The sequence below is a fragment of the Pseudomonas sp. BB438 genome, assembly GCF_057180225.1.
In genome coordinates this window covers 614122-655000 of the sequence record NZ_CM170001.1, presented here as the reverse complement: position 1 = coordinate 655000, position 40879 = coordinate 614122, and the positions used below count along the sequence as shown (strand labels likewise).

General features: G+C 62.0%; 40 protein-coding genes, 2 tRNA genes and 4 rRNA genes (1 of these 46 cut by a window edge). 9 read left to right on the top strand and 37 right to left on the bottom strand.

Annotated elements, in window-relative coordinates:
• The 7 genes from AC1ZV1_RS03130 to tyrS all read right to left on the bottom strand — a co-directional run.
• Positions 1 to 667, bottom strand: a 16S ribosomal RNA gene (locus AC1ZV1_RS03130); it reaches 870 nt to the left of the window's first position.
• Positions 668 to 1050: 383 nt separating this feature from the next.
• A 5S ribosomal RNA gene (gene rrf / locus AC1ZV1_RS03125) occupies positions 1051 to 1166 on the bottom strand.
• Positions 1167 to 1300: 134 nt separating this feature from the next.
• Positions 1301 to 4191, bottom strand: a 23S ribosomal RNA gene (locus AC1ZV1_RS03120).
• 229 nt (positions 4192 to 4420) lie between these two features.
• A tRNA-Ala gene (locus tag AC1ZV1_RS03115) sits at positions 4421 to 4496 on the bottom strand.
• Between the two features lie 27 nt (positions 4497 to 4523).
• A tRNA-Ile gene (locus tag AC1ZV1_RS03110) sits at positions 4524 to 4600 on the bottom strand.
• Positions 4601 to 4664: 64 nt separating this feature from the next.
• A 16S ribosomal RNA gene (locus AC1ZV1_RS03105) occupies positions 4665 to 6201 on the bottom strand.
• The 16S, 23S and 5S rRNA genes sit together here with 2 tRNA genes alongside, the layout of an rRNA operon.
• A 544-nt stretch (positions 6202 to 6745) precedes the next feature.
• Positions 6746 to 7945 (bottom strand): tyrosine--tRNA ligase, encoded by a 1200-nt coding sequence (tyrS, locus tag AC1ZV1_RS03100; protein WP_484295492.1) that lies wholly within the window; start codon positions 7943 to 7945, stop codon positions 6746 to 6748.
• 182 nt (positions 7946 to 8127) lie between these two features.
• Between tyrS and AC1ZV1_RS03095 the strand changes: the two genes are divergently transcribed.
• Positions 8128 to 9573 carry a peptidoglycan DD-metalloendopeptidase family protein gene (locus tag AC1ZV1_RS03095; protein WP_484295491.1) on the top strand — a complete coding sequence of 482 codons (1446 nt, stop codon included), beginning with the start codon at positions 8128 to 8130 and terminating at the stop codon, positions 9571 to 9573.
• Between the two features lie 3 nt (positions 9574 to 9576).
• Positions 9577 to 10668, top strand: a complete 1092-nt coding sequence (locus AC1ZV1_RS03090) for an anhydro-N-acetylmuramic acid kinase (protein WP_484295490.1) — start codon at positions 9577 to 9579, stop codon at positions 10666 to 10668.
• 52 nt (positions 10669 to 10720) lie between these two features.
• Here the strand turns inward: AC1ZV1_RS03090 and erpA are convergent, their stop codons facing one another.
• The 3 genes from erpA to AC1ZV1_RS03075 all read right to left on the bottom strand — a co-directional run bounded on the left by erpA (position 10721) and on the right by AC1ZV1_RS03075 (position 13698).
• Positions 10721 to 11071, bottom strand: coding sequence for an iron-sulfur cluster insertion protein ErpA (gene erpA / locus AC1ZV1_RS03085; protein ID WP_045212604.1), 351 nt, complete (start codon positions 11069 to 11071; stop codon positions 10721 to 10723).
• A gap of 135 nt (positions 11072 to 11206) precedes the next feature.
• Positions 11207 to 12241, bottom strand: coding sequence for an N-acetyl-gamma-glutamyl-phosphate reductase (gene argC / locus AC1ZV1_RS03080; RefSeq protein ID WP_484295489.1), 1035 nt, complete (start codon positions 12239 to 12241; stop codon positions 11207 to 11209).
• Between the two features lie 89 nt (positions 12242 to 12330).
• Complete coding sequence (locus AC1ZV1_RS03075; protein ID WP_484295488.1) at positions 12331 to 13698, bottom strand: chloride channel protein; 1368 nt, start codon at positions 13696 to 13698, stop codon at positions 12331 to 12333.
• Between the two features lie 157 nt (positions 13699 to 13855).
• Between AC1ZV1_RS03075 and hemJ the strand changes: the two genes are divergently transcribed.
• The 6 genes from hemJ (at position 13856) to coq7 (ending at position 18470) form a co-directional block, all read left to right on the top strand.
• Positions 13856 to 14281, top strand: coding sequence for a protoporphyrinogen oxidase HemJ (gene hemJ / locus AC1ZV1_RS03070; protein ID WP_416782459.1), 426 nt, complete (start codon positions 13856 to 13858; stop codon positions 14279 to 14281).
• A 19-nt stretch (positions 14282 to 14300) separates the two neighbouring features.
• Positions 14301 to 15269, top strand: a complete 969-nt coding sequence (locus tag AC1ZV1_RS03065) for an NAD(P)H-dependent flavin oxidoreductase (RefSeq protein WP_484295487.1) — start codon at positions 14301 to 14303, stop codon at positions 15267 to 15269.
• A gap of 105 nt (positions 15270 to 15374) precedes the next feature.
• Entirely contained in the window at positions 15375 to 16469 is a 1095-nt protein-coding gene (locus tag AC1ZV1_RS03060; RefSeq protein ID WP_484295486.1) for a DUF805 domain-containing protein, read from the top strand.
• A 55-nt stretch (positions 16470 to 16524) separates the two neighbouring features.
• Positions 16525 to 17313, top strand: a complete 789-nt coding sequence (locus tag AC1ZV1_RS03055; RefSeq protein WP_484295485.1) for an SDR family NAD(P)-dependent oxidoreductase — start codon at positions 16525 to 16527, stop codon at positions 17311 to 17313.
• Positions 17314 to 17385: 72 nt separating this feature from the next.
• Positions 17386 to 17724: a histidine triad nucleotide-binding protein gene (locus AC1ZV1_RS03050; protein ID WP_484295484.1), complete on the top strand. Its 339-nt coding sequence runs from the start codon at positions 17386 to 17388 to the stop codon at positions 17722 to 17724.
• Between the two features lie 98 nt (positions 17725 to 17822).
• Positions 17823 to 18470: a 2-polyprenyl-3-methyl-6-methoxy-1,4-benzoquinone monooxygenase gene (gene coq7, locus AC1ZV1_RS03045; RefSeq protein ID WP_484295483.1), complete on the top strand. Its 648-nt coding sequence runs from the start codon at positions 17823 to 17825 to the stop codon at positions 18468 to 18470.
• A gap of 173 nt (positions 18471 to 18643) precedes the next feature.
• On the opposite strand, the gene speD is transcribed toward coq7, so the two are convergent.
• Positions 18644 to 19438 carry an adenosylmethionine decarboxylase gene (speD, locus tag AC1ZV1_RS03040; protein WP_259759008.1) on the bottom strand — a complete coding sequence of 265 codons (795 nt, stop codon included), beginning with the start codon at positions 19436 to 19438 and terminating at the stop codon, positions 18644 to 18646.
• 226 nt (positions 19439 to 19664) lie between these two features.
• Positions 19665 to 20087, bottom strand: a complete 423-nt coding sequence (locus AC1ZV1_RS03035; protein ID WP_015475289.1) for an OsmC family protein — start codon at positions 20085 to 20087, stop codon at positions 19665 to 19667.
• Positions 20088 to 20462: 375 nt separating this feature from the next.
• Here AC1ZV1_RS03035 and crp point away from each other — a divergent pair, with 375 nt between their 5' ends.
• The gene (gene crp, locus AC1ZV1_RS03030; RefSeq protein WP_484295482.1) at positions 20463 to 21110 is read left to right on the top strand and encodes a cAMP-activated global transcriptional regulator CRP; all 648 of its coding nucleotides are present in this window, start codon (positions 20463 to 20465) and stop codon (positions 21108 to 21110) included.
• 58 nt (positions 21111 to 21168) lie between these two features.
• On the opposite strand, the gene trpC is transcribed toward crp, so the two are convergent.
• From trpC to AC1ZV1_RS02905, 25 genes are all read right to left on the bottom strand, one after another.
• A complete protein-coding gene (gene trpC / locus AC1ZV1_RS03025; RefSeq protein ID WP_484295481.1) occupies positions 21169 to 22005 on the bottom strand; it encodes an indole-3-glycerol phosphate synthase TrpC in 837 nt (278 codons plus the stop codon).
• On the bottom strand, positions 22002 to 23051 hold the full coding sequence (trpD, locus tag AC1ZV1_RS03020; protein WP_184598429.1) for an anthranilate phosphoribosyltransferase: 1050 nt from the start codon (positions 23049 to 23051) through the stop codon (positions 22002 to 22004). The genes trpC and trpD overlap by 4 nt, the downstream gene beginning before the upstream one ends.
• A complete protein-coding gene (locus tag AC1ZV1_RS03015; protein ID WP_484295480.1) occupies positions 23048 to 23644 on the bottom strand; it encodes an aminodeoxychorismate/anthranilate synthase component II in 597 nt (198 codons plus the stop codon). Before AC1ZV1_RS03015 ends, trpD begins: the two co-directional genes overlap by 4 nt.
• Before the next feature lie 316 nt (positions 23645 to 23960).
• Positions 23961 to 24212: a hypothetical protein gene (locus AC1ZV1_RS03010; protein ID WP_484295479.1), complete on the bottom strand. Its 252-nt coding sequence runs from the start codon at positions 24210 to 24212 to the stop codon at positions 23961 to 23963.
• Positions 24209 to 24565 (bottom strand): hypothetical protein, encoded by a 357-nt coding sequence (locus AC1ZV1_RS03005; RefSeq protein WP_484295478.1) that lies wholly within the window; start codon positions 24563 to 24565, stop codon positions 24209 to 24211. Before AC1ZV1_RS03005 ends, AC1ZV1_RS03010 begins: the two co-directional genes overlap by 4 nt.
• Positions 24562 to 25191, bottom strand: coding sequence for a glycoside hydrolase family 19 protein (locus AC1ZV1_RS03000; protein WP_484295477.1), 630 nt, complete (start codon positions 25189 to 25191; stop codon positions 24562 to 24564). The genes AC1ZV1_RS03005 and AC1ZV1_RS03000 overlap by 4 nt, the downstream gene beginning before the upstream one ends.
• A 1-nt stretch (position 25192) precedes the next feature.
• Positions 25193 to 26197 carry a phage late control D family protein gene (locus AC1ZV1_RS02995; RefSeq protein WP_484295476.1) on the bottom strand — a complete coding sequence of 335 codons (1005 nt, stop codon included), beginning with the start codon at positions 26195 to 26197 and terminating at the stop codon, positions 25193 to 25195.
• A gap of 64 nt (positions 26198 to 26261) precedes the next feature.
• The gene (locus AC1ZV1_RS02990) at positions 26262 to 26471 is read right to left on the bottom strand and encodes a tail protein X (RefSeq protein ID WP_484295475.1); all 210 of its coding nucleotides are present in this window, start codon (positions 26469 to 26471) and stop codon (positions 26262 to 26264) included.
• On the bottom strand, positions 26443 to 27348 hold the full coding sequence (locus AC1ZV1_RS02985; RefSeq protein WP_484295474.1) for a phage tail protein: 906 nt from the start codon (positions 27346 to 27348) through the stop codon (positions 26443 to 26445). The genes AC1ZV1_RS02990 and AC1ZV1_RS02985 overlap by 29 nt, the downstream gene beginning before the upstream one ends.
• 9 nt (positions 27349 to 27357) lie before the next feature.
• Entirely contained in the window at positions 27358 to 29160 is a 1803-nt protein-coding gene (locus AC1ZV1_RS02980; protein ID WP_484295473.1) for a glycine zipper domain-containing protein, read from the bottom strand.
• A 284-nt stretch (positions 29161 to 29444) separates the two neighbouring features.
• Positions 29445 to 29786 carry a phage tail assembly protein gene (locus AC1ZV1_RS02975; protein WP_484295472.1) on the bottom strand — a complete coding sequence of 114 codons (342 nt, stop codon included), beginning with the start codon at positions 29784 to 29786 and terminating at the stop codon, positions 29445 to 29447.
• A gap of 11 nt (positions 29787 to 29797) precedes the next feature.
• Positions 29798 to 30301: a phage major tail tube protein gene (locus AC1ZV1_RS02970; RefSeq protein ID WP_024763578.1), complete on the bottom strand. Its 504-nt coding sequence runs from the start codon at positions 30299 to 30301 to the stop codon at positions 29798 to 29800.
• A gap of 12 nt (positions 30302 to 30313) precedes the next feature.
• On the bottom strand, positions 30314 to 31474 hold the full coding sequence (locus AC1ZV1_RS02965) for a phage tail sheath C-terminal domain-containing protein (RefSeq protein ID WP_484295471.1): 1161 nt from the start codon (positions 31472 to 31474) through the stop codon (positions 30314 to 30316).
• Between the two features lie 210 nt (positions 31475 to 31684).
• Positions 31685 to 32176 (bottom strand): tail fiber assembly protein, encoded by a 492-nt coding sequence (locus tag AC1ZV1_RS02960; RefSeq protein WP_484295470.1) that lies wholly within the window; start codon positions 32174 to 32176, stop codon positions 31685 to 31687.
• The gene (locus tag AC1ZV1_RS02955; protein ID WP_484295469.1) at positions 32177 to 34783 is read right to left on the bottom strand and encodes a phage tail-collar fiber domain-containing protein; all 2607 of its coding nucleotides are present in this window, start codon (positions 34781 to 34783) and stop codon (positions 32177 to 32179) included.
• A 58-nt stretch (positions 34784 to 34841) separates the two neighbouring features.
• A complete protein-coding gene (locus AC1ZV1_RS02950; protein ID WP_484295468.1) occupies positions 34842 to 35375 on the bottom strand; it encodes a phage tail protein I in 534 nt (177 codons plus the stop codon).
• Positions 35368 to 36258, bottom strand: coding sequence for a baseplate assembly protein (locus tag AC1ZV1_RS02945; protein ID WP_484295467.1), 891 nt, complete (start codon positions 36256 to 36258; stop codon positions 35368 to 35370). The genes AC1ZV1_RS02950 and AC1ZV1_RS02945 overlap by 8 nt, the downstream gene beginning before the upstream one ends.
• On the bottom strand, positions 36255 to 36581 hold the full coding sequence (locus AC1ZV1_RS02940; RefSeq protein WP_484295466.1) for a GPW/gp25 family protein: 327 nt from the start codon (positions 36579 to 36581) through the stop codon (positions 36255 to 36257). Before AC1ZV1_RS02940 ends, AC1ZV1_RS02945 begins: the two co-directional genes overlap by 4 nt.
• A gap of 110 nt (positions 36582 to 36691) precedes the next feature.
• Positions 36692 to 37255: a phage baseplate assembly protein V gene (locus AC1ZV1_RS02935; RefSeq protein WP_484295465.1), complete on the bottom strand. Its 564-nt coding sequence runs from the start codon at positions 37253 to 37255 to the stop codon at positions 36692 to 36694.
• Positions 37252 to 37782 (bottom strand): hypothetical protein, encoded by a 531-nt coding sequence (locus tag AC1ZV1_RS02930; protein WP_484295464.1) that lies wholly within the window; start codon positions 37780 to 37782, stop codon positions 37252 to 37254. Before AC1ZV1_RS02930 ends, AC1ZV1_RS02935 begins: the two co-directional genes overlap by 4 nt.
• Positions 37783 to 37799: 17 nt before the next feature.
• Positions 37800 to 38144: a phage holin family protein gene (locus AC1ZV1_RS02925; protein WP_484295463.1), complete on the bottom strand. Its 345-nt coding sequence runs from the start codon at positions 38142 to 38144 to the stop codon at positions 37800 to 37802.
• Positions 38145 to 38563: 419 nt separating this feature from the next.
• Positions 38564 to 39331: a class I SAM-dependent methyltransferase gene (locus AC1ZV1_RS02920; RefSeq protein WP_484295462.1), complete on the bottom strand. Its 768-nt coding sequence runs from the start codon at positions 39329 to 39331 to the stop codon at positions 38564 to 38566.
• Between the two features lie 213 nt (positions 39332 to 39544).
• Entirely contained in the window at positions 39545 to 40027 is a 483-nt protein-coding gene (locus AC1ZV1_RS02915; protein WP_484295461.1) for an N-acetyltransferase family protein, read from the bottom strand.
• 84 nt (positions 40028 to 40111) lie between these two features.
• Positions 40112 to 40471 carry a PA0613 family protein gene (locus AC1ZV1_RS02910; RefSeq protein ID WP_484295460.1) on the bottom strand — a complete coding sequence of 120 codons (360 nt, stop codon included), beginning with the start codon at positions 40469 to 40471 and terminating at the stop codon, positions 40112 to 40114.
• 19 nt (positions 40472 to 40490) lie between these two features.
• Entirely contained in the window at positions 40491 to 40700 is a 210-nt protein-coding gene (locus AC1ZV1_RS02905) for a TraR/DksA C4-type zinc finger protein (RefSeq protein ID WP_253442620.1), read from the bottom strand.
• Between the last annotated feature and the right edge of the window lie 179 nt (positions 40701 to 40879).

Here is a 40879-nt window from a genome sequence, read left to right as displayed (position 1 = left end):
CACCACCCTCTACCGTACTCTAGTCAGGCAGTTATGGATGCAGTTCCCAGGTTGAGCCCGGGGATTTCACATCCATCTTACCAAACCACCTACGCGCGCTTTACGCCCAGTAATTCCGATTAACGCTTGCACCCTTCGTATTACCGCGGCTGCTGGCACGAAGTTAGCCGGTGCTTATTCTGTTGGTAACGTCAAAACAGCAAGGTATTAACTTACTGCCCTTCCTCCCAACTTAAAGTGCTTTACAATCCGAAGACCTTCTTCACACACGCGGCATGGCTGGATCAGGCTTTCGCCCATTGTCCAATATTCCCCACTGCTGCCTCCCGTAGGAGTCTGGACCGTGTCTCAGTTCCAGTGTGACTGATCATCCTCTCAGACCAGTTACGGATCGTCGCCTTGGTAGGCCTTTACCCCACCAACTAGCTAATCCGACCTAGGCTCATCTGATAGCGCAAGGCCCGAAGGTCCCCTGCTTTCTCCCGTAGGACGTATGCGGTATTAGCGTTCCTTTCGAAACGTTGTCCCCCACTACCAGGCAGATTCCTAGGCATTACTCACCCGTCCGCCGCTGAATCATGGAGCAAGCTCCACTCATCCGCTCGACTTGCATGTGTTAGGCCTGCCGCCAGCGTTCAATCTGAGCCATGATCAAACTCTTCAGTTCAATACTGCTTGGGTTTTGAGAAAACCCTAAACTTGGCTCAGCAATCGCATGCTCTATTTAAAGAGCTAAAACTCTCGAATTCACGAGTGTTACTTGCGTTGCTGATAATCAGTCGATCATCAGTCTTACATCACAAGCACCCACACGAATTGCTTGATTCAACTTGTTAAAGAGCAGTTGGTTAAGGCTTTCGTCTCAACCGAGGCGCGCATTCTACGCTAACCTCTCTTTCCGTCAAGCTTTATTTTTCGAAAATTTCTTTTCTACTCAATCGCTTGTGCTTCGGAGAGTCGCAACCCTCGTCAGCAGCAAGCACAAACTGTGTGCTTACACTAATAGGCAAAGCCCCGAACAGCGAAGCTGACCGGGGCTTTGGGATAGGAGCTTGACGATGACCTACTCTCACATGGAGAAACTCCACACTACCATCGGCGATGCGTCGTTTCACTACTGAGTTCGGGATGGGATCAGGTGGTTCCAACGCTCTATGGTCGTCAAGCAATTCTTTCGGATGCTCGTTGCAGGTGCACACGCTCATCCAGATTCAGGTATGTGACAGGTAATTTGCGGTTCACACGAACTTTCGGTTCGTTACGTCTTCACCGTACAACACGCAAATTGTTTGGGTGTTATATGGTCAAGCCTCACGGGCAATTAGTATCGGTTAGCTCAACGCCTCACAGCGCTTACACACCCGACCTATCAACGTCGTAGTCTTCGACGGCCCTTCAGGGGAATCAAGTTCCCAGTGAGATCTCATCTTGAGGCTAGTTTCCCGCTTAGATGCTTTCAGCGGTTATCTATTCCGAACATAGCTACCCGGCAATGCCACTGGCGTGACAACCGGAACACCAGAGGTTCGTCCACTCCGGTCCTCTCGTACTAGGAGCAGCCCCTCTCAAATCTCAAACGTCCACGGCAGATAGGGACCGAACTGTCTCACGACGTTCTAAACCCAGCTCGCGTACCACTTTAAATGGCGAACAGCCATACCCTTGGGACCGGCTTCAGCCCCAGGATGTGATGAGCCGACATCGAGGTGCCAAACACCGCCGTCGATATGAACTCTTGGGCGGTATCAGCCTGTTATCCCCGGAGTACCTTTTATCCGTTGAGCGATGGCCCTTCCATACAGAACCACCGGATCACTAAGACCTACTTTCGTACCTGCTCGACGTGTCTGTCTCGCAGTCAAGCGCGCTTTTGCCTTTATACTCTACGACCGATTTCCGACCGGTCTGAGCGCACCTTCGTACTCCTCCGTTACTCTTTAGGAGGAGACCGCCCCAGTCAAACTGCCCACCATACACTGTCCTCGATCCGGATAACGGACCAGAGTTAGAACCTCAAGCATGCCAGGGTGGTATTTCAAGGATGGCTCCACGCAGACTGGCGTCCACGCTTCAAAGCCTCCCACCTATCCTACACAAGCAGGCTCAAAGTCCAGTGCAAAGCTACAGTAAAGGTTCACGGGGTCTTTCCGTCTAGCCGCGGATACACTGCATCTTCACAGCGATTTCAATTTCACTGAGTCTCGGGTGGAGACAGCGCCGCCATCGTTACGCCATTCGTGCAGGTCGGAACTTACCCGACAAGGAATTTCGCTACCTTAGGACCGTTATAGTTACGGCCGCCGTTTACCGGGGCTTCGATCAAGAGCTTCGCTTTCGCTAACCCCATCAATTAACCTTCCGGCACCGGGCAGGCGTCACACCCTATACGTCCACTTTCGTGTTTGCAGAGTGCTGTGTTTTTAATAAACAGTCGCAGCGGCCTGGTATCTTCGACCGGCATGGGCTTACGGAGTAAATCCTTAACCCTCGCCGGCGCACCTTCTCCCGAAGTTACGGTGCCATTTTGCCTAGTTCCTTCACCCGAGTTCTCTCAAGCGCCTTGGTATTCTCTACCCAACCACCTGTGTCGGTTTGGGGTACGGTTCCTAGTTACCTGAAGCTTAGAAGCTTTTCCTGGAAGCATGGCATCAACCACTTCATCATCTAAAAGATGACTCGTCATCAGCTCTCGGCATTAAGATCCCGGATTTACCTAAGATCTCTGCCTACCACCTTAAACTTGGACAACCAACGCCAAGCTGGCCTAGCCTTCTCCGTCCCTCCATCGCAGTAACTAGAAGTACAGGAATATTAACCTGTTTCCCATCGACTACGCTCTTCAGCCTCGCCTTAGGGACCGACTAACCCTGCGTCGATTAACGTTGCGCAGGAACCCTTGGTCTTTCGGCGTGGGAGTTTTTCACTCCCATTGTCGTTACTCATGTCAGCATTCGCACTTCTGATACCTCCAGCAAGCTTCTCAACTCACCTTCACAGGCTTACAGAACGCTCCTCTACCGCACATCTTGCGATGCACCCGTAGCTTCGGTGTATGGTTTGAGCCCCGTTACATCTTCCGCGCAGGCCGACTCGACTAGTGAGCTATTACGCTTTCTTTAAAGGGTGGCTGCTTCTAAGCCAACCTCCTAGCTGTCTAAGCCTTCCCACATCGTTTACCACTTAACCATAACTTTGGGACCTTAGCTGACGGTCTGGGTTGTTTCCCTTTTCACGACGGACGTTAGCACCCGCCGTGTGTCTCCCACGCTGACACTTCCAGGTATTCGGAGTTTGCATCGGTTTGGTAAGTCGGGATGACCCCCTAGCCGAAACAGTGCTCTACCCCCTGGAGTGATACGTGAGGCGCTACCTAAATAGCTTTCGAGGAGAACCAGCTATCTCCGAGCTTGATTAGCCTTTCACTCCGATCCACAAGTCATCCCCTACCTTTTCAACGGGAGTGGGTTCGGTCCTCCAGTCAGTGTTACCTAACCTTCAACCTGCTCATGGATAGATCGCCCGGTTTCGGGTCTATACCCAGCGACTAAAACGCCCTATTAAGACTCGCTTTCGCTACGCCTTCCCTATACGGTTAAGCTCGCCACTGAATATAAGTCGCTGACCCATTATACAAAAGGTACGCAGTCACCTAACAAGTAGGCTCCCACTGCTTGTACGCATACGGTTTCAGGTTCTATTTCACTCCCCTCTCCGGGGTTCTTTTCGCCTTTCCCTCACGGTACTGGTTCACTATCGGTCAGTCAGTAGTATTTAGCCTTGGAGGATGGTCCCCCCATATTCAGACAAAGTTTCTCGTGCTCCGTCCTACTCGATTTCACTTCAAAGAACCTTTCACATACGGGGCTATCACCCACTATGGCCGCACTTTCCAGAGCGTTCTGTTAGATTCAAAGAAGCTTAAGGGCTAATCCCCGTTCGCTCGCCACTACTAAGGGAATCTCGGTTGATTTCTTTTCCTCAGGGTACTTAGATGTTTCAGTTCCCCTGGTTCGCCTCTTACACCTATGTATTCAGTGCAAGATACCCGAGTTATCTCGGGTGGGTTTCCCCATTCAGAGATCTCCGGATCAAAGTCTGTTTGCCGACTCCCCGAAGCTTATCGCAGGCTACCACGTCTTTCATCGCCTCTGACTGCCAAGGCATCCACCGTATGCGCTTCTTCACTTGACCATATAACCCCAAGCAATCTGGTTATTGTCTCGAACGTGAAGACGACATTCGCCGAAAATTCGCGCTTGAACTCGCAAATTTTACCTTGACTTGAATAATCACCAGTGAAAGAGATTATTCAGTCTACTTCTATCACATACCCAAATTTTTAAAGAACAGTTCTGGCACAAAGACCAGACATCAATGTTCGTTCAACCTGAACATTCATGTCTGAGCTTTCGACGATTAATGGTGGAGCCAAGGAGGATCGAACTCCTGACCTCCTGCGTGCAAAGCAGGCGCTCTCCCAGCTGAGCTATGGCCCCATCGGATCAGCAGCACACCACAACAATTGGTGGGTCTGGGCAGATTCGAACTGCCGACCTCACCCTTATCAGGGGTGCGCTCTAACCAACTGAGCTACAGACCCAATCGTCTAACCAGTGAATCAAGCAATTCGTGTGGGAGCTTATGAAGAAGCTGAGATCTTCGATTAAGGAGGTGATCCAGCCGCAGGTTCCCCTACGGCTACCTTGTTACGACTTCACCCCAGTCATGAATCACTCCGTGGTAACCGTCCCCCTTGCGGTTAGACTAGCTACTTCTGGAGCAACCCACTCCCATGGTGTGACGGGCGGTGTGTACAAGGCCCGGGAACGTATTCACCGTGACATTCTGATTCACGATTACTAGCGATTCCGACTTCACGCAGTCGAGTTGCAGACTGCGATCCGGACTACGATCGGTTTTATGGGATTAGCTCCACCTCGCGGCTTGGCAACCCTCTGTACCGACCATTGTAGCACGTGTGTAGCCCTGGCCGTAAGGGCCATGATGACTTGACGTCATCCCCACCTTCCTCCGGTTTGTCACCGGCAGTCTCCTTAGAGTGCCCACCATAACGTGCTGGTAACTAAGGACAAGGGTTGCGCTCGTTACGGGACTTAACCCAACATCTCACGACACGAGCTGACGACAGCCATGCAGCACCTGTGTTCCGATTCCCGAAGGCACTCTCGCATCTCTGCAAGATTCCGGACATGTCAAGGCCAGGTAAGGTTCTTCGCGTTGCTTCGAATTAAACCACATGCTCCACCGCTTGTGCGGGCCCCCGTCAATTCATTTGAGTTTTAACCTTGCGGCCGTACTCCCCAGGCGGTCGACTTATCGCGTTAGCTGCGCCACTAAGATCTCAAGGATCCCAACGGCTAGTCGACATCGTTTACGGCGTGGACTACCAGGGTATCTAATCCTGTTTGCTCCCCACGCTTTCGCACCTCAGTGTCAGTATCAGTCCAGGTGGTCGCCTTCGCCACTGGTGTTCCTTCCTATATCTACGCATTTCACCGCTACACAGGAAATTCCACCACCCTCTACCGTACTCTAGTCAGGCAGTTATGGATGCAGTTCCCAGGTTGAGCCCGGGGATTTCACATCCATCTTACCAAACCACCTACGCGCGCTTTACGCCCAGTAATTCCGATTAACGCTTGCACCCTTCGTATTACCGCGGCTGCTGGCACGAAGTTAGCCGGTGCTTATTCTGTTGGTAACGTCAAAACAGCAAGGTATTAACTTACTGCCCTTCCTCCCAACTTAAAGTGCTTTACAATCCGAAGACCTTCTTCACACACGCGGCATGGCTGGATCAGGCTTTCGCCCATTGTCCAATATTCCCCACTGCTGCCTCCCGTAGGAGTCTGGACCGTGTCTCAGTTCCAGTGTGACTGATCATCCTCTCAGACCAGTTACGGATCGTCGCCTTGGTAGGCCTTTACCCCACCAACTAGCTAATCCGACCTAGGCTCATCTGATAGCGCAAGGCCCGAAGGTCCCCTGCTTTCTCCCGTAGGACGTATGCGGTATTAGCGTTCCTTTCGAAACGTTGTCCCCCACTACCAGGCAGATTCCTAGGCATTACTCACCCGTCCGCCGCTGAATCATGGAGCAAGCTCCACTCATCCGCTCGACTTGCATGTGTTAGGCCTGCCGCCAGCGTTCAATCTGAGCCATGATCAAACTCTTCAGTTCAATACTGCTTGGGTTTTGAGAAAACCCTAAACTTGGCTCAGCAATCGCATGCTCTATTTAAAGAGCTAAAACTCTCGAATTCACGAGTGTTACTTGCGTTGCTGATAATCAGTCGATCATCAGTCTTACATCACAAGCACCCACACGAATTGCTTGATTCAACTTGTTAAAGAGCAGTTGGTTAAGGCTTTCGTCTCAACCGAGGCGCGCATTCTACGCTAACCTCATCTTTCGTCAAGCTTTATTTTTCGAAAATTTCTTTTCTACTCAATCGCTTGTGCCTCAGCGAAGGAAACCTTCTCATCAGCGGGAGGCGCATTCTACAGCGATCGAACTCACTGTCAAGCACCTCGGCGATCTTCTTTTCAGCGAGCCACCAAAGCGACTGACGAAAGCGACAAGTGAATCACCTGCCTGACCACCACTCTCAACTTAAGACCTCTGTAAGTACTTGATTTTCAAGTTCTTTCAGCGCTTCGTCGCTGGGAGTGGTGCGCATTATAGGGAGTTTAAATCGGCCGTCAACGACTAATTTAAACTTTCTTCACTCCGCGACCAGGGAGACGCGAGCGAAAGCCTTTTTGCCGGCCTGCAGGACGTGGATAGCACCCACCTTGAAGACGAAGCTGCGATCCACCACCTCGCCGTCTACGCGCACACCGCCGGACGACAGCAGATCGCGCGCAACCGCGGAGTTCTTCACCAGGCCTGCTTTATTAAGGACGGCCCCAATGGGCAGATCCTCGGAAGCCGCTACCTCAACTTCCGGCAAGTCCTCCGGCAGCTCACCCTCTTTCAGGCGATTGCCAGCGGACTTGTGCGCAGAAGCAGCCGCCTCTTCACCATGGAAGCGAGCAACGATCTCTTCCGCCAGCTTGATCTTGATGTCGCGCGGGTTGGCGCCAGCCTCGACATCCATCCGGAAGCCCTCGATCTCATCCATGGAACGGAAGCTGAGCAGCTCGAAGTAGCGCCACATCAAGGTATCGGGAATGGAGACCAGCTTGCTGTACATGACGCCCGGCGCCTCCTGGATACCAATGTAGTTACCCAGGGACTTGGACATCTTCTTCACGCCGTCCAAGCCTTCGAGTAGCGGCATGGTCAGGATGCACTGCGGCTCCTGATCATAGGCGCGCTGGAGCTCGCGCCCCATCAGCAGGTTGAACTTCTGGTCGGTGCCGCCGAGCTCGACGTCCGCACGCAGGGCCACCGAGTCGTACCCCTGAACCAGTGGGTAGAGGAACTCATGAATGGCGATGGACTGATTACTGGCATAGCGTTTGCTGAAATCATCGCGTTCCAGCATGCGAGCAACGGTGTACTGGGAAGCCAGACGAATGAAATCAGCGGGGGAAAGCTGGTCCATCCAGGTGGAATTGAAGGCCACTTCGGTCTTCGCCGGATCGAGAATCTTGAAGACCTGGGCCTTGTACGTCTCGGCGTTCTCGAGAACCTGCTCGCGAGTGAGGGGTGGGCGGGTAACACTTTTCCCACTGGGGTCACCGATCATCCCAGTGAAGTCACCGATCAGGAAGATCACCTGATGGCCCAGATCCTGGAACTGGCGCAGCTTATTAATAAGGACGGTATGACCCAGATGCAGGTCGGGGGCGGTCGGGTCGAAGCCGGCCTTGATACGCAGGGGCTGGCCACGCTTGAGCTTTTCGATCAGCTCGGCCTCCACGAGAATTTCGTCTGCTCCGCGCTGGATCAGCGCCAGCTGCTCTTCGACCGACTTCATTGCAGGTTCCTGTACGTTGCGAATTGCGAAAGGGAACCAACGATACAAGAACAGGCACTAAAAACAAGTTTTGCCCAGCGCCAGAAGACAGGACGTCAGAAGCCCGACATCAGGGTTGCCTCAGAGGGAATTTGGTTATATTTTAGGCAGTTATTTCACATTCCAAAAACACCACTCACGCCATGACGCAATCCGATCAGAAAGCGCCGTACTATCCGAAGAGCCATCTGCTGGCCGCAAGCGGTGTAGCAGCGCTCCTCAGCCTGGCTCTGCTGGTGTTCCCCTCGGCCGAGGTCGAGGCGAAGAAGACCTCGCTCAATCTCGAGCTGGAAAGCGGTACCGAGCAAATCCTCCAGGAAAAAGACGATCTTCGACCCAATGCGGTCACGGAAGACGACGGCTCTTCGCCTTTTGCACAGATCGAAGGCCAGCCGAACAACCAGAACAGCGCCGGAAAAGACGCGGAAAAGAAGAACGATCTCGCCGATTCGAACCAGCCCCCCTCCCCCACCGCTTCCGCAGACCCCGCGTGGAAAAGCGTGACCGTGGGCAAGGGCGACACCCTTTCCACCGTGTTCGCGAAGGCCGGCCTGCCGGCGAACGTCGTGCACGACATGCTTGCCGCCAACAAGGACGCCAAGCAGTTCACCCGTCTTGATATCGGCCAGGACGTGGATTTCCTCATTGACACCAAGGGCGAACTGCAGGGCCTGAAGGTCAAGCGCAGCGACCTGGAGACCATCAGCCTGAACAAGTCCGCCAAGGGCTATGACTTCAAGCGCGACCTGGTCAAACCCTCGGTGCACTCCAACTATGCCCATGGCCGCATCGACAGCTCGTTGTTCGTCGCAGGAAAGAATGCGGGCCTGTCTCATGACCTGATCATGTCGATGGCCAACATCCTCGGCTACGACATCGACTTCGCTCAGGATATTCGCGAAGGCGACGAATTCGACGTGATCTACGAGTCGCAGCAGGTGAAAGGCAAACAGGTCGGCACTGGCAGCATCCTCGCGGTGCGCTTCGTCAACCGCGGGAAGGAATACACCGCGGTGCGCTACACCAGCAAACAGGGCAGCACCAGCTACCTGCGCGCCGATGGCAGCAGCATGCGCAAAGCATTCATCCGCACTCCGGTCGACTTCGCCCGCATCAGCTCGCGCTTCTCCATCGGGCGTTTCCACCCGATCCTGAACAAGATTCGTGCACACAAGGGCGTGGACTACGCAGCGCCGATCGGCACGCCGATCAAGGCCACCGGCGACGGCAAGATCCTCGAGGCCGGTCGCAAGGGTGGCTACGGCAACGCCGTGGTGATCCAGCACGGCCAGCGCTACCGCACCGTCTACGGCCACATGAGCCGCTTCGCCAAGGGCATCCGCTCGGGCGTCGCCGTGAAACAGGGCCAGATCATCGGCTACGTCGGCATGACCGGCCTCGCCACCGGACCGCACCTGCACTACGAGTTCCAGGTCAACGGCCAGCACGTCGACCCGCTGAGCGCCAAACTGCCGACCGCCGATCCACTGACCGGTCCGGAGCGCAAGCGCTTCATGGCGCAGGCGCAACCGCTGATCGCGCGGATGGACCAGGAGAAGGCAACCTTCCTGGCCCTGAACAAGCGCTGAGCCATGCCGCTCTATCTGGGGGTGATGTCCGGTACCAGTCTCGACGGACTGGACATCGCCCTGATCGAGCAAGGCGAGCAGACCACTCTGCTCGCCTCCCACTACCTCCCCATGCCAGCAGCGCTGCGCGCCGACCTCCTGGCACTCTGCTCCTCCGGCCCTGACGAGATAGCCCGCTCCGCCCTCGCTGAGAACAGCTGGGTGCGCCTGGCGGCCCAGGGCATCAATGAACTCCTTGCTCGCGAAACGTTGAGCGCCAGCGCGATTCGCGCCATCGGCAGTCACGGCCAGACCATTCGCCACGAACCGCATCTGGGCTTCACGGTGCAGATCGGTAACCCGGCCCTGCTCGCCGAGTTGACCGGTATCGACGTGGTGGCCGACTTCCGCCGCCGCGATGTTGCCGCCGGCGGCCAGGGTGCACCGCTGGTACCCGCCTTCCACCAGGCGCTGTTCGGTAGCGATGGCCGCGAGTGCGCGATCCTCAACGTTGGCGGCTTCAGCAACGTCTCGCTGCTGAGCCCCGGCAAGCCGGTTCGCGGCTTCGATTGCGGCCCTGGCAATGTCCTGCTGGATGCCTGGATTCAGCAACAACGTGACGAAGCCTATGACCGCGACGGCGCCTGGGCTGCCAGCGGCAGCATCGATAACGCACTCCTGCGAAGGATGCTGGCCGACGACTTCTTCGCTGCCAAAGGCCCGAAGAGCACCGGGCGCGAGCGCTTCAACCTGAACTGGCTGAACGCGATTCTGGCCGATCACGGGCCGGCAAAGGCCGAGGATGTGCAGGCAACCTTGCTGGAACTGACCGCACAAAGCATCGCGACAGCGCTGCTGGATGCGCAGCCGGGCTGCGAGGAGGTGGTGGTTTGCGGTGGCGGTGCCTTCAACGCGACACTGATGCTGCGCCTGGCTGCGCACATGCCTGGCGCCAGCGTGATCAGCAGTATCGACCGCGGTGTACCGCCGGAATGGATGGAAGCCATGGCCTTCGCCTGGCTGGCTCATCGCTTCCTCGAACGCGAGCCCGGCAACTGCCCGGAGGTCACCGCTGCACAGGGGCCGCGCATCCTTGGCGCGCTTTACCCCGCCTGAGCCCTCACAAACAAAAACGCCGCGCATTTGCGGCGTTTTTGCTTCTACGGCATCAGATCGAGAAGGACTGACCGCAGCCGCAGGTGGTCGCTGCGTTCGGGTTCTTGATAACGAACCGCGAACCTTCGAGGCCTTCCTGATAGTCCACTTCCGCACCGGCGAGGTACTGGAAGCTCATCGGATCGACCACGAGGTTGACGCCGTCACGCTCGACGATGGTGTCGTCGTCCGCGGTGTCTTCATCGAAGGTGAAGCCGTACTGGAAGCCCGAACAGCCACCGCCCGTGACGAATACCCGCAGCTTGAGGCGCGGATTGCCTTCTTCGTCGATCAGGTTCTTCACCTTGTTCGCAGCGCCTTGCGAGAACATCAGCGGAGTGGGGGTGAAGGTTTCGATGGTCATGATGAAAACTCTCCCGGCCGAAGCCGTACGTTACAACATTGCGGACTATTATCCGCTTACCCCAGAAAAACGGTCAACTAATCCGACTCATCCATTGGTCCAGATCAATGGGCCGTTTTCCGAGGCAATCGTTCCTTACGGCAACAGCGCGACGTTCGACAGGCCCAGGTGCTCATCCAGGCCGAACAGGATGTTCATGTTCTGGATCGCCTGGCCGGACGCGCCCTTCACCAGGTTGTCGATGACCGACAGGATCACCACCAGGTCGCCGCCCTGCGGACGGTGCACCGCGATTCGGCAGACGTTGGCGCCACGCACGCTGCGGGTCTCCGGATGGCTGCCAGCCGGCATCACATCGACGAACGGCTCGTTGGCGTAACGCTCTTCATACAGCTTCTGCAGATCGACGCCACGATCGGCAACGCGCGCATAGAGGGTCGCATGAATCCCACGGATCATCGGGGTCAGGTGCGGTACGAAGGTCAGACCGACATCACCCTTGGCCGCACGGCGCAGGCCCTGGCTGATTTCCGGCAGGTGACGGTGACCTTTCACCGAGTAAGCCATCATGCTCTCGCCGGCTTCGCAGAACAGCGAACCGACCTTGGCGCCACGGCCGGCACCGCTGACGCCGGACTTGCAGTCGGCGATCAGTTGGCTGGCATCGGCCAGGCCATTCTCCAGCAGCGGGATGAGGCCGAGCTGGGTAGCGGTCGGGTAGCAACCGGGAACGGCGATCAGACGTGCGGACTTGATGGCCTCACGGTTCACTTCAGGCAGACCGTAAACCGCCTCGGGCAGCAGCTCCGGCGCGCCATGGGGCTGGCCGTACCACTTGGCCCACTCCTCGGCATCCTGCAGACGGAAGTCCGCGGACAGGTCGATCACCCGGGTACCGGTCGCCAGCAGTTCGCCGGCTAGCGCGTGGGCCACGCCGTGCGGGGTGGCGAAGAACACCACGTCGCACTCGCCCAGACGCTTCACGTCCGGCACGCTGAAGGCCAGGCCGTCGTAGTGGCCTCGCAGGTTCGGGTACATGTCGGCGACTTTCACGCCTTCCTCGGAGCGCGAGGTGATCACCTCGACGCGTGCCTGGGGATGCTGTGCCAGCAGGCGCAGCAGTTCCACGCCCGTGTAACCCGTACCGCCTACGATGCCAACCTTGATCATCTGCCTGTCACTCCACCTATGGGGCCAAATTCAGGGGCAGCCATGATATGAGCCGCTGCCCCTGCTGAACAGAGTGAAAGTGTGCGGGTTCAGGGCCCTTTGGTCGGCGCGAGGGTTTCCTGCATCTGACGGGCGAGCGCGTGATAGATCGGCAGCGGGTTCAGGCGCGCCGAGACTCCACTGGCCAATAGCGTGGCTGCGAGGATCGGGATCAGCATGTCCGGACTATGGGACATCTCGACCGTGATCACCGTGGAGGTGAGCGGTGTGCGCGTCACGCCAGCGAGATACGCGGACATCCCCAGCAGCGCGACCGCCGGCAGGGTTGCGCCAGGAATCAGCGGCGTAAGCCAGGGGGCCAGGCTGGCACCGACCGTCAGCGAGGGCGAGAACAGGCCACCCGGGATGCCGGCGATGAAGGAGATCACGTTGGCGATGAACTTCCACAGGAGGAAGTCATGCTCAACCAACGGCTGCCCTTCAAGGATCGAGCGGGTCTCGGCATAACCGGTGCCGAACACGTGCTGCCCGGACAGCAGACCGAGCAGCGCGAGCACCAGCCCACAGACGGCGGCAAAGCGTATCGGCCAGCGTCCACGCCAACGACTGATGAACCTCAGAGGTCCCCGCTGCGTCGGCAGCACCAGACGGCAATAGAGACCGCCGAGCAGACCGCCGAGCACCCCGCAAGCCACCACGGCGATCCACGCCGGCCCCAGCGGCATGCTTTCCGAAAGCCGGCCGAAATAGCTGTAGCTGCCCATCAGGCCGAGCGTGACCATCCCGCCCAGAAGGACGGCGGTCAACACCAGCCCGCTGAAACGCTGCTCGAAGGTGCGGCTCAGTTCCTCGATGGCGAAAACCACCCCGCCCAGCGGCGTATTGAAGGCCGCCGCAATGCCCGCCGCGCCACCCGCAACGATCAGGCCGGACACCGTGCGCTTGTCATAGAGACCCAGGCGACGGCCGAACGAGTACATCAGCGCCGCGCCGATGTGCACTGTCGGCCCCTCACGGCCGGCCGAGGCTCCCACCAGCAGCGCCATCAGCGTCATCGCCAGTTTGCCCACGGCGATTCGCACCGACAGCAAGGCATTGCGCGTACGGCTGCTGCGCTGCTCCAGCGCCACGATGACTTGCGGAATGCCACTGCCACGGGTGTTCTTCAGCGCGCCCTGAGTCAGCCAGACCAGGCTGGCAAATCCCAGCGGACAAATGAGCCAGGGCCACCACGGACTGTGTGCGACCACGCCGCGGAAGGTCGCACTGGCGAGATCCGCCAGATGAGCGAAAGCCAGTGCCACCAGGCCCACCAGCAGGGCGCCAACCCAGAACGCCAGGTTGCGCCGCCATTGGCGCAGCAACGGATGCCGCGCCAGCGTACGTTTGGGAATCGGCCGCTCAGCAACGTCGCGTGGCGGCTGAGCAGGCGTCTCGGGAATATCGGCTTCAGACATTGGCGAGCGGCCGGGCATCTTCCGGATGCCATGCGGCGTACGCGGCAAAGCGCCACGGACGGAACAAAGGATGTCGCCCCCAGTGTAATAGACCCGGGGATGACGCCATTGCACGGCGCCACTACTATCGGCTCAACCGTGATCCGAGGAAGTCCCGATGCTTTACCTGTGGTTGAAAGCCTTTCATATCGTTGCCGTGGTCTGCTGGTTCGCCGGCCTCTTCTATCTCCCGCGCCTGTTCGTCTACCACGCCATGAGCGAGGACGCCGCCAGCCGCGAACGTTTCTGCGTCATGGAGCGCAAGCTGTACCGCGGCATCATGGGTCCGTCGATGATCCTCACCATCGTCCTCGGCGCCTGGATGCTCTACCTCAACCCGGCCTGGCTGACCCAGGGCTGGATGCACGCCAAGCTGACCCTGGTGGTCCTGCTGATCGGCTACCACCACGCCTGCGGTGCCATGCTCAAGCGCTTCGCCCGTGGCGAGAACGGTCGCAGCCATGTGTTCTACCGCTGGTTCAACGAAGTGCCGGTCCTGTTCCTGATCGCCATCGTGATCCTGGTGGTCGTCAAACCCTTCTGATCCCGACAAGGAGACTGTCATGTCCCTGCCCGCCCTGCTCGACCGCCGCCTGCGTATTCCCCTGGTGGCGGCACCGATGTTCCTGGTCTCCAACCCGCAACTGGTACTGGCCTGCTGCAAGAGTGGCATCGTCGGCAGCTTCCCCGCGCTGAACCAGCGCGAGAGCAGTGGCTTCAAGGCCTGGTTGGAGGAAATCGAAGTCGGGCTGGCAGCCGATCCACAGGCCGCGCCCTATGCAGTCAACCTGATCGTCCACACTACCAATCCTCGCCTGCAGGCCGACCTGAAGCTCTGCGTCGAGCACAAGGTACCCATTGTCATCACCAGCCTCGGCGCGGTGCGTGAAGTAGTAGACGCCGTGCACAGCTACGGTGGCCTGGTGTTCCACGACGTCACCACCCGCCGTCACGCCGAGAAGGCCGCGGAAGCCGGTGTCGATGGCCTGATCGCCGTGGCTGCCGGCGCCGGCGGCCATGCCGGTACCTGGAGCCCCTTCGCGCTGGTCGCCGAGATCCGTCAGTTCTTCCACAAGACCCTGCTGCTGGCCGGCTGCATCAATCACGGGCACGAGATTCTCGCCGCCCAGGTGCTCGGCGCCGACCTCGCCTACCTCGGCACTCGCTTCATCGCCACACGCGAGAGCGCCGCCTCCGAGGACTACAAGCACATGCTGCTCGATGCCCGCGCCGCCGATATCATCCACACGCCCGCTGTCTCCGGTGTGCCGGCCAGTTTCATGCGCCAGAGCCTGGAGGCCGCCGGCTTCGACATGCAGCGGCTGAACGACAAAGGCTCGCTCAACTATGGCGAGAAGCTCAAGCCGGTGAGCGACGAAGCCAAGGCCTGGAAGACCGTCTGGTCCGCCGGCCAGGGGGTCGGCGACATCCGCGACCTGCCAAGCGTGGGCGAGCTGATCGCCCGACTCGACCATGAGTACCGCCAGGCCCTGACCCGCAGCGCAGGGCTATCCAACCAACTGCTGGTCTGAGCTGCGGCACCGCTCACGATATATCCGCCAGGGCCGCTTGTTGGCCCTCGGCGGCCCGATTACGCTGTAGCGATTCCAACATAGCCAGAAGACAAGGATGCCCCGATGGACCAATCCCGCTTCAAGATCGTGTTCGACGGCGCGCTGATGCCGCAGACCCCGCTGGAAACAGCCAAGGAAAACCTCGCCCGCCTGTTCAAGAGCGACGCCTCCAAGATTGAAGCACTGTTCAGCGGCCAGCCGGTGGTGCTCAAGCGCGACCTATCCGACGACGAAGCTGAGAAGTATCTCCGCGCCCTCCATGGTGCCGGCGCCAATGCCCGCAAGGAAGCCGATGGCATTGCCGGCCTGAGCCTGGTGGAAACCGACGACCATCCCAGCGAAGCGACTCTGGCCGCTCGCGCGGCCGGGGAAACAACCAGCACGGGCACCATGACCTGTCCCAAGTGCGGGCATGAGCAGGCCACTGCCATCGAGTGCAGCGCCTGCGGCATCGTCATCGAGAAATACCTGGCCCGCCAGGCGGAAATGGCAGCCGCCGCGCCGGCCGCAGCAGCCAGCTCGGGCACCACCTCCTCGCCGTACGCACCGCCCCAGGCCAAGGTCGGCGACGACCTGCCGGAATTCGGCGAGCTGAAGGTTCGCAGCCTGTCCGGCCGGATCGGTCGGGTGCGCTATCTCGGCTGGTCTGCCGCCCTGTCCTTCATCGTCTTCGGCGCCTACCTGGTCGCCAGCCTGCTGATGGCCGTGTCGATCCCTCTGGGCGTGGCTGCCATCGCCATCGTGGTCATTGCCGCGATGGTCTTCAGCGTGCCTATTGGCGTACAGCGCCTGCATGACCTGGGCTGGTCCGGATGGCTCTGGCTCGCCCTGATCGTGCCGTTCGTCAACGTGGTGCTCAGCCTGCTGATGCTGTTCATGCCCGGTGAGCAGACCGCCAACCGCTTCGGCCCGCCGCCGCCGCCCAACAGCACCGGCGTCAAGGTCCTGGCCTTCTCCTGGCTGCTGTTCCCGGTGTTTGGCGGTATTCTCGCGGCCATCGCGATCCCGGCCTACCAGAGCTATGTCGAACGCGCACAGGCAGCCCAGGCCTCGCAACACCAGCAAGGTGATGAAGCGGCCGATCCGGCAGCGACCGCGGAGCCTTCCGACGGCGACTTCAGCAGTGGTGACACCGAAGGCGGCGACTCGGATCAGTAATGCAACAACCCGTGGCGGGCGTGGTCGAACGCCACCTCGCCACCGAGACTCCTGAATGCCTCGTTTTGCCCTCATCACCGGCGCTTCCAGCGGTATTGGCCTGGCCCTGGCCGAAGCCCTCGCCCGCCGCGGCCAGGCACTGATCCTGGTAGCGCGCCAGCGCGACGCGCTGGACAGCATCGCCTGCGAACTGTCGCAACGCTTCGGCGTGGAGGTGCTGTTCCGTGTCTGCGACCTGTCCGAGCCGCTGCAGATATCCGGACTGCTGCACGAGCTGGAGCAAAGCGGACGGCAGATCGAGCTGCTGGTCAACAATGCCGGCGTCGGGACCTCCGGGGCCTTCATCGACCAGGACTGGTCCCGCGAACAGGAACTGCTGGAGCTCAATGTGCTGGCCCTGGCGCGCCTGTGCCATGGCATCGGCGCCATGATGGAGCGCACGGGTGGCGGGCGAATACTCAACGTCGCCTCCATGGCCAGCCTGCTGCCCGGCCCCTGGATGAGCAGCTACTTCGCCAGCAAGGCATTCGTGCTGCACTTCTCCGAAGGGCTGCGTGAGGAACTCAAGAGCCGCGGCATCAAGGTTTCCGTGCTGTGCCCCGGACCGACGCGCACGGCCTTCTACCGCAACGCCCACCTGCACCTGGGCAAGCTGGACAACGGCAAGCGCGTCATGTCCGCCGAGGAAGTCGCCTTCCTGGCCGTGAAAGCCCTGCGCCGCGCGCCGGCGCTGATCATTCCCGGCTGGCGCAACCGCCTCTTTGCCTGCGGCGTACGCCTGCTACCGCGCTGGGTCATGCGCAAGCTGGCCGGCCGCATCAATCGCCTCGCACTGGCCGGCTGACCCCACCACTGGGCGCCGCCTCGCGCCGGGCGCTAAACTCCCGCACCTACGCACAGGCTGGAGGAACGTTTCGTGGACTGTCTGTTCTGCAAGATCGTCGCCGGGGACATCCCCGCGAAGAAGCTCTATGAAGATGACCAGGTCGTCGCCTTCCATGACATCGGGCCGCAGGCGCCGGTGCATTTCCTGGTGATCCCGAAGACGCACATCTCCACCCTCAACGACCTGACCGAGGCGGACAAGCCGCTGGCCGGGCATATCCTCTTCACCGCCCAGCGCCTGGCGAAGGAGCAGGGCTGCGACGAGGGCTTCCGCGTGGTGATGAACTGCAACGACCTGGGTGGCCAGACCGTGCACCACATCCACATGCACGTGCTGGGTCAGCGCCAGATGCATTGGCCGCCGGGCTGATCTGCCAGCCGGGCGAAGACGCTGCGCGCACCTCGGCAAGACCTGTCATCCGCCATCCGGTAAACTGCCGGGCGAATGTTCCTTATCGGAGGTGCGCCATGTCCGCCGACCGTCACTACTCTCCCGCTGATCGCTTCCTGCTGCAGGCCGATGCCGCGCTGCGCACCCTGCTGCCCTTCAGCGGTCATCCGGGACGCCCGTCCCCCGCCATCGTCCAGCCCGACGCCGAGCTCAGCGACACTGACGCCCGCCATGTGGCCGGCCTGATGCGTATCAACCACACCGGCGAGGTCTGCGCCCAGGCGCTGTACCAGGGCCAGGCGCTGACCGCCAAGCTGCCGACCGTACGCAAGGCCATGGAAGAAGCCGCCGACGAGGAAGTCGACCACCTCGCCTGGTGCGAACAGCGGATCCGCGAACTGGGCAGTCGCCCGAGCGTGCTGAACCCGATCTTCTATGGCCTGTCCTTCGGCGTCGGGGCCGCTGCCGGGCTGATCAGCGACCGCGTCAGCCTGGGCTTCGTCGCCGCCACCGAGGATCAGGTGTGCAAGCACCTGGACGAGCACCTGGCGGAGATCCCCGCCGAGGACCAGAAGTCCCGCGCCATCCTCGAGCAGATGCGCGAAGACGAGGAGCACCACGCCACCAGCGCCATCGAGGCCGGCGGCCTGCGCTTCCCGGCGCCGGTGAAGTTCGGCATGACGCTGCTGTCCAAGGTGATGACCAAGTCCACCTACCGGATCTGATCCGGCCGACAAAAAAGGGGCGCCCAGTGGGCGCCCTTTTTCGTTTCTTCTATCGAGCGTTACGAGCGCAGGAGAGACAAGGCGAAAAGTCAGGATGAAAGTGGAATTTGCTGCAGCAAATGAGCATTTCAGCCTGACTTTTCAACGCCGTATCACCCAGCGCAGTAGCTCGATCAGCGCGGCATGTTGCGCGCGTAGAAGATCTCCAGCATCTCGTGCCGTACACGCTCTTCCACCTGCTTGCGCTGCTCGGGCGACAGGTTGCGGGTCGCATCGCCGAACAGGTAGTTGTCCAGGTCGAACTCCTTGAGCAGCATCTTGGTGTGGAACAGGTTCTCCTGATACACGTTCACGTCGGTCATCTGATAGGCCTCGTACGTGTCGTCGGAGAGATAGTTCTGGATCGAGTTGATCTCGTGGTCGATGAAGTGCTTCTTGCCCTCAACGTCTCGGGTGAAGCCGCGCACGCGGTAATCCACGGTGACGATGTCCGAGTCGAACTGGTGGATGAGGTAGTTGAGCGCTTTCAGCGGCGAGATGACGCCGCAGGTCGACACATCGATGTCCACCCGGAAGGTCGCGATGCCTTCCACCGGATGGATCTCCGGATAGGTGTGCACGGTGATATGGCTCTTGTCGAGGTGCGCCAGGATGGTGTCCGGTAGCGGCCCCGGGGATTCCTCGATCTGGCTGTCGGTCGGGGTGACCGGTTGCTCGGAGATCAGGATGGTTACGCTGGCGCCTTGCGGATCGTAATCCTGACGGGCGATGTTCAGGATGTTTGCGCCAATGATGTCGACAACATCGGTGAGGATCTGCGTGAGACGTTCAGCATCGTACTCTTCGTCGATGTACTGCACGTAGGCCTGCTGGTCTTCAGGCGTCTCGGCATAGCAGATGTCATAGATGTTGAAGCTCAAGGTCTTCGTCAGGTTGTTGAACCCGTGGAGCTTGAGTTTGCTTTTCACCGTGGGATAACTCTCATCAAATGCGGCTCTGCCGCGTGGTTGAGCATGCCCGTCAGATGCGTATGGCAGCACCTGCGTAGGACGGTTTACACCTCTTCGCGATGGCGATTGTGGTTGCTTGGTTTCGGACCGGATGGCCCTGAAAAAAGGTGGCGCATTATGCAGAGGTCAGGCGACCTCTGCCACAGTTTGCACGCCCTTGATGATGAAAGGATGAAGCGGGCTGTCAGCCGAGTTCTACGATCTCGTAGTCGTGAGTGATCTCAACGCCGGCGCGGCCGAGCATGATGGAGGCGGAGCAGTATTTCTCGGCCGACAACTCGACCGCACGCTTCACCTGGGCTTCCTTCAGGCCACGGCCCTTGACCACGAAGTGCACGTGGATCTTGGTGAATACCTTCGGGTCTTCGTCGGCGCGCTCGGCCTCGAGGAAGGCTTCGCAGCTTTCCACCGGCTGCCGGCCCTTCTTCAGGATGCTGACCACGTCGAAGTTGGTGCAGCCGCCCAGGCCGAGCAGGAGCATCTCCATCGGACGTACGCCCAGATTGCGGCCACCAGCGTCTGGCGGACCGTCCATCACCACGACGTGGCCACTGCCGGACTCACCGAGGAACATCGCCTCGCCCGCCCACTGGATTCGCGCTTTCATTGCAAGGAACTCCGCCGGAATAAAAGGGGCGACAGCTTATCACAGCCCTCTAGCACGCCCACCGGGCACGATGGCTGTTACCCAGGTCTCATTTCCACACGGCCAGTATGCATTTATGGCTTAAGCTGACGCCGGTTTACTGGCACACTCTCAGAAATTGCCCGTACGAATGTTCCTGCTTTCCGATTGTTGGTAACACGTCGTCTGTTAAGCTCTTGCCGATTTACGTACAAGCAGGAATGCTCCACAAGGCAATCTTGCCGCCCTGGGGATCGAGGGGGATCGAGCCAGGGACGCACGGCACTATAGCGGTCATAAAAAAATCATTAGCGCCTGTTGTGCAAAGGCCACTCTTATACTTTCCGGGACTCGGGCATGGTAGCTATTACCCTCACACCCAAAATCAAGAACCTCGACAAGTTGCTCGCGCACTGTCACCGCCGCCGCTTCACCGCCAAGAGCACCATCATCTACGCCGGTGACCGCTGCGAGAGCCTGTTCTTCATCATCAAGGGCTCGGTCACCGTCCTGATCGAGGACGACGACGGTCGCGAGATGATCATCGGGTACCTCAACACCGGCGACTTCTTCGGGGAGATGGGGCTCTTCGAGAAGGAAGGCAGCGCCAACCAGGAGCGCAGTGCCTGGATCCGCGCCAAGACCGAATGCGAAGTCGCCGAAATCAGCTACGCGAAGTTCCGTGAGCTGAGCCAGCAGGACCCGGAGATTCTCCTGACCCTCGGCAGCCAGATGGCGGACCGCCTGCGCAAGACCACCCGCAAGGTCGGCGACCTGGCCTTCCTCGACGTGACCGGTCGCGTCGCGCGCACTCTGCTGGACCTGTGCCAGCAGCCGGACGCCATGACCCACCCGGACGGCATGCAGATCAAGATCACCCGCCAGGAAATCGGCCGCATTGTCGGCTGCTCCCGCGAGATGGTCGGCCGCGTACTCAAGAGCCTGGAGGAACAGGGCCTGGTGCACGTAAAGGGCAAGACCATGGTGGTCTTCGGTACTCGCTGAAGTCACCAGACAACAAAAAAGCCGGCAATCGCCGGCTTTTTTGTGCGCGCAGGAAAGGTCAGGTCGGATCGGCGCCCAGTTTGACCTTGCTGCGCTCGGGGAAGAACAGGCGCTTGAGCTCGGTACCCGGCTCGTCGGCGCGCATGAAGGCTTCGCCAACCAGGAAGCCGAACACGTCGCTGACTTCCATCAGCTCGACATCCGCGCGGTTGAGGATGCCGCTCTCGGTGATCACCATGCGCTCGCGCGGGATTTCCGGCAGCAGGTCCAGGGTGGTTTCCAGGCTCACCTCGAAGGTATGCAGGTTGCGGTTGTTGATGCCAACCAGCGGCGTGTCCAGGGTCTTCAGCGCTCGCTCCAGTTCCGTGGCGTCATGCACCTCCACCAGCACATCGAGGCCAACGTCCTTGGCCACCGACGCCAGCTCGGCCATGCGCACGTCATCCAGTGCCGAGACGATCAGCAGGATGCAATCGGCGCCGATGGCGCGGGCTTCCACCACCTGGTACGGGTCGATCAGGAAGTCCTTGCGGATCACCGGCAGCTTGCAGGCCGCGCGCGCTTCCTTGAGGTAGGCATCGCTGCCGAGGAAAAAGTCGATGTCGGTCAGCACCGAGAGGCAGGTAGCGCCACCCTCTTCGTAGCTCCGGGCGATATCGGCAGGGTCGAAGTTCTCGCGAATGATGCCCTTGCTCGGCGAAGCCTTCTTCACCTCGGCGATTACCGCCGGCTCGCGGCGCTTGGCGCGCTCCAGCAGGGCGTTGGCGAAACCGCGCGGGGCATCCGCCGCTCGCGCCAGCTGCTCCACCTCGGCAAAGGCGACACGGGCGCGGCGTTCGACGACTTCTTCGGCCTTGCGGGCCAGGATCTTCTGCAGAACTGTCGGCACACTCACTGTGCGTTCTCCTCTCGGTAAACGGCGGTGAAGGCCGCCAGCTCTTCCATTTTCTCCCTCGCCAGCCCCGTGTGCAGGGCGTCGTGGGCCAATTGCATGCCTTCATGCAGGCTGGTTGCCAGGTCCGCAGCATAAAGCGCGGCGCCAGCGTTGAGCACGATCAGCTCGGCAGCCTTCTGTCCGGCCTCGGTCTTGCGACGGCCGAGGGCATCACGGATCAGCTCCAGCGACTGCTGGGGGCTGTCCACGGTCAGACCGATCAGGCTCTGGCTCTTGATGCCGAAGTCTTCGGGCTGCACTTCGTATTCGGTGACCACGCCGTCCTTCAGTTCGGCCACATGGGTGGGCGCGGCGAGGCTGAATTCGTCCAGGCCGTCGCGCGAATGCACCACCAGGATGTGCTCGCTGCCCAGGCGCTTGAGCACCTCGGCCAGCGGGCGGCACAGCGCCTGGCTGAACACGCCGACCACCTGGTGCTTCACGCCGGCCGGGTTGGTCAGCGGACCGAGCATGTTGAACAGGGTGCGCAGGCCCAGCTCGCGGCGCGGGCCGGCGGCGTGCTTCATGGCCTTGTGATGGACCTGGGCGAACATGAAGCCGACACCCACGGTCTCGATGCAGCGCTTCACCTGCACCGGCTTGAGGTCCAGGTAGATGCCGGCGGCTTCCAGCAAATCGGCGCTGCCGCTCTTGCCGGAGACCGCGCGGTTACCGTGCTTGGCAACCTTGCCACCCGCCGCGGCGACCACGAAGGCCGCCGCCGAGGACACGTTGAAGATATTCGCGCCGTCACCGCCGGTGCCGACGACGTCGACCACGTGCTTGAGGCTATCCAGCTCGACCTGGTCGGCCAACTCGCGCATCACCGCCACGGCGCCAACGATCTCGTCGATGGTCTCGCTCTTCATGCGCATGCCCATGAGGAAGGCGCCGATCTGCGCGTCGGTGCACTGGCCGGTCATGATCTCCCGCATGACGTCCTGCATTTCCTCGGTGCTCAGGTCCAGCTGGTTGACCACGCGGCTGAGGGCTTCCTTGATATTCATGCGCGCACTCCACCGGTTTGCTTGAGGAAGTTGGCCAGCATCTCGTGGCCCTGTTCGGAAAGGATCGACTCGGGGTGGAACTGCACGCCCTCGACGTTCAACGTCTTGTGGCGCAGGCCCATGATCTCGTCGACCGAACCGTCTTCCAGTGCCGTCCAGGCGGTGATCTCCAGGCAGTCGGGCAGCGTCTCGCGCTTCACCACCAGGGAGTGGTAGCGGGTCTGGGTCAGCGGATTGTTCAAGCCAGCGAAGACACCCTGGTCCTTGTGGAACACCGGGCTGACCTTGCCGTGCATGACCTGACGGGCACGCACCACGTCGCCGCCGAAGGCCTGGCCGATGGACTGGTGGCCCAGGCACACGCCCAGCAGCGGCAGCTTGCCGGCAAAACGCTCGATGACGGCCAGGGACACGCCCGCCTCGTTCGGCGTGCACGGGCCGGGGGACAGGACGATGCGTTCGGGGTTGAGCGCGGCGATCTCGTCGACGCTCAATTCGTCATTGCGAATGACGTGGATGTCGGCCTTCAACTCGGCGAAGTACTGCACCAGGTTGTAGGTAAAGGAATCGTAGTTATCGATCATCAGCAGCATGTCTGCTCGAACCTCATGATTGCACTGCTTTCGGATCGCGCCATCGTCGACACCCGTTGCGGCCTCGCGGGCTGCGCGAATCTGGCGATTATGCCAGCGGATGGGGAAATGGACGCGTAAGAAGAGACCGGCGCTATGCCGGGAAAGAAGGAATCAGGCGCGCCAGCGCCAACGGGCGAATGCCTTGAGGAGGGAGGTGATGATGCGGGTGCTGTGGAACACAATTGCGGTCTCGCCTAGCGATGGCCGAACAGTAGCCCAAGGCCGGGCGACAGCGCAATACGCACGGCGTCCCGGCCGACGAAGGTAGGCAGGTTCAGCGGCACGCGTCGAGCGCGGCACGCAGGCGGGTTTCGTAGGCCAGGTGCTGCTGCCGCTCGGCCAGCAGCGCGCGCACCTTGGTTTGCATATCGTCCGCCGGGCGCAGGTCGGCGGTGGCGAATCTCGGGGTTTCGACGGCCGGTGAGCGGCACGGCACCGGGACGGGAATGCGAACTTCCACCGGCAGCGGCGCGGTCGAAGCGCAGCCAGCCAGGAGCAGCACAGGGATGACCCGCAGCAGCTTCATGGCAGTAGCTCCCGGTCGATCAGCTGACGTACCACGGCGCACTCCTCGCCTTCGCTGCGCTCCAGCAGCAGCCGGCTGGCAGCGGTTTCATGGCTCAGCGCCTGTTCGCGAGCCTGGGCGAGGGCGTGCTCGACAGCGGCCGCGCGCTGGCGGGCGGCCTCCTCCAGCGCGGCGACCTGACGGTTCTGCAGGGCCAGCTTCGACTCCAGCGCCTTGCCGGCATCGCTGCAGCGCGCCTGTTCCAGGCGCAGGCTCTCCAACTGGCCGCCATAGAAACGCGCCGCCAGCCAGCCACCGATGCAGCCACCCAGCAAAAAGCCGGTCAGCCCCAGCGCCAGCCAGAAGCGGCTCATCCCAGCACCTCTTGCGCGCGGTACCAGAGCCGCAAACGCTCCTCCAGCCCATTCAGTCCGCCGTTGATGCGTCGGGTGATGTCCTCGAAGCGCGCGGCGTCAGCCATCTCGTTGAGCCCATTGCGCTGCCACCACCAGGCGGCGGAGCGGCACGCCCAGCGCGGCTCGGCCAATAGTTGCGGGCGGGCGACAAAGGGTTGCCCCAGTCCTTCACCGACAGCGCGGTAGTTACTCCGCCCGGTCACCTGCAGCAGGCCGCGCCCCCGAAAGCGCCAGCCATCGCCAGAGGCTTCGTCGCCATTTCCGTTGCGCCCGGCGTAGACGAGGTTGGCGATGCGCTCCGGCTGATAGGCGACGTCCCGCGCCAGCGCCGTGGGCGAGCCATCGGCGCTGCGAAAGCGCCGGGGCCAGACAACGGCCAGGCGCTGCGCGCTGTAGGTGAAGCCTTCCACGCAACGGGTCAGCTGCGCGCTCTCGTGGCCCACCTGGGCGACAAAGGCAGCAATTCGCGGCAGCGTATCGATACCGAAATCCTTCAGGGCGGCATCGAGTACCGGCAGAAAAACGCCCGCGACAGGGCGGGCATTGGGCAGGATCAGCAGGAGCCGGGATTCGTCGATGAGCATGTCAGCCGCCCTCCCCTGCCTTGCCCTTTCCCTGTGCCCCACCATTGCACTGCACCGTGGTGGTCCAGCCGCCGGAGGAGAAATGCTGGGTGACCGAATCGATCAGGTAGCGCCCGTCGACTCCGGCCTTGAAGCCCTGCAGATCGATGGTCAGCTCAGCGAACAGGTCGGCGCGACCGGGCATGTCCAGCTGCACTTCGGCGCTGTTGCGATTGAACTCGGCCAGCCGTGCCGCCGCGACTCGCCGGGCCGCCGCTTCGTCCGGCTGCGGGTGGCGGTCGCAATGCTCCGCGGCGACCTGAGACGGTGCATCCGGATTGGCCACGCGCACCTGCTTCTGCACACCGTCGGCACCGCGATAGGGCACCTTCACCGCCGCCACTACCTTGCGGTCATCCAGGGTGAAGCGGAACGATCCCACATCACCACGAGCGAGGACGGGTATCTCCAACACCTGACCACTGGCGCTGCGTCCGGACTGCCGAGGCTGCACCAGCAGGCTGTTGTTGGCCAGCTTCGCAGTGCAGTCGTACAGCCGCGCCAGGCGGGTGATGAAGTTGAAGTCCGACTCGCGGATCTGGTCGATGCGCGCGATCACCGTCTCGACAGTGCACGCGGCACGCCAGCCATTGCGCGCCGCGATATCCGCCACCACGCTCGCCAGGCTCATGCCTTCCCAGCTGCCGCTGCGGGCGGCCTTGCCCTGGCCGCGCATATCGCCGCTCTTGCCCTTGATCACCAGGTTATCCGGCATGCCGCTGTAGGTCAGCGTATCCACCACATAGCGACCCATGCGCGTGAGCGGTGCGCCGTCGTAGCCGAGGAAGACTTCCAGCGCGGCACCGCGCCGGGGCAGCGTGACGGCGCCATCGCGGTCGTCGATGGTGATCTGGAAAGTGTCCGATTCCAGGCCCGGCTTGTCGGTCAGTTGCAACTCGATCAAGCGATCGCTGACCAGCGCGGTGATGTCCGCGCCGTCGGCGCTGATGCGGAACGCAGGTTTCATAGGCCACCCTGAATGAAAAGGCCCCGCTTGAGCGGGGCCTGGTTGCTGAAGCGAATGCCGGTGGTCACTCCCACAGGCGCACGCTCTGGTCCGCCGGCACGACCAGTTCCGGCAGGCGGATGATCACGCCGCCGCGCAACGGTTGTGCCTCGTCGGCCAGTCCGGGATTGGCATCCAGCACGGCTTCCACGCAGCCATTGAGATGCCCGTAGCGCTGGTAGCAGAGGCGGTCCAGCAAGTCGCCGTCAACGCTTCTGATTATCGTCGTCGCCATAGCGGGTGAACTCCAGGTCGAGGGTTTGCTGACGCGGCACGCCATTGGCGAACAGCGCCTCCTGCGTCTCGGTGATCTTGGTCAGGCACCAGTTGCCCAGGTCGTCGCCGCGCCCGGTGCCGAGGTGGACCGGCTCGCTCAACGCCGCGATATCCCGCAGCGTCCGCGGCTGATTCCAGCCGACACGCTGCGAGGTGTCGCCGGCACGGATGAACAGCGGCATCACCACGCCATTGAGCGTGAGCGTTTCCGGGCCCAGGCCGACGCTCTGTTGCGCACTGCGCCGGCCGAGTCGCGCCTGGTCCCTCCAGGCAAAGCTGCTGGTGCGGGTCAGGCGCTGGAAACCAGTGGTGTCGACGTTGAAGTAGTAGGTGTGCTCGGTCGACTTCAACGGGGTCATGATCAGCAGATGCTGCGGTACCTTGCACATCTGCTCCGAGGGATCGAGCCTGGGCGCCAGCACCGAGCTGGGCAGGATGTCCTTCAACCGCGGATCAATCTTGCCCAGCACCTTGTTAACCGCCTGGCCGGCGTTGTTGATCTCCTCACCCAGCTTGCCCACGCGCTCGTTCACCTCGGCGGCCACCTGCTTGGCCTTGTCGAGGTTTTTCTGCAGCTTTTCCTGCTCGGCCTGAGCTTTCTTCACCACCTCCTGCAGCTTGCCCTGGGCGCGGACGATGCCATCGGTGACGCGCTTGAGCTTGGCCGCCGCCTCCGGCGTGACGCCGGGCAGGCCTTCGAGCGCAGCGACGCCGCTGCGGATATGCAGCATCGCCTTGTCCACCGGCGCGCTGACCTGCTCCAGGTCGCGCCGGGCGGCCGTGGCAGCACCCGCGATCATGCCGAGGCCGGTATTGAACTGTTCCAGATAGGTCATGGGGCCTCCTCACATGACGACGGTGTCGAACAGCGCGTTGCGCTGCCGTTCCTGCTGAGCCTCGGCGATCAGCCGGCGCATGGCCGGGATCAGCTCGTCCAGCAACTGCTGCGGATTGACGATGTTGCCCGCCACGTTGATGCTCACCTGCGGCGAGAAGGTCCAGTTGGGCGGACCGCTGGCGCCCGCCGCTGCGGCTACCGGAGCAGCAGGTGGCACAGCGACTGGCGGCGCTTTCGCAGCGCCTTCCGACGGCCCGAACAGCGCCCCGGCCTTGCCACCGATCCACTCGCCCACGGTCGCGCCGATGGCGCCGCCGACCAGCGTGCCCAGCACCGGAATCGGGATCAGCGTGCCCAATGCGGCACCGGCTGCCGCGCCAATGGCGGAGCCACCGGCCTTGCCGTAGCCGATAGCCTTTTCGGCCGACGACTTGTCACTGGCGTAGACCGACGCGGCATCGGCAATGGCCATCGCGGCGTTGACCGGAGCGAAACGTCGCAGCCCCGCCCCAGCGCCACGTGCCAGTCCGCTCACCGCCCTTCCTACTGTAGAAGCACCCACGCTTCGCACCATGCCCGCGCCACGGCGTAATACGCCGCCAAAGGCGCGTCCGGCACGCGAAGAGCGTATGGATTGGGCAGCCCTGCCGAGCCCGCCAGAAGCGGCTCCGGCAACGCGCCCCAGAGCGGACCTGGCGCGCTGGAAAATCCCTCCGCGCGATCCCCGGCCCGCACCACCGGGCTTTGGCTTGCCGCCGTTCTTGCCGTTCCCTTTTCCCTTGCCTTTACCTTTCGACCCGCCACCAATCGGGTCGCAACAGCCCCATAAAGGCCAGTTGGTGACGAAGACTTTCTGGATATCCGACTTGCCACCCAGCAATGGCTTGGCCGCAAAAAGTCCACCCGCGATTGCCGCTGCTGAAACCGCCAGCAGCTTGTGATGGTTGAGCAGCGTGTCGCCAATCCCCAGCATCGCGCCAGAAATCAGTTGCTCCGTCGCTTCCAGCTCACCAAGCGGAGAGTCACGGTACTTGTCCACGCCCGAATCCAGCACATCCGCCGGTGCAGCGGGCGTCCCTTGCCGGGCTTGCAGCAGGTTCCCGACCTTCTGCGTATCGCCGGGACGAAGCGCTTGCAGCCCGTTGAGCAGACCACGGCTGAGCGACTCGACCGATGGAGCCTCTTTCTGGCCCCGCCACGCCACCGTACTCAATGCACGCTCAAGGTCCGCCGCGCTCTTGATATCGCCCTTCTGCTGCAGCGCGCTGACCAGCTGAGCCGTGGTTTCGACCGATACGCCCTGGCCCTGGGCGAACTTCGCTGCCACCGGCAGCATCGCCACCATATCGTTCAGCGGCACCTTGTGTTCGACCAGGGCCTGGGCCAGGTCCAGCACCTTGTCGCGGGGCATCGCAGCCTCGTGGCCGGCATCCACTACATGATCACCGAGAGCCGCTTCAGCTGCGGGATCATAGGGCTGCCCCGCCGCCTCGCGGACCTGCATCAGACGTCCGCGATACGCCAGCGTCATGCTGGCCGAAGCGCGTAGAACCTCCCCGACGGAGCTCAGCTCGAGCAGCGGCTTGGTCGCTGTCTCCAGACGCTGCCAATCGTTCGCCGGAGTATTCGCTTGCGCAGCCATGCTGACGACGATCTTCGGCAGACGAATATCCAACGGCCGCGGCGCCAGCAGTTCGATGATCCGCCGCAGCGCCAGCCGTGTTTCCCCCGTGTTGCGTTCAGCGGCGCGATGGCGGATATCCTGGTTGTCCTGGACCGCGTCCATGCCATCCACCAGGGTGCGCAGCATCAGGCTCGCATCCAGCGAGCCAACCCTATTGCCCAGGCGCGTAGCGGAGTCCGCTATCACTTGCCCGAGCGTACTGCCCAGGCCAACGACAACCGACGTCAGTACCTGCGGTTTTTCACTAGTGTCCATTTCACTTGCCCTCTGACGAGATTCGCCTCCGCGACGACAAGGGAGCGCCGGTCGCCCGACGCTCCGCGAGGGCGAACTAGCCCGCCTCATCCCCCAGCCACCAACGCAGGTCGCTGAGCGTCATGCGCTCCAGTTCGCCGGCCGTGAAGCCCGCCTCAGTCGCCAGTCGCCGCGCCAGCTGGCGCATCAGCGCGAAGCTCATCGCCGTCCTCTCGCACCAGGCGAAAGTAGGCGTACTGCAGGCGCTGGTAGTCGCTGAGCTTGAGCCCCTCCAGATCCTGGCGGCTGACCTGCACCAACGAGGCGAACAGTTGCAACTCGCGCTCCTCGTCATCGCTGGCGACCTTGCTGGCCAGGCGGATGTCGCGCACGGTGGGCGCACGCAGGGTGAGGGCGTCGACATCGACGCCATTGCAGGAGGTCGGGCGGGACAGTTTCACCACTGCCGCGTCCTCGGACAGGCTCAGCCACGCAGGCTGTTTGACGGAGTCTTGCATCAGGGTTCTCCTCAGACGCCCAGGTCATTGCGCATGGCGGCGAGCTGGTCGACGCCGTCGATCTTGCGCACCGAGTTGGCCGGGTCGATCTCGAACATCTCGCGACCCTCGACTTCCAGCTTGTAGTAGGTGACCGCCACGCTGTAGGTGCAGGCGGCCAGGTCACCGGCCTTCCAGTCGCCCGGGTTGATCTCCTTGAGCAGGCCACGGACGGTGGCGACCACTGGAACGGTGCCGCCCTTCTGGGTCTTGAAGGAGCCGCGGAAGGTGCCGTTGAAGGCGCCCTGGTCACTGAGGCCGAAGAACTTCATGGCCTCGCGACGGGCGCCGTTGGTGGTGAACTTGGCTTCCATGGCCTCCAGGCCGACATCGAGCAGGACCGGCGCGTCCATGCCGCCGGCACGGTACTCCTGGGTCTTCACCTTGAGGGTCGGCAGGGTCAGGGAGGGTACGTCACCGGCAAAGCTGACGCCGTCGACGAAGAGGTTGGTGTTGGTGAGGATCTGCGGAATCATCTGGGGTTCTCCTTAAGCGGCGTCCAGGACTTCGGTGAGCCACTGATCGGTCACCTCGACGCGGAAGTTGGGGTTCTCGGCAGGCGGTACGTCGGTGAAGCGGATGTTCCAGTACACCTTGCCCTGGGCCAGCTGGCTGGCGGTGTTGAGTTCCGGGTCGGCGTAGACCTCGAAGTCGATCACCGCGCCCTGGTTCTTCAGGTCGCGCATGAAGGCCTGCAGGCCCTCGGTGACGTCCTTCACGTAGGTCTTGGTGATGCCGCGGTCGACCGCCCACTTGTGCCCGGCGAGGATCGCGTCCATCACCATGTCCATGGTCCGCACGCGGGTCACGAAGGCCCACTTGGCGTCGCTGGAGAGAGTGCGGTTGCCCCACAGGCGGTAGCCGTCGTCACGGATGACGGTGGTGATGTTGGCGTTGTTGAGCAGGTTGGCGCGGCAGGTCTCGTCGCCGTCGAGGAACTCGATGGGGCGTCCGGTGCCGGTGATGCCGAGCAGTTCCTTGTTCGACGGCGAGGACCAGAAGCCGTACTGGCTGTCGGTCCAGGCGAACAGCGCGGCGGCGTTGGCCGAAGCCGGCGCATCGACGGTGGCGCTGCTGGTGGTGTCCCAATACTGCACGCCCGGATCGACCAGGTAGATGCGCTTGCTGCCGAACTCGCCGGCGTAGGCGATGGCCGCCTCGTCGGTGGTGTTCGGGCCGTCGACGATGGCGATGGCGCGCAGCTTCTCGGCCAGCGCGCCCATGGCGGTGCCGACCGCCTGGGTAGCGGAATGCTTCGGCGCGATCAGCAGGCGCGGCTGGGCGTTGAAACGCGACTTGCCATCGAGCAGCGCCTGCAGGCCGGTACGCTGGCCGGCCTCGGTGACGCTACCGATGATCGCGGAGGTCAGCTGCGCCGCATCCTCGACTTTCGTCACGCCCACCGCCACGACCACCGCAGCGGACTGGGTGAAGATGGCGGTACAGGACTTGTAGATCGCCGACGCGGTACCGAACGCGGCAGCCGCTTCGCGCAGGCTGGTGAGCAGCACCGGCACATCGGCTTGCGCGGTCAGTTTGGCATCGGGGGTGAAGGTATCCACCAGGCCGATGATCGAGGACGACGGCAGCGCAATGGTGCGCGCACCGACGTCGACATTGGTCACGGTGACGCCGTGAAAGAAGCTCATAGGGTTTCTCCAGACATAAAAAAACCCGCACTGGGCGGGTTGTGGGCATGGTACCGATCAAGCGCTGAGGTGCCTGATTCGCAGCTGAATGCGACGCTTCTGGCTGTCCGTCATGCACGGTCTCGGTATCAGTATTTCGTCACGAAGATCCGTCGTGTCGCCACGCGGAAACGCCGTCTAAAAGGTGGCAGATCGCGCCCCCGCCTTGGCTCAGACTTGGGGGCCAAGACTCTGGGTGTCAGGCGAGTCCGGCCATTGGATGTCTCGAGGATAGCGAGGCTGTTGTTCGATCCGACCCAGGGCAACGCGGTAGGCTTTCCACAATTTGAGTAACGCCTGTTCTTGCGTCGTGGCCTCATCCAGATCCACAGCGTCCTGCAGCGGGGCGATCCGGATCGCAGCGTCCGCCAGCAGTGCATTACGTCGTGCAACCGCAATCTCAACGAGTTGGTCCTCGGTGAAGATGGGCGGCGCATAAGCAGCGATCTCACCGAAGTCACCGGCGATGGCACGAGCAAACAGCTCAGGGCCGTATTCGGTGTCATCCTGAGCGGCGGCGGTAAAGGGGACGGTTCCGACTCCAGGAAAAGTGACTAGCAGATCTATCCGCGAGCGCTCGGCATCCGCCCAGCGCGGCTGTTCTGCAGCAGAGTACGCCGACAAAGACGCGTCTTCGGCGACCGATTCGATTTCAGTCTTCATTCATGCAATCCGTTGATAAAGAGAGTTCGCCGCGCCATTGCTGGAGCGACCCTGGGTCCAGCCCATCAGGCGCCAGGTGCCGCCCGGACTGGAATTGCTGGTCTGGTTATCGTCCCCCCCCGACCAGGACAGCGCAGATCCAGCCACCGTCGAGCCCGGGCCAAGAATCGTCCCGGCGATGTTGCGGAAGAAACCATAGGACGCGAAGCCGCCCGCCCCCGTATTGATGGTCGCTGCCAGTGCTTTGAATGCAGCGTCGCGTTCGGTCCAGACGAGCCCGAGATCCAGTGCGTCTACCTGGGCTCGCAGCCCTGCTCCGGTGACATCCCAGCCCAGGTAGACAACGTTCCCCCCTTGACCATTGCCTCCACCCTGGCGGACCGGAGTGAACCCCAGGTATGTCTGCACATAGTGAACGCCACCGTCGGTCCGTCGCACATAGGCCGTAGCACCGTCGTGACCGAGCGCTACCGCAGCCCCCTCCTTGCCAGCACCGTCGGTAATGCCATAGCCGCCCAATGTGGTCGCTTTGCCAGCTTTTCCAGCCAGAGCATTGGTCATGGTGGTGGCAAAATTCGGATCGTTGCCAAGTGCCGCAGCCAACTCTCTCAAGGTGTCCAGTGAGGCCGGCGCGGAGGCGACCAGATTTGCCACAGCCGTTGAAACAAAGGCAGTCGTCGCCAACTGGGTCGTATTGGTTCCCACTGCTGCGGTGGGTGCAGTGGGGACGCCAATGAGCGACGGACTTTCTGTGGCCGCAACCTCCTTCCATGCCGACCAGTTCGGGGTGGATGCCGAACCACTGCCCGTACAAATCCGCCACCCGCTGCGACCGTTGCTGGCGTCATACACGCTCTGCACAGCCTGGAACGTGCCCTCTACGTCAGCGCTCCTGACCCAGAACTGCACGGTGATCGCGAGCGAATAGCCCGGCGGAATCCCTGTCGTAGTCGCAATACTGCGATATACGCCGGAAACTACCGCGGTGCAGTCATTGAGAGAGGCGTTGGGCCAGTTCGGCTGGTACTTGGAAACTCCCAAGCCAACTGTACCCAGTGCAGTCGAAAGTCCAACCTGAGTTGTCAGCTCCTGCCAGGACTGCCAGGTTGAAGACGCACGGCGGCGGAACAATAGGCGATCACCGGACAATGGCTGAAATATCTGGAAGCCTCCTGTGGCATAAACCTTATGCAGAAGCACGCCATTGCCAGCAACCGGCACTCCGATCGTAGAGGAGCCCACGTAGTAGAAGCCGGCAGATAGAGTTGCATCGTCAATATCAGAAATGCTCGGCCCAGTAGCCACCGAGCCCAGCCCGATCTTGTCCCGTAGCACATTCCACACGAACGCCGTAGTCGCCAGAGCGGTGTCGCTACGATCGCTTGCCGCTGTCGGAGCAGTGGGAACTCCGCTCAAGACCGGGCTATCCAGGAAGGCGTTTTCACGCCAAGGCCCCCAAACGGAAGCTCCCCTGCGGCGAATCCAGGTACGATCCCCGCCGTACAGCACAAAAATTTGGAATCCGCCTGCACCGTAAATCCGATGAATCAATCCACCCTGCGCCACGATTGGGGTCCCCGTCGCGGTGCTTGGAACGAAGTAGAGTCCGGAAAGCAGCGATGGATCATCCAGGTCATTTGCCTGAGCACTGTTCAGAGAAGATGTCGCGATGCCATAGGCTGCCATCGCATTGCGCACGAATGCCGTGGTGGCAAGGCTGGTGTCGTTGTCCGATGCATCCGGTGTCGGCGCTGTGGGATTGCCGGAGAATGCCGGCGACGCCAGTCGCGCCAATCCGTTCGTGATGTTCTGGAATGTCAGTGCTGTCGTACCCAGAACAATGGGCGCATCGGTGACCAGCTGCCACACCGTATCGGCCTGGGCTGTCCCAGTTTCGACAGAGACAGTCAGAGCCGGGGTCACCTCGGCATTTTCGTCGCAGTCCTCGCTACGCTTCCAAGCTCCGGTGGCGGCAACGTAGATGCCGTTCTCGCTGGCGGTTGTCTGGTTCTTGACCAGCACCCTGTCGCCCGCGATCAGCACGACGCCGTCCACGCTCTGGATCCCGCTCAAAGTGATGTTGGCAGTGGTTGCCGTGCGCACGGACTGCTTGTAGTCCGTGCGATTCATGGCACTGACGATTGCACCGTCCACATAGTCCCGAGTCGCCAGGACCACGCTGGGATCGACGGTCAGTTGAACCGACGACGTGTTGCTGACGAGCAACACCATGCGGACAGTCTGTGTGCGGCCGCTGCCTTCGGCCAATTGCGGTTTGTACGAGGGCGCGCAGTTGGCATAGGCGACCAGCGCCCCCGTCTCGTCGTACAGACCGAGTTCACGAAGCCACCAACCGCCCACATCGGCGGGAATGATCTGCTCGGCAATGATGCGTGAGCTATTGCTCGGATCGACATCAAGGCTGTTCAGAGGTGCACGACGCACCTCGTTGACCAGCGCAGTACGACCGGCATCAGGCGTGGGTACGGTACCTCCGCCATCGCCCACAGCAAGCTGGGTAATCTTCAGAGTGGTGCCTTGCGCAGTGGCATTCGCCAGCTTGCCGGCACCGATGGTAGTGAGGAGTGCGTAGTAGGTTACGGCCATGATTGGACACTCAAGCAGTCGATGTCAGATTTCAGTCCGGAGGACTGTTGCCACCCGATTACGGAGGGCTGGAGAAAACGGTGATGGTGTCCCCGTCATAAACGACCGAGCCGACGTAGAGCGGCCCCAACGGTTCCACGCTGATATCTAGCCCAATGAGATGTCTGGTAAGAGGCTTAGCGTCATCAATAAGACGCTCTACCTCCTGGTACATCTCCTCGGTGATCCCGCTATCAAGCACGCCGATGCGCAGTCGAAAGGTACCGGGCTCGCCCATGGGCTCCATGTGCCACCACTCAATTACCTCGATGAGGTAACCCAGCGGCTCGATCACCCGCCGCAGCGCGGCGATGGTTCCCTTGTGCTGGTGAATGCGGAATGCAGCGGCCACCGCCTTGCGCTTCACCGTCTCGCTCCAGGCCGGGTCCCAGCGGTCCACCGACCAGGCCCAGGCCAGATACGGCAGCAACGCCACCGGGCAGCGTTGCGGGTCCATCAGCTCGCGCAGCGGCACCGGCAGGTCGGCGACTTGTACGTCCGCCAGCACACGCTCCAGCGGCGTCGAGTTGATCGGCAGCAGGCGGCTACTCATCCGAACCTCCCACGCGAATCTGGTAGCCGCTGCAGTACGCCGCCTGGGTCGCATCGAGCACCACGTCGGCAGCCGGCTTGGCCAGCTCGACACGCTGCACGCCCTCCACATGCAGCGCGGCGAACAGCGCGCTGCGGCGGATGTCGCGGCCGATGCGGCGTTGGGTGGCGATGTAAGTCTGCAGCGATGCTTCGGCAGCCTGCTGGATCAGCTCGGCTTCCGGTCCCGGGTAGATGTAGAGCACGGCGTCCACCTGATAGGGCACGATGGCAGCGGACTGCACCGTGAGGCGGTCACCCACCGGGCGCACATCCTCATCGTTCAGGGCAGTACGCACCGCTTGAAGCAGCTCTTCCGCCGCTGTTCCATCGCCTTCCGAGGACAGCACGCTGACCAGCGCCTCGCACGGCTGCGGGCTGATCGCCGAGACATCGGCAATGCGTCCGTCAGCACCGAGGGCGAAGGCCACGTAGGCATTGCGCGGGCCGGCCACCGACAGTTGATCGAAGGCCAACTGGGTGCGGTTGCGCAGCGAGTCGTCGCCTTCCAGCACGGCCGGCGTCGGTGGCGAGGTTGTGGTATCGGCTTTCTGGATCACCAGGCGCTTGACGTTGTAGCCGGCGGCCAGCTGGTCAAGGTCGCCCTGGGTCGCATAGCCGAGCATCACCGCACGGGCAGCATCGTTGATCCGCGCACGCAACAGCAGCTCGCGGTAGGCCGCCAGCTCCAGCAGCTTGACCACCGGATCGGACTCCACCGCGGCGCTCCAGCCTTCGCCCATGGCGCTGCGAAAGTCCGCCAGCAGCTCGGCGTAAAGCGCCTCGTAGTCGAGACGCTCCACAACCTCAGGAGCAGGAAGTTGGGACAGGTCGATCAGGCTCATGCAGCCACCTCCAGTCCGATCTCATCGCCCAGGTAGACGCCGCGCAGGCGCAGCGAAACGTTGCCGGCGACCACTGCCACGACCTGCACCGAACTCAGGCGCAGGCGCGGTTCCCAGCGGCCGATGGCGCGGGCGACCTCGGCCTGCACTGCGCCCTTCCAGCCTTCGGTCACCGGCAGGTCGACCATGCGCCGCAGGCGACTGCCGTACTCGGGGCGCATGCGCCGGCTGCCCAGCGGGGTGGTGAGGATGTCCTCGATGGATTGCTTCAGATGCGCCAGCGCGCTCAGCGGCTGGCCGGTGCGTCGATCCATGCCGATCATGGCCGCGCCCTCCGTCGCTCAGGGCGCGCACGGGAAAAGTTGCCCATGGCAGGTCTCCAGAAATGCAGAGGCCCGCACGTGGCGGGCCCGGGTTGGAAGTCGAAGCGACTTCAATGGGTGTGGTGGTTGCTGTTGCCGGCGGTATCCATGATCGAGCCGGTGCTGGCGATGTTGCCGTTCACCGTCAGCGCGCCCTTGATGGTCACCGGGCCGGTCAACTGGATGCTGGCGGCGGTGATACTCACCGCTCCGGGGTCGATCACCACCTGCGTGCCGCCGACTTTCACCGTGGCGGTGCCGGCAGGCAGCTGCAGGTCATAGCGATGCGCCTGCCAGTCGTAGCTGAGCACCGCGCCATCGGGGAAATGCCAGCTCTCCACCTCGCCGCGATTGTCTGGCGGCGCTGAAGCCGCGCCGAACAGCCCCGGTACGAAGGTGCCCATGGCAGCCATGCCGGACGGGCTGAGCAATACGCCCTGCTCGCCCAGGCTCGGCGCGCGCCAGTGCCGAGCAGTGCCGGCGGCCTGTGCGTGCCAGCGCACCCAGGCGCTGGTCCACTCGCCGGAGCGCACGCGCACCCGCGCCGCCGCCAGGTCCACCGCCACCACTTCGCAGGGCATGACCAGTGCAGCGAGCATGCGGTCGTGCTCTGCGCTCACATAGTCCTGGTTCATTGCAGGGCTCCGGGATCGAAGTAGTCGTCCTCATGCCCGGGCCCGGTCTGCGGATCGAAGCCGATCAACAGATTGCCGGGCGGCTGGTCTTCCCAGGGCCACTCGGCGTCGCCGAGCAGCACCGGTTGGTGCCACTCGACGAGCCACACACGGCAGGTAGCGAGCGCCGGGTTATCGAGCTCCGGCTGCGCCCGGATGAAGCTCACCGGCTCCAACTCCAGGCCCCAGTTCTGCGCGCGCAGCAGGACCGCCAGTGCGGCGACATTGCGCACCGCGAGCGCCTCAGCTTCGGCATCCTCGCGCGTCACCAGCAGACGCGCCTGCAGTCGGCAGATCAGCGCCGTCTGGCCATTGCCGGGATCCTGCCCCGGCAGCATCCCGGCGTACTCCAGCGCCAGCGCCGGTAGCGCCGCCGGGACCTGCTTCAGCGGGCCACGGAGAAAGGTACCGATCTCGGTCAATCGAGCGCTCAGCGTCTGCTCGACCGCATCGAGCAACAGCGCCAGGGTCAAAGGTTGTTCGGACATGTCGTCTCCTTGCAGCGTCACTCTTGTCCGCGCTCACCCGTCGGCAACTCGCAGACACCCAGGCGCTTCGCCGCCCAGCGTTCATAAAGACCGACGGCGATTTCCGCACCGGCCGCCGCCGTCAGGCTGCCGATGGCAGCGGCCAGGGTCAGGGAAGCCCCACAGGCCATGGCCAGGAACATCACCGCCATGCCGCAGACAATCGAGGCACCGGAGCGCAGCGCCAGCCGCCGCAGCAACCGCCAGCCGCCCAGGCCCGCCTTGTCGGCGCGCCACATTTCACCGCTGATGCCGCCCGCCACCGCGAGCAGGATCAGCCCCCACAAAGGCACGTCGGCCAGGGTCTGAGGTTCGTTGCCCATTGGCTCACCTTGGATAAAGACGCCCGCGAACGGGCGAAACCGGCGGCTATCAGCCAACCGGGGATGACTGCCGGCGTGCTCGCCGGCCACCCGCCGCGAAGGCGGATCGAAAAAACGCGGGCATGAAAAAGCCCGGCTCAGTGGCCGGGCTTTTCGGTGTTTCGCGTTGTGCTCCCTGGGGACGCACCTTTACAAGAATGACTACTTTTTACCCCCCGATTCCCGCCGGAACAAGGCTTCCTCGGCAACGCACTGCAATAGGAGGGCAACGCATCAGCAACACGCTTCCATATGCCGCCCTGATCTCATCCAACGTCTGGACAAGGGCAAGCGAAAGCGCCCCGGGGCACAGCTCCCTGAATGAAAAAATGCAGCGAAGGCCCACGAGCCCCGCTGCATTCATCCAGGCCGATCACTCATTAACTGAAGTGCGCGAAGTAGTCACTACCACCGATTCGCTTGCCCAGCAGGTAACTCATCCGGCCCACGTCGAATCCCGGCGGTGTGCCGACCTGCCCTTTGCGGACGACCACGAAGCCGTCATTGACGATGACCTCATCGATCAGCTCAGGATGGCTGACGCTGGCCAGGAGGATCTCGATCACCAGATTGGCCAGCGACTCCTTGCCCGCGAACGGCTTCTTCAGGTCTGCGACCTCGACAGACTGGTGGGCCCATGCCCAGTCCTCGATCACATAGCTGCCGCCGGCCCTGAGGCGGGGGAACAGGGTGTTGAAGGAGATCCGCGATTCCTCGAGGTAATGCGAGGCATCGTCCACCACCAGGTCGAGCGACTCGCCGGCGAACTCGGCTTCGCAGATGGCGATCAGGCGGGCGCTGTCGGCCTGGTTCACGCCGTAGAAGGCCTTCACCTGCCCGGCGGCATGCTCGGCAATGTATCGGTCCAATTGCGCAGCCGGCTTCTCCATGAAGTCGATGGCGACCAATCGAGTCGGCTGGAAGAACTCGTTGAGGAACACGGTACTGCCACCGCGGAAGATGCCGAGTTCGAAAATGGTGCGGTGCGGTTCACCGGTCAGGTGCTCGACGTACTTGTCGATGTAGCGGCGAGGTTTGCCCAGGATGTAGCCGTCCGCCTCTTTGAGCGAGAATAGATCGGACAGTTGCCGGATGGTCTGGAAGACGTGGGTACGAATGGAGAAACGGTGATCATCCCATACAAGCATGGAGAGTCCTTTCCGACACTTCTTATCGTTGATTATGGGCAGCCGCTGTCGGCTGCCATCGGAGGCTATCGCCGGCTACTGTATCGTCTGCAAAACAAAAGGTCAGCAGCAGACGATCCTTGGGCGGGCACGAACATCCAGGTGATAACGCACAGGCTTGAGTCGGCATGGGTGGGACGAGCCTGCGCGAGGTGCGCCGCGAAACGCCCCGGGTCAGCCACCTGCGAGGGGTTTGCCCAGCAGCACGGTGGTGAAGCCGCTGTGCCACTCCTTGTCGGGATAGAAGTCGACTTCCGCATAGCCGTGTTTGCCATAGAAGGTGCGCGCCTGGTGATTGAAGGTATCGGTCTCCAGGCGAACACACGCATGCCCCCCGCCGGCGATTGCCGTTTCGGCGTGCCGCAACAGCGCCGTGCCGATTCCGAGGCGTTGATGTCGGGGTGAAACATGCAGGGCATCGATGAAGTTGTCGCACCAGTCGAGCAAACCGACGACCTCGCCGTCGATGCAGGCGAGGTGAAAGAACGGCAACCGCTCGCGCACATAGACCTCAGTGTGTGCGGATGACTCGAAGCGCGCGATGGCTTCGACGGTCAGCTCGGGTTTCCAGGTGGCTTGGTAGGTGTCGCCGAGGATGCGCAGGATGGCATCGGCGTCGGCGCTTTCAGCGGGGCGGATAAGGATTGGAGTCGTCATGGGCAGCGAGCATAACGCAACGCAGGCCGTGGAAAAGCACGAAGCCCGGCGCAAGGCCGGGCTTCGTGGGAAGAAGGGAAAAGATCAGGCGGCGCGGCGCATCAGCCGTGACTGGATGCTCTGGTGCGCCACATGCAGGCGCAGGTAGAAGGTATTGCGGCTGCAGCGGCAGTGCCGGTATTTCTGGGCGGCCTCGCTGTCACGGTTGAGGTAGTGCTCGGTAACCACGTCCTTCTGCTCGTCGGGCAGGTGGTTGATGATCAGGTCCAGCTCCGCGACGCGATCGAGGATGACCTTGCTGCCCCGTGTGCCGCGAATCATCTCGCCCTTGTTGGCCATCATCATCGCCAGCAGGTTGCCTCCGGCATAACCGCCGCCGGCGCTGCCCGGGGTGTACATCTCCTCGGCCCAGAGCTTGAGCATTTCATCGATGGGTTTGATCACGCTGTTTCTCCCGCGCGGCTCAGTGCCGACGCTCCAGCTCATCCAGGGCCTGGCAGTCGATGCAGCGCGTGCAACCCGGCGCGGCCAGGCGGCGCGCCGGCGGGATGTCATCGCCGCAGTCTTCGCAGAACTCGGCGGAGCTGATGGCCGCCGAGGAACGGCGGCTGTGCAGCATGTCCTCGATGCGCTCCAGCATCAGGTCGTTGGCGTAGTCAGCGATATCAGCCACGGCGCACCTCCGTCTCGGCGGCGTGTGCGCAATGCCTGGCGTGTTGCAGGTGTTGATTCATGAAGGTCCTCCTGGCGACCTGCCCTCCGCGGTCGCCGAGCCTTCGGTCGGCCTGTGGTGGTCAGTCGCGATCTGTTCGTCGCAGACGCCTGACCGTCGTGGCGGCGTCCCTTGCCGGT

Bases quoted from the DNA above. Each gene is read 5' to 3' on its own strand.
- AC1ZV1_RS02965 (WP_484295471.1), bottom strand. From the start codon at position 31,474: ATGAGCTTCTTTCACGGCGTCACCGTGACCAATGTCGACGTCGGTGCG.
- hemJ (WP_416782459.1), top strand. From the start codon at position 13,856: ATGCTTTACCTGTGGTTGAAAGCCTTTCATATCGTTGCCGTGGTCTGC.
- argC (WP_484295489.1), bottom strand. From the start codon at position 12,241: ATGATCAAGGTTGGCATCGTAGGCGGTACGGGTTACACGGGCGTGGAA.
- AC1ZV1_RS03035 (WP_015475289.1), bottom strand. From the start codon at position 20,087: ATGAAAGCGCGAATCCAGTGGGCGGGCGAGGCGATGTTCCTCGGTGAG.
- erpA (WP_045212604.1), bottom strand. From the start codon at position 11,071: ATGACCATCGAAACCTTCACCCCCACTCCGCTGATGTTCTCGCAAGGC.
- AC1ZV1_RS03075 (WP_484295488.1), bottom strand. From the start codon at position 13,698: ATGTCTGAAGCCGATATTCCCGAGACGCCTGCTCAGCCGCCACGCGAC.
- AC1ZV1_RS03055 (WP_484295485.1), top strand. From the start codon at position 16,525: ATGCCTCGTTTTGCCCTCATCACCGGCGCTTCCAGCGGTATTGGCCTG.
- AC1ZV1_RS02940 (WP_484295466.1), bottom strand. From the start codon at position 36,581: ATGATCGGCATGGATCGACGCACCGGCCAGCCGCTGAGCGCGCTGGCG.
- AC1ZV1_RS02955 (WP_484295469.1), bottom strand. From the start codon at position 34,783: ATGGCCGTAACCTACTACGCACTCCTCACTACCATCGGTGCCGGCAAG.
- coq7 (WP_484295483.1), top strand. From the start codon at position 17,823: ATGTCCGCCGACCGTCACTACTCTCCCGCTGATCGCTTCCTGCTGCAG.
- AC1ZV1_RS03010 (WP_484295479.1), bottom strand. From the start codon at position 24,212: ATGAAGCTGCTGCGGGTCATCCCTGTGCTGCTCCTGGCTGGCTGCGCT.
- AC1ZV1_RS03060 (WP_484295486.1), top strand. From the start codon at position 15,375: ATGGACCAATCCCGCTTCAAGATCGTGTTCGACGGCGCGCTGATGCCG.
- crp (WP_484295482.1), top strand. From the start codon at position 20,463: ATGGTAGCTATTACCCTCACACCCAAAATCAAGAACCTCGACAAGTTG.
- AC1ZV1_RS02995 (WP_484295476.1), bottom strand. From the start codon at position 26,197: ATGAAACCTGCGTTCCGCATCAGCGCCGACGGCGCGGACATCACCGCG.
- AC1ZV1_RS02920 (WP_484295462.1), bottom strand. From the start codon at position 39,331: ATGCTTGTATGGGATGATCACCGTTTCTCCATTCGTACCCACGTCTTC.
- AC1ZV1_RS02985 (WP_484295474.1), bottom strand. From the start codon at position 27,348: ATGACCTATCTGGAACAGTTCAATACCGGCCTCGGCATGATCGCGGGT.
- AC1ZV1_RS03005 (WP_484295478.1), bottom strand. From the start codon at position 24,565: ATGAGCCGCTTCTGGCTGGCGCTGGGGCTGACCGGCTTTTTGCTGGGT.
- AC1ZV1_RS02975 (WP_484295472.1), bottom strand. From the start codon at position 29,786: ATGCAAGACTCCGTCAAACAGCCTGCGTGGCTGAGCCTGTCCGAGGAC.
- AC1ZV1_RS03090 (WP_484295490.1), top strand. From the start codon at position 9,577: ATGCCGCTCTATCTGGGGGTGATGTCCGGTACCAGTCTCGACGGACTG.
- AC1ZV1_RS02960 (WP_484295470.1), bottom strand. From the start codon at position 32,176: ATGAAGACTGAAATCGAATCGGTCGCCGAAGACGCGTCTTTGTCGGCG.
- AC1ZV1_RS02925 (WP_484295463.1), bottom strand. From the start codon at position 38,144: ATGGGCAACGAACCTCAGACCCTGGCCGACGTGCCTTTGTGGGGGCTG.
- AC1ZV1_RS02950 (WP_484295468.1), bottom strand. From the start codon at position 35,375: ATGAGTAGCCGCCTGCTGCCGATCAACTCGACGCCGCTGGAGCGTGTG.
- tyrS (WP_484295492.1), bottom strand. From the start codon at position 7,945: ATGAAGTCGGTCGAAGAGCAGCTGGCGCTGATCCAGCGCGGAGCAGAC.
- AC1ZV1_RS03015 (WP_484295480.1), bottom strand. From the start codon at position 23,644: ATGCTGCTGATGATCGATAACTACGATTCCTTTACCTACAACCTGGTG.
- AC1ZV1_RS03000 (WP_484295477.1), bottom strand. From the start codon at position 25,191: ATGCTCATCGACGAATCCCGGCTCCTGCTGATCCTGCCCAATGCCCGC.
- AC1ZV1_RS02980 (WP_484295473.1), bottom strand. From the start codon at position 29,160: ATGCTGCGCACCCTGGTGGATGGCATGGACGCGGTCCAGGACAACCAG.
- AC1ZV1_RS03065 (WP_484295487.1), top strand. From the start codon at position 14,301: ATGTCCCTGCCCGCCCTGCTCGACCGCCGCCTGCGTATTCCCCTGGTG.
- trpD (WP_184598429.1), bottom strand. From the start codon at position 23,051: ATGAATATCAAGGAAGCCCTCAGCCGCGTGGTCAACCAGCTGGACCTG.
- AC1ZV1_RS02970 (WP_024763578.1), bottom strand. From the start codon at position 30,301: ATGATTCCGCAGATCCTCACCAACACCAACCTCTTCGTCGACGGCGTC.
- AC1ZV1_RS02915 (WP_484295461.1), bottom strand. From the start codon at position 40,027: ATGACGACTCCAATCCTTATCCGCCCCGCTGAAAGCGCCGACGCCGAT.
- AC1ZV1_RS02935 (WP_484295465.1), bottom strand. From the start codon at position 37,255: ATGAACCAGGACTATGTGAGCGCAGAGCACGACCGCATGCTCGCTGCA.
- AC1ZV1_RS02930 (WP_484295464.1), bottom strand. From the start codon at position 37,782: ATGTCCGAACAACCTTTGACCCTGGCGCTGTTGCTCGATGCGGTCGAG.
- AC1ZV1_RS02990 (WP_484295475.1), bottom strand. From the start codon at position 26,471: ATGGCGACGACGATAATCAGAAGCGTTGACGGCGACTTGCTGGACCGC.
- AC1ZV1_RS03095 (WP_484295491.1), top strand. From the start codon at position 8,128: ATGACGCAATCCGATCAGAAAGCGCCGTACTATCCGAAGAGCCATCTG.
- AC1ZV1_RS02945 (WP_484295467.1), bottom strand. From the start codon at position 36,258: ATGAGCCTGATCGACCTGTCCCAACTTCCTGCTCCTGAGGTTGTGGAG.